At 73.4% G+C, this 56,872-nt stretch carries 49 protein-coding genes, 1 tRNA gene and 2 pseudogenes (1 of these 52 cut by a window edge); 27 read left to right on the top strand and 25 right to left on the bottom strand.

Annotated elements, in window-relative coordinates:
- On the top strand, positions 1-759 hold the end of the coding sequence (locus tag ACFT41_RS11825; RefSeq protein WP_377587642.1) for an SCO7613 C-terminal domain-containing membrane protein. It extends 2,928 nt beyond the left edge of the window; 759 of the gene's 3,687 nt are visible here — the last part of the coding sequence; its start codon lies beyond the left edge, outside the window; the stop codon is at positions 757-759.
- Positions 760-914: 155 nt separating this feature from the next.
- A complete protein-coding gene (locus ACFT41_RS11820) occupies positions 915-1,961 on the top strand; it encodes a fatty acid desaturase family protein (protein ID WP_377587641.1) in 1,047 nt (348 codons plus the stop codon).
- Positions 1,962-2,030: 69 nt separating this feature from the next.
- On the opposite strand, the gene ACFT41_RS11815 is transcribed toward ACFT41_RS11820, so the two are convergent.
- Complete coding sequence (locus ACFT41_RS11815) at positions 2,031-2,813, bottom strand: hypothetical protein (RefSeq protein WP_377587640.1); 783 nt, start codon at positions 2,811-2,813, stop codon at positions 2,031-2,033.
- A 161-nt stretch (positions 2,814-2,974) separates the two neighbouring features.
- On the opposite strand from ACFT41_RS11815, the gene ACFT41_RS11810 reads away from it, so the two are divergent.
- The gene (locus tag ACFT41_RS11810; RefSeq protein WP_377587639.1) at positions 2,975-3,268 is read left to right on the top strand and encodes a 4a-hydroxytetrahydrobiopterin dehydratase; all 294 of its coding nucleotides are present in this window, start codon (positions 2,975-2,977) and stop codon (positions 3,266-3,268) included.
- Positions 3,265-4,416: an FHA domain-containing protein gene (locus tag ACFT41_RS11805; RefSeq protein ID WP_377587638.1), complete on the top strand. Its 1,152-nt coding sequence runs from the start codon at positions 3,265-3,267 to the stop codon at positions 4,414-4,416. The genes ACFT41_RS11810 and ACFT41_RS11805 overlap by 4 nt, the downstream gene beginning before the upstream one ends.
- Positions 4,417-4,474: 58 nt before the next feature.
- Here ACFT41_RS11805 and rocD read toward each other — a convergent pair whose 3' ends face one another.
- The 6 genes from rocD to ACFT41_RS11775 form a co-directional block, all read right to left on the bottom strand.
- Positions 4,475-5,689 carry an ornithine--oxo-acid transaminase gene (rocD, locus tag ACFT41_RS11800; RefSeq protein ID WP_377587657.1) on the bottom strand — a complete coding sequence of 405 codons (1,215 nt, stop codon included), beginning with the start codon at positions 5,687-5,689 and terminating at the stop codon, positions 4,475-4,477.
- Positions 5,689-6,504, bottom strand: coding sequence for a dimethylargininase (gene ddaH, locus ACFT41_RS11795; RefSeq protein WP_377587637.1), 816 nt, complete (start codon positions 6,502-6,504; stop codon positions 5,689-5,691). The genes rocD and ddaH overlap by 1 nt, the downstream gene beginning before the upstream one ends.
- 309 nt (positions 6,505-6,813) lie before the next feature.
- On the bottom strand, positions 6,814-7,491 hold the full coding sequence (locus tag ACFT41_RS11790) for a hypothetical protein (protein ID WP_377587636.1): 678 nt from the start codon (positions 7,489-7,491) through the stop codon (positions 6,814-6,816).
- A 101-nt stretch (positions 7,492-7,592) separates the two neighbouring features.
- Positions 7,593-8,216, bottom strand: a complete 624-nt coding sequence (locus ACFT41_RS11785) for a cysteine hydrolase family protein (RefSeq protein ID WP_377587635.1) — start codon at positions 8,214-8,216, stop codon at positions 7,593-7,595.
- A 9-nt stretch (positions 8,217-8,225) separates the two neighbouring features.
- Positions 8,226-10,313 (bottom strand): glycogen debranching N-terminal domain-containing protein, encoded by a 2,088-nt coding sequence (locus tag ACFT41_RS11780; RefSeq protein ID WP_377587634.1) that lies wholly within the window; start codon positions 10,311-10,313, stop codon positions 8,226-8,228.
- The gene (locus tag ACFT41_RS11775) at positions 10,306-10,683 is read right to left on the bottom strand and encodes an SCP2 sterol-binding domain-containing protein (protein ID WP_377587633.1); all 378 of its coding nucleotides are present in this window, start codon (positions 10,681-10,683) and stop codon (positions 10,306-10,308) included. The genes ACFT41_RS11780 and ACFT41_RS11775 overlap by 8 nt, the downstream gene beginning before the upstream one ends.
- A 259-nt stretch (positions 10,684-10,942) precedes the next feature.
- Here ACFT41_RS11775 and ACFT41_RS11770 point away from each other — a divergent pair, with 259 nt between their 5' ends.
- Positions 10,943-11,791 (top strand): Fpg/Nei family DNA glycosylase, encoded by an 849-nt coding sequence (locus ACFT41_RS11770; RefSeq protein WP_377587632.1) that lies wholly within the window; start codon positions 10,943-10,945, stop codon positions 11,789-11,791.
- Positions 11,792-11,809: 18 nt separating this feature from the next.
- Here ACFT41_RS11770 and ACFT41_RS11765 read toward each other — a convergent pair whose 3' ends face one another.
- Entirely contained in the window at positions 11,810-12,715 is a 906-nt protein-coding gene (locus ACFT41_RS11765; RefSeq protein ID WP_377587631.1) for an aminoglycoside phosphotransferase family protein, read from the bottom strand.
- Positions 12,716-12,821: 106 nt separating this feature from the next.
- Here ACFT41_RS11765 and ACFT41_RS11760 point away from each other — a divergent pair, with 106 nt between their 5' ends.
- A complete protein-coding gene (locus ACFT41_RS11760) occupies positions 12,822-13,598 on the top strand; it encodes an alpha/beta fold hydrolase (RefSeq protein WP_377613809.1) in 777 nt (258 codons plus the stop codon).
- A 62-nt stretch (positions 13,599-13,660) separates the two neighbouring features.
- Here ACFT41_RS11760 and ACFT41_RS11755 read toward each other — a convergent pair whose 3' ends face one another.
- The 3 genes from ACFT41_RS11755 to ACFT41_RS11745 form a co-directional block, all read right to left on the bottom strand.
- Positions 13,661-15,082: a WGR domain-containing protein gene (locus ACFT41_RS11755; RefSeq protein WP_377587629.1), complete on the bottom strand. Its 1,422-nt coding sequence runs from the start codon at positions 15,080-15,082 to the stop codon at positions 13,661-13,663.
- Between the two features lie 177 nt (positions 15,083-15,259).
- Positions 15,260-16,633 (bottom strand): FAD-dependent oxidoreductase, encoded by a 1,374-nt coding sequence (locus tag ACFT41_RS11750; protein ID WP_377587628.1) that lies wholly within the window; start codon positions 16,631-16,633, stop codon positions 15,260-15,262.
- A 66-nt stretch (positions 16,634-16,699) separates the two neighbouring features.
- A complete protein-coding gene (locus tag ACFT41_RS11745) occupies positions 16,700-17,506 on the bottom strand; it encodes a glutamate-cysteine ligase family protein (protein WP_377587627.1) in 807 nt (268 codons plus the stop codon).
- 211 nt (positions 17,507-17,717) lie between these two features.
- Here ACFT41_RS11745 and ACFT41_RS11740 point away from each other — a divergent pair, with 211 nt between their 5' ends.
- The 4 genes from ACFT41_RS11740 to ACFT41_RS11725 all read left to right on the top strand — a co-directional run bounded on the left by ACFT41_RS11740 (position 17,718) and on the right by ACFT41_RS11725 (position 22,216).
- Positions 17,718-18,017 (top strand): DUF6412 domain-containing protein, encoded by a 300-nt coding sequence (locus tag ACFT41_RS11740; RefSeq protein ID WP_377613808.1) that lies wholly within the window; start codon positions 17,718-17,720, stop codon positions 18,015-18,017.
- 210 nt (positions 18,018-18,227) lie between these two features.
- Positions 18,228-19,121: a YidC/Oxa1 family membrane protein insertase gene (locus ACFT41_RS11735; RefSeq protein ID WP_377587660.1), complete on the top strand. Its 894-nt coding sequence runs from the start codon at positions 18,228-18,230 to the stop codon at positions 19,119-19,121.
- Between the two features lie 62 nt (positions 19,122-19,183).
- A complete protein-coding gene (locus ACFT41_RS11730; RefSeq protein ID WP_377587661.1) occupies positions 19,184-20,599 on the top strand; it encodes a chitinase in 1,416 nt (471 codons plus the stop codon).
- Positions 20,600-20,647: 48 nt separating this feature from the next.
- Entirely contained in the window at positions 20,648-22,216 is a 1,569-nt protein-coding gene (locus tag ACFT41_RS11725; RefSeq protein WP_377587662.1) for a cellulose binding domain-containing protein, read from the top strand.
- Between the two features lie 64 nt (positions 22,217-22,280).
- Here ACFT41_RS11725 and ACFT41_RS11720 read toward each other — a convergent pair whose 3' ends face one another.
- Both ACFT41_RS11720 and ACFT41_RS11715 read right to left on the bottom strand, forming a co-directional pair.
- Positions 22,281-22,955: a DedA family protein gene (locus ACFT41_RS11720; protein ID WP_377587663.1), complete on the bottom strand. Its 675-nt coding sequence runs from the start codon at positions 22,953-22,955 to the stop codon at positions 22,281-22,283.
- 98 nt (positions 22,956-23,053) lie between these two features.
- Entirely contained in the window at positions 23,054-23,668 is a 615-nt protein-coding gene (locus ACFT41_RS11715) for a DUF1349 domain-containing protein (RefSeq protein ID WP_377587664.1), read from the bottom strand.
- Positions 23,669-23,745: 77 nt separating this feature from the next.
- Here ACFT41_RS11715 and ACFT41_RS11710 point away from each other — a divergent pair.
- Together ACFT41_RS11710 and fabG are read left to right on the top strand one after the other, a co-directional pair.
- A pseudogene (locus tag ACFT41_RS11710) lies at positions 23,746-25,223 on the top strand (alpha-amylase family protein).
- Between the two features lie 91 nt (positions 25,224-25,314).
- Entirely contained in the window at positions 25,315-26,073 is a 759-nt protein-coding gene (gene fabG / locus ACFT41_RS11705; protein ID WP_377587665.1) for a 3-oxoacyl-ACP reductase FabG, read from the top strand.
- Here the strand turns inward: fabG and ACFT41_RS11700 are convergent.
- Positions 26,046-26,489 (bottom strand): hypothetical protein, encoded by a 444-nt coding sequence (locus tag ACFT41_RS11700; protein WP_377587666.1) that lies wholly within the window; start codon positions 26,487-26,489, stop codon positions 26,046-26,048. The two genes, fabG and ACFT41_RS11700, sit on opposite strands and share 28 nt — an antisense overlap.
- Positions 26,482-26,874 (bottom strand): hypothetical protein, encoded by a 393-nt coding sequence (locus ACFT41_RS11695; RefSeq protein ID WP_377587686.1) that lies wholly within the window; start codon positions 26,872-26,874, stop codon positions 26,482-26,484. The genes ACFT41_RS11700 and ACFT41_RS11695 overlap by 8 nt, the downstream gene beginning before the upstream one ends.
- 158 nt (positions 26,875-27,032) lie before the next feature.
- On the opposite strand from ACFT41_RS11695, the gene ACFT41_RS11690 reads away from it, so the two are divergent.
- Together ACFT41_RS11690 and ACFT41_RS11685 are read left to right on the top strand one after the other, a co-directional pair.
- The gene (locus tag ACFT41_RS11690; protein WP_377587687.1) at positions 27,033-27,938 is read left to right on the top strand and encodes a Gfo/Idh/MocA family protein; all 906 of its coding nucleotides are present in this window, start codon (positions 27,033-27,035) and stop codon (positions 27,936-27,938) included.
- A 371-nt stretch (positions 27,939-28,309) separates the two neighbouring features.
- Positions 28,310-28,606: pseudogene (locus ACFT41_RS11685) on the top strand (rRNA adenine N-6-methyltransferase family protein); the annotation flags it as partial.
- Between the two features lie 3 nt (positions 28,607-28,609).
- On the opposite strand, the gene ACFT41_RS11680 reads toward ACFT41_RS11685, so the two are convergent.
- Positions 28,610-29,866 carry an erythromycin esterase family protein gene (locus tag ACFT41_RS11680; protein ID WP_377587667.1) on the bottom strand — a complete coding sequence of 419 codons (1,257 nt, stop codon included), beginning with the start codon at positions 29,864-29,866 and terminating at the stop codon, positions 28,610-28,612.
- A 101-nt stretch (positions 29,867-29,967) separates the two neighbouring features.
- On the opposite strand from ACFT41_RS11680, the gene ACFT41_RS11675 reads away from it, so the two are divergent.
- Positions 29,968-30,159, top strand: coding sequence for a DUF2795 domain-containing protein (locus ACFT41_RS11675; RefSeq protein WP_377587668.1), 192 nt, complete (start codon positions 29,968-29,970; stop codon positions 30,157-30,159).
- A gap of 86 nt (positions 30,160-30,245) precedes the next feature.
- Here the strand turns inward: ACFT41_RS11675 and ACFT41_RS11670 are convergent, their stop codons facing one another.
- The gene (locus tag ACFT41_RS11670) at positions 30,246-32,492 is read right to left on the bottom strand and encodes an MMPL family transporter (protein WP_377587669.1); all 2,247 of its coding nucleotides are present in this window, start codon (positions 32,490-32,492) and stop codon (positions 30,246-30,248) included.
- Positions 32,493-32,565: 73 nt separating this feature from the next.
- Positions 32,566-33,111 carry a TetR/AcrR family transcriptional regulator gene (locus tag ACFT41_RS11665; RefSeq protein ID WP_377587670.1) on the bottom strand — a complete coding sequence of 182 codons (546 nt, stop codon included), beginning with the start codon at positions 33,109-33,111 and terminating at the stop codon, positions 32,566-32,568.
- Positions 33,112-33,277: 166 nt separating this feature from the next.
- Here ACFT41_RS11665 and ACFT41_RS11660 point away from each other — a divergent pair, with 166 nt between their 5' ends.
- The 3 genes from ACFT41_RS11660 to ACFT41_RS11650 all read left to right on the top strand — a co-directional run bounded on the left by ACFT41_RS11660 (position 33,278) and on the right by ACFT41_RS11650 (position 36,900).
- Positions 33,278-34,060, top strand: coding sequence for an isocitrate lyase/phosphoenolpyruvate mutase family protein (locus tag ACFT41_RS11660; RefSeq protein ID WP_377587671.1), 783 nt, complete (start codon positions 33,278-33,280; stop codon positions 34,058-34,060).
- Between the two features lie 114 nt (positions 34,061-34,174).
- Positions 34,175-35,140 carry a non-homologous end-joining DNA ligase gene (gene ligD / locus ACFT41_RS11655; protein WP_377587672.1) on the top strand — a complete coding sequence of 322 codons (966 nt, stop codon included), beginning with the start codon at positions 34,175-34,177 and terminating at the stop codon, positions 35,138-35,140.
- Positions 35,141-35,319: 179 nt separating this feature from the next.
- On the top strand, positions 35,320-36,900 hold the full coding sequence (locus ACFT41_RS11650; RefSeq protein ID WP_377587673.1) for a carbohydrate-binding protein: 1,581 nt from the start codon (positions 35,320-35,322) through the stop codon (positions 36,898-36,900).
- 79 nt (positions 36,901-36,979) lie between these two features.
- On the opposite strand, the gene ACFT41_RS11645 is transcribed toward ACFT41_RS11650, so the two are convergent.
- From ACFT41_RS11645 to ACFT41_RS11615, 7 genes are all read right to left on the bottom strand, one after another.
- Positions 36,980-38,068: a DNA alkylation repair protein gene (locus ACFT41_RS11645; RefSeq protein WP_377587674.1), complete on the bottom strand. Its 1,089-nt coding sequence runs from the start codon at positions 38,066-38,068 to the stop codon at positions 36,980-36,982.
- Entirely contained in the window at positions 38,061-38,921 is an 861-nt protein-coding gene (locus ACFT41_RS11640; RefSeq protein WP_377587675.1) for an RNA polymerase sigma factor, read from the bottom strand. The genes ACFT41_RS11645 and ACFT41_RS11640 overlap by 8 nt, the downstream gene beginning before the upstream one ends.
- On the bottom strand, positions 38,918-39,238 hold the full coding sequence (locus ACFT41_RS11635; protein WP_377587676.1) for a hypothetical protein: 321 nt from the start codon (positions 39,236-39,238) through the stop codon (positions 38,918-38,920). The genes ACFT41_RS11640 and ACFT41_RS11635 overlap by 4 nt, the downstream gene beginning before the upstream one ends.
- A 198-nt stretch (positions 39,239-39,436) precedes the next feature.
- Positions 39,437-39,508 (bottom strand) — tRNA-Arg (locus tag ACFT41_RS11630).
- Between the two features lie 66 nt (positions 39,509-39,574).
- Positions 39,575-40,267: a winged helix-turn-helix domain-containing protein gene (locus ACFT41_RS11625; RefSeq protein ID WP_377587688.1), complete on the bottom strand. Its 693-nt coding sequence runs from the start codon at positions 40,265-40,267 to the stop codon at positions 39,575-39,577.
- A 180-nt stretch (positions 40,268-40,447) separates the two neighbouring features.
- Positions 40,448-41,128, bottom strand: coding sequence for a DUF305 domain-containing protein (locus tag ACFT41_RS11620; protein ID WP_377587677.1), 681 nt, complete (start codon positions 41,126-41,128; stop codon positions 40,448-40,450).
- A 34-nt stretch (positions 41,129-41,162) separates the two neighbouring features.
- Positions 41,163-41,978: a DUF3105 domain-containing protein gene (locus tag ACFT41_RS11615; RefSeq protein WP_377587678.1), complete on the bottom strand. Its 816-nt coding sequence runs from the start codon at positions 41,976-41,978 to the stop codon at positions 41,163-41,165.
- A gap of 100 nt (positions 41,979-42,078) precedes the next feature.
- On the opposite strand from ACFT41_RS11615, the gene argS reads away from it, so the two are divergent.
- The 9 genes from argS (at position 42,079) to rho (ending at position 56,829) form a co-directional block, all read left to right on the top strand.
- Positions 42,079-43,749 carry an arginine--tRNA ligase gene (gene argS, locus ACFT41_RS11610; RefSeq protein WP_377587679.1) on the top strand — a complete coding sequence of 557 codons (1,671 nt, stop codon included), beginning with the start codon at positions 42,079-42,081 and terminating at the stop codon, positions 43,747-43,749.
- Positions 43,750-43,806: 57 nt separating this feature from the next.
- Complete coding sequence (gene lysA, locus ACFT41_RS11605; RefSeq protein ID WP_377587680.1) at positions 43,807-45,192, top strand: diaminopimelate decarboxylase; 1,386 nt, start codon at positions 43,807-43,809, stop codon at positions 45,190-45,192.
- Positions 45,193-45,200: 8 nt separating this feature from the next.
- Positions 45,201-46,508, top strand: a complete 1,308-nt coding sequence (locus tag ACFT41_RS11600) for a homoserine dehydrogenase (RefSeq protein ID WP_377587689.1) — start codon at positions 45,201-45,203, stop codon at positions 46,506-46,508.
- A 141-nt stretch (positions 46,509-46,649) separates the two neighbouring features.
- Positions 46,650-47,699, top strand: coding sequence for a threonine synthase (thrC, locus tag ACFT41_RS11595; protein ID WP_043966016.1), 1,050 nt, complete (start codon positions 46,650-46,652; stop codon positions 47,697-47,699).
- A 162-nt stretch (positions 47,700-47,861) separates the two neighbouring features.
- Positions 47,862-51,107, top strand: coding sequence for an efflux RND transporter permease subunit (locus tag ACFT41_RS11590; protein ID WP_377587681.1), 3,246 nt, complete (start codon positions 47,862-47,864; stop codon positions 51,105-51,107).
- Between the two features lie 158 nt (positions 51,108-51,265).
- Positions 51,266-52,087 (top strand): polysaccharide deacetylase family protein, encoded by an 822-nt coding sequence (locus tag ACFT41_RS11585; protein ID WP_377587682.1) that lies wholly within the window; start codon positions 51,266-51,268, stop codon positions 52,085-52,087.
- Positions 52,088-52,098: 11 nt separating this feature from the next.
- Positions 52,099-53,340 (top strand): MFS transporter, encoded by a 1,242-nt coding sequence (locus ACFT41_RS11580; RefSeq protein ID WP_377587683.1) that lies wholly within the window; start codon positions 52,099-52,101, stop codon positions 53,338-53,340.
- Positions 53,341-53,507: 167 nt separating this feature from the next.
- On the top strand, positions 53,508-54,461 hold the full coding sequence (thrB, locus tag ACFT41_RS11575; RefSeq protein ID WP_377587684.1) for a homoserine kinase: 954 nt from the start codon (positions 53,508-53,510) through the stop codon (positions 54,459-54,461).
- A 295-nt stretch (positions 54,462-54,756) separates the two neighbouring features.
- On the top strand, positions 54,757-56,829 hold the full coding sequence (rho, locus tag ACFT41_RS11570) for a transcription termination factor Rho (protein ID WP_377587685.1): 2,073 nt from the start codon (positions 54,757-54,759) through the stop codon (positions 56,827-56,829).
- Positions 56,830-56,872 lie beyond the last annotated feature (43 nt).

Raw genomic sequence — 56,872 nt, 5'->3', positions numbered from 1 at the left:
GCGGCGAGCCTGCCGCTGCGTACGGCCTCGTTCGCCGTCCTGGCGGTGGCGGTGCTGGTGCTGGCCGCCGCCGCCCTCCCGGCCGGCGTCGACCGGCTCAGGGGCCGGGTGCTCGACGTCGCCGCCCAGGCCGTGGCCCTGCTCGCGGTGCTGCTGGCCGCCGGGTCGCCCCGGTACGCCGCCGCGGTCTGCGTGCTCTGGGGGGCCGCCGTGGGGCTGCGGCTGCTGCGCCGGGGCGAGCCGGTCGGGTGGCGCTGGGCGTTCGCGGGCGTCGCCGGGGGCAGCGAACTGCTCGGTGCCTGGCTGCTGCTGGGCGCCGGCGGGGTAGTGCTGCTGGAGGCGTACACCCTGCCGGCGGCGGGCCTGGCCCTGGCCGCCGGCGCGGTGGCGCTGCGCACCCGGCCGGGCCTGAACAGCTGGCTCGCGCTCGGGCCGGGGCTGGCCGCCGGGCTGCTGCCCAGCGGGGTGTCGGTGCTGTTCGCGCCGGACCCGCAGCCCTGGCGGCGGCTGCTGCTCGGGGCCGGCGCGCTGGCCGTGGTGCTGGCCGGCGCGGCCCGCCGCTGGCAGGCTCCGGTGCTGCTCGGCGGTGTCACCCTGGTCCTGCTCGCGCTGCACGAGCTGGTCCGCGGCTGGGACCTGCTGCCCCGGTGGATCTTCCTGGCGGCCGGTGGCCTGGCCCTGATCGGGCTGGCCGCGACATACGAGCGACGTCGGCGCGACCTGGCCCGGTTCCGGGCGGCGGTGGGACGGATGAGCTGATGGCGGGGCGGTGGGAGACGAGTGACGGGGTAGGGAGGACCCCACCTGGGAAGCTGGTGCTGACCGGGTTACCCACGGCTACTGTTGCCGAGAGACTCGGCACAGGGCACGCCGTCCGGCGTGGCCCTGGTGCCGAAGTGCGGGGAGCTCAGATCATGCTTGCAGCGACAGCGGACCTGCCGGCCCGGCGAGGCAGCGACTATGCCCAACTGTCCCGTCGGATCAGCGGGGCGGGCCTGCTCGACCGCCGGCCCGCCGGATACGCCGCCCGGATCGCACTGACTCTGGCGGCCTTCGTCGCCGGCTGGGTGGCGGTGCCGCTGGTCGGCGACTCGTGGTGGCAACTGCTGGTGGCAGCCGGCCTGGCCGTGGCCACCACCCAGGTGGCGTTCCTCGGGCACGACGCCGGCCACCGGCAGATGTTCCGCCGCCGCGCGGCGAGCGAGGCCGCCGGGTTGCTCGCCGGCAACCTGGCCGTCGGGCTCAGCTACGGCTGGTGGGTGGACAAGCACAACCGGCACCACGCCAACCCCAACCACCACGACGAGGACCCGGACGTCGGGGCCGGGGCGCTGGTCTGGTCGTACGAGCAGGCCGCCGCGACCCGGGGCATCGGCCGCCGGCTGGCCCGGCGGCAGGCGTGGCTGTTCTTCCCGATGCTGCTGCTGGAGGGGTTTGCCCTGCACGTGGCGAGCGTGCGGGCGCTGCTCGGGCGCACCCCCGACGGCCGGTACGCCACCCCGGTGCGGCACCGGGCCGTCGAGGGGCTGCTGCTCGCGCTGCACGCGGCCGGCTACCTCGGCCTGCTGTTCGCGGTGCTCCCGCCGGTCAAGGCGTTGGCGTTCATCGCCGTGCACCAGGGGCTGTGGGGCCTCTACATGGGCTGCGCGTTCGCCCCGAACCACAAGGGCATGCCGATGCCGACGGCCGACGAGGACCTCGACTTCCTGCGCAAGCAGGTGCTCACCTCGCGCAACGTGCGGGGCGGCTGGTTCGTCGACGTCGCGCTGGGCGGGCTCAACTACCAGATCGAGCACCACCTGTTCCCGAACATGCCCCGGGGCAACCTGCGCCGGGCCCAGCCGATCGTGCGGGCGTACTGCGCCGAGCGGGGGGTGCCGTACGCGGAGACCGGGCTGGTCGAGTCGTACCGGCAGGCGCTGGCCCACCTGCACGAGGTGGGCCGGCCGCTGCGGGGCTGACCGGGCACGCGTACCGACCGGGGCGGGCCGCGACAGCACGCCCGCCCCGGCTCGGTCCGGGAGCCTCGGTCAGCCGCCGGCGCCGGTCAGCCCCGTCGGCGCCTCGACGACCTGGCTGGCCGGTGGCCTGGACACGGACACGGGCGTGCCCCAGTCGGAGTAGGTGACGCTCATCCGGCCCAGCGTCGGGCTGACCACCGTGGTGTCGACCTCCAGCTTCGTCAACCGCCCCTGCCCGTCGACGGCGGCGGTGAACGGCACGGCCTTGGCCTTGTCGCCCAGATCCGCCAGGGTCTTGCTGTTGGCCATGCTCTTCGAGTAGTCGAGGGTGCCCGCGAAGGAGCCCGGCCCGGTGCGCCGTACCTCGACGACGGCGTCGAGCATCTTCCTGACGCCCACCGGGTCGTCGGCGGGCATCAGCCCGAGCTGCCCGCCCGAGCCGAGGTTGCGGGTGTCCAGGTGCAGCCACTTCCCGGACCCGCCGGTCACCGCGCCGAGCTGGCCACTCATCTTGACGTACGCGTCCCTGCCGATCATCAGGACGCAGTTTTCACCGAGCGCGCCCAGCTCCATCGTCATGTCCATGGCCGGCACCTTCGGGTCGGACAACCCCGTCCCGCTGAACCCCGTCGAGCGGACGTGGATCCGCATGCTCTCCTCGTTGAGCCTGAGCACGGCGGCCCGCAGCTCGTCGGCCGGATCCGCGGTGGTCGCGCCCGCCGGGGCCGCGCTCGCGGCGCCGCCGTTCGCCGCCGGGGCGTCGGTCGTGGCCGGGCTGCCGCAACCGGTCACCGCGAGGCCGAGGACGGCGACGTACGCGACCCCCGTGGTCGCCAGCCGTCGGAGTTTCATCAACACGCGCTCCTCGCCAGGTTGAGGTGGGCCGGCCGGGCGCAAGCCGCCTCCGTCGACCCGAGTCGGTGCTCAGCCTAGCGGCCGGCACCGACAGGCGGGCGTCGATGCCGGTGCACGTCCAACCGGCCCGGTCGGTCCCCTGGCGGTAGGGTCTGGCCATGGCAGACGTGCTCACCGCCGAGGCGGTGCGAGACGGGCTGGGCGGGCTGGCCGGCTGGACGGGGGACCCGACCGGGATCAGCCGCACCGCCGAGCTGGGCAGCTTCCCGGCGGCCGTCGCGGTGGTCGACCGGGTCGCCGAGGTGGCCGAGGAGCTCGACCATCACCCCGACATCGACATCCGGTGGCGGACCCTCACCTTCCGCTGCGTCACCCACTCGGCCGGCGGGGTCACCCACCGGGACCTGGAGCTGGCGCGGCGCATCGACGACATCGTCCGGAGTGCCCGATGAGATTCGAGATCAGCAAGGTGCTCGACGCCATCGAGGGTCGGGTCTGCACCGACCCGTCGCTGGCGCGGGCCGTCCTCGACCTGGCCGAGGTGATCCGCTACCAGGACCTCGACGGCGGCCGGCCGGCTAACCTGCTCCGGCTCGGCATGGTGATCGACGCGCTCGCCCGCGACCTGGAGGAGGACAGCGTCCCGGTGTACGCGATCGTGCACCGGGCCCTGCTCTCCGACGCCGACCTCACCTCCAACGAGCGGATGGTGGTGCGCCGCTGGGCCGACGACGGCCTGGTGGAGGTGCTCGACCACCCGGGCGACCGGATGCTGGAGGTCGCCGACCTGCTGGGGCTGCCGGTGCTCAGCCGGGCCCGCTTCGACGGCCTGCGCGGCCGGTTCCCGTGGACCGTCGAGCAGCCCGGCCGGGTGCTCGCCCCGGTGCCCGGTGCGGGCGGGCCGGTGTTCATCGCCCACGTCGGCGGCGGCAACGTGCCGGTCGCCGGCACCCGCTCGGCGACGGGGGAGAAGCTGCTCGCCCGGCAGTGGCGCTGCCCCGAGCCGGGCTGTGCCCTGTTCGGCGGCGGCGGGGGCGGCGGCGCGTTCGCCGACCTGGCCCGGGTGGAGCGGGCCCCGGCCGGGCAGCCGCCACCCACCCTGCGCGGCGGCGTGCCGACCTGCCCGCGACACGGCGCGCGGCTCGGCGACGCCGGGCCCCGGCCGCGTACGGAGGTGCTGGCCGTGCGCATCGGCGGGCTGATCCGCCGCCGGTTCGTGCTCACCGAGGAGCAGCCGGTGCTGGTCGGGCGCGCGCCGGAGCAACAGGGCGGGATCGTGCTCGGCCAGTGGCTCAACGACGAGGCGCGGCGCTGGATCAGCCGCGGCCACGTCCGCTTCGAGCTCAGAATTGGTGAGGTGATCGTGACCGACGTGAGCACCAACGGGTCGGGGATCCGCCCCGGTGGCTCCATGGCGGAGCCGGACCGGATCGCGCTGAAGCCGCAGCAGTCCCGGGTGCTCTCCGCCGGTGACATGGTCGAGCTGTACCCGGGGGTGCAGCTCGGCCGCGCCGACGAGCTGCCGTCGGGCGCGCCGTTCACTCCCGCCTCGGTGATGGCCGAGGCCCCGACAATGGCGATGCGCCTGCCCCGGCCCTGAGCCGGGTGCGCCGGGCGGGTGCCGGGCCGTGGCCCGACGCCCGCCCGGCGTCGTACGGTCAGTCGGCCAGCACGGCGGCGAGCTGGGCGACCGCGTGGTCGATCTCCTCGGGGGTGATCACCAGCGGCGGAGCCAGCCGGATCGTGGAGCCGTGGGTGTCCTTGGCCAGCACGCCCCGTTCCATCAGCCGCTCGCATGCCTGCCGGCCGGTCATCAGCGCCGGGTCGATGTCGAGGCCGGCCCAGAGCCCTCGGCCCCGCACGGCGACGAGGCCCTGGCCGATCAGCGCGCGCAGGCCGGCGTGCAGCCGCTCGCCCAGCTCCGCCGAGCGGCGCTGGAACTCGCCGGTGGCCAGCAGCCGGACGACCTCGGTGGCCACCGCGCAGGCCAGCGGGTTGCCGCCGAACGTCGAGCCGTGCTGGCCGGGCTGGAGCACCCCGAGCACGTCGGCGTTCGCGGCGACCGCGGAGACGGGCACGATGCCGCCGCCCAGCGCCTTGCCGAGGAGGTACAGGTCGGGCACGACGTCCTCGTGGTCGCAGGCGAACGTCGCCCCGGTGCGGCCCAGGCCGGACTGGATCTCGTCGGCGACGAACAGCACGTTCCGCTCGGTGCAGACCCGGCGTACGCCCGGGAGGTAGCCCGCCGGCGGCACCACGACGCCCTGCTCGCCCTGGATCGGCTCCAGCAGCACGGCCACGGTGTCGTCGTCGATCGCCGCCTCCAGCGCCGCGAGGTCGCCGTAGGGGACCACGGTGAAGCCCGGCGTGTACGGCCCGAAGTCGGCGCGCGCGTCGGAGTCGGTGGAGAAGCTGACGATGGTGGTCGTACGGCCGTGGAAGTTGCCCTCGGCCACCACGATGTTCGCCTGCCCGGCCGGCACGCCCTTGACCCGGTAGCCCCACTTGCGGGCCACCTTGATCCCGGTCTCGACGGCCTCCGCGCCGGTGTTCATCGGCAGGACCATGTCCTTGCCGCACAGCTCGGCCAGCTCCCGGCAGAAGTCGGCGAACTGGTCGTGGACGAACGCCCGGCTGGTGAGGGTCAGCCGGTCGAGCTGGGCGTGTGCGGCGGCGATCAGCCGCGGGTGCCGGTGGCCGAAGTTGAGCGCCGAGTATCCGGCGAGGCAGTCCAGGTAGCGCCGCCCGTCGATGTCGGTGACCCAGGCGCCCTCGGCGGAGCTGACCACCACCGGCAGCGGGTGGTAGTTGTGCGCGGTATGGCGTTCGGCGTCCCGGACCGCGCCCGGCGTCCGCAGCATGTCTTCCACGATCACTTGCTCGCCTTTCCCTGACGGAGTCGCAACGTGCAGCACTTCGGTCCGCCGCCGGCCTTGCGCAGCTCGGACAGGTCGACCCCGATGGTCTCGTAGCCCCGGTCGCGCAGCCGCGCGGCCAGGCCGGTGGCCTGCTCGGGCAGCACCACGTGCCGGCCGTCGCTGACGGCGTTGAGCCCGAGCACCTCCGCGTCGGCGGCGGTGGCGTGGACCGCGTCGGGGAAGAGGCGGCGCAGCGCGGCCCGGCTGCCGGGCGAGAACGCCTCCGGCAGGTACGCCACGGTGCGCTCGTCCAGCACGGTGAGCGCGGTGTCCAGGTGGTAGAAGCGGGGATCGACCAGTTGCAGGGTGATCACCGGGTAGCCGAAGACCTCCTGGAGCTGGGCGTGCGACGCGTGGGCGGTGCGGAACCCGGTGCCGGCCAGCAGCACGTCGCCGGCGAGCAGGATGTCACCCTCGCCCTCGTTGACGTGCTTCGGGTCGTGCAGCTCGAAGCCGGCGGAGGAGAACCAGGCCCGGTAGGCGGGTGCCTCGTCGGCGCGCTGCGGGTCGCGGAACTGCACGGACATCGCGTGGCCGTCGATCACGGTGCCGCCGTTGGCGGCGAAGACCATGTCGGGCAGGCCGGGAAGGGGCACGATCTCCTCGACGGCGTGGCCCAGCTCGCGGTAGACCTGCCGCAGCCGCTCCCACTGCCGGACGGCCAGCTCGGCGTCGACGGGGGCGGTGGGGTCCATCCACGGGTTGATCGCGTAGTCGACGGCGAAGTACGTCGGCCGGCACATCAGAAAGCGCTGGCTGGTGGCGTCCATCGGCACTGTCCTGCTCCCAGGGGTCGGGCGCGCCCGGCCACCTTGGCCCACGGGCTGGCGCCGTTGCCCAACGGTATGCGGGTCAGGTGACGACATCCACCGCTGGAAGTTGCGTCCCCCGACGATTCGTTGCGTCTCGGGGGAATTCCATGGCGATGTGTTGTGCCATCGCCGCCCGCCTCGTCGGGCAGGGCGGGCGGCGGCGGGAACGAGGACGCCGGCCGGTACGCCCAGGTCGGCGGGCTGAGGCGCGCCCCACCCCGGACATGCTTCGGGACGGCGCACCGCCGGCGAGGTCCGATGTGCCCGTCAGAGGCGATCGACAAACTGTGAGTCGAGCCACTCGCGCAGTCGCTGCACCCAGTCGCCGTCGGTGGTGGGCCAGCCGAACTGGCCGGTCATCGCCAGCACCCCGAGCACCACGGCGGCCACGCCGAAGGCCATGCCCAGCAGCGCGTCGGTCTTGCCCGCGACGTGTCGGCGGCGGGTGGCGAGCAGGCCGAACACCGACAGCACCGCGCCCAGCGCGCCGACCGCGATGCCGTAGCCGGCGAGTGCGCCGGTCAGCACGGTGGCCAACCCGGCGATGCCGACGACCAGGCCGAGGGTGGCGAGCAGGCTGGCCCGCGGCTTCGGCCCGACCGGTGCGGCCGGCTGCGGCTCGGGCCGGGCGTCGGCTTCCGTCCGGTTGTCCACCCCGGCTCGGGGCGTCGGCAGCACGGCATCCCGGCCTGCCCCGGCGGGCCCCGCCGTCGGCCGTGTGGCATCCGGGCTCGTCGCGACAGATCCCGACCGGCGGCCCCGGTCGGGCTCAAAGGCGCGGCCCGCAGTGGTGTCGCCGGTCGCGGCGGGTCGGGGTTCGTGGTCGGTCAGGCGCGGGGCCTCGGTGGCGGTCGGGGTCGTGGCCCCGCCGGAGCCGCCGATCCGCCCGTCGCCGTCGCCCTCGTACGCCGGTTCGGTGCGGTGCGTCAACGAAGGTAGCTTCACCTTGGTCTCCTCCTGGTCGGGCGTGGGGCCTCGGAAGGGCCGGGGGCAGCCACGCGGTAACGACTCCGAGGTACCCAGCCGTCGTTCCGCCGACACCACCGTCACCCGTTCGGGCCTGCGCCCGAGCCGCGCAGCGCGTCCACGACCTCACCCGCGTCGGCCACATCGGTGAGAAACCGGAGGGTTTCGAGGCTGGTCAGGTGCACCTCGTCGGTGGCGGCGGCGCAGGCGTCTCCGACCATCACGATCCGGTAGCCGTAGTTGATGGCGTCGAAGGCGGTGCCCATGACGGAGAGATTCGTGGCGACGCCGGTGATCAGCAGGGTGTCGATGTCGTTGGCTCGCAGGATGCTGTCCAGGGCGGTGCCGAAGAACCCGGTCAGCCGGGTGTGGTCGATGACGATGTCGCTCGCCGCCGGTGCCATCGCATCGATGATGCGGGTGCCCGGCGCGTCCCGGAGGAAGGCCTTCCGTTCGCCGATCATGAGATAGCTCGGCGTGTTCGAGATCAGCTCGGGGTGGCCCGGCCGGTACGCGGTCCGGGTGTAGATCACCAGGCCGCCCTGTTCACGTAGGGCCGAGGTCACCTGCGCGGCCCGCGTCGCGGTGTCGTTGCGGGCGACCTGCTCGGCGAAGAGCGGGCCGAACAGGCCATCGGGAGACACGATCTCGTGCTGCCAGTGAATATTGACCACAGCGGTGCGCCGGGGATCAAGCTCACGCATCGGTGCTCCTCACTCGGTGGCGGAAATCTGCGTCGGCGACAGTTGATGATGGTGCTCGTGCCCGGTGGCGGGGCCCCGGCCGAAGGCGTCGAGCCGGCCCCACCGCCCGGGTATGTCCAACAGCGCGACGTAGTCCAGGTTGGTGGGGAGGGCGGGCTTGACCACGAGGTTGCCGCCCACCGCCTCCAGGCCCAGCAACGTGCGCAACAGCAGTAGCGGCGCGCCCGCCGACCATGCCTGTGGACTACAGGCCGTCGGGTAGTCCACCGGATACTTCGTCTCCGCGCGGGGATAGCCGCCGAACGCCTCCGGCAGCCGACCCTGGAACAGGGCCGCAGCGTCCAGGATGCCGGCCGCGAGTTGCGCCGCCTGCTCGGCGAACCCGTACCGGCGTAGCCCCCAGGCGATGAAGGAGTTGTCGAACGGCCAGACGGTGCCCACGTGGTAGCCGATGGGGTTGTACCGGCCCTCGCCCTCGGCGAGGGTCCGCACGCCCCAACCGCTGAACATGCGCGGCGAGAAGAGGTGCTCCACCAGGGAGGCGGCCTTCGACTCGTCCACGATGCCGCTCCACAGCAGATGCCCGATGTTGGACGAGAGGGAGTCCACCTTGCTGCCGTCGCCGTCCAGGGCAATGGCGAAGTATCCTCGGTCGTCGAGCCAGAAGTCGCGGTTGAACCGCTGCTTCAGCTCGGCCGCCTCGTGCTCCAGCCGTTCGGCCAGCGCCGGGTCCCCCCAGATGTCCCGGGCGAGCCGCGCCGTGCGCACCTTCGCGTCGTACGCGTATCCCTGCAACTCGCAGGTGGCGCGGGGGAACCCGGGCAGCCGCCCGTCGTGGTAGGAGATGCCGTCCCACGAGTCTTTCCAGCACTGGTTCTCCAGCCCGGAACGGCGGTTGCGCGGCTCGTACGAGATGTAGCCGTTGCCCATCAGATCGGCGTACTCGTCGATCCATGTCAAGGCGGCCCGGGCCTCCTCCTCGACCTTCCGCACGAGGGCGGTGTCGCCGGTCCACCGTTCGTACTCGTCGAGGAGGACCAGGAACAGAGGAGTGGCGTCGGCCGTGCCGAAGTACGGGCTGTGTGGGGTCTCCTCGAACGCGCTCAACTCGCCGTAGCGCATCTCGTGGAGGATCCGGCCGGGCTCCTCCTCCCGGAACCGGTCGATCCGGCTGCCCTGCCGAAAGGCCAGGACCTCGATGGTCGTGGCCGCGAGTTCCGGTACGAAGGGCAGCGTCTGGAGGCTGGTCAGGATGCTGTCCCGACCGAAGAGGCACATGAACCAGGGCAACCCGGCGGCGGGGAGGCTCTTGTCCTCGGCGAGGAAGGGGGTGAACCGCAGCGCCGCCAAATCGACCAGGCTCTGCCGGTACGTGTCGACGAGGGGACCCCAGCCCGAGTCGACCCGAGGCGCCCGGTGGATCCACTCCCTGAGATCCTGCTCCTTGTCGCGTTCGACGACGGCGGCGCGGCCCGGAATGACCAGCCGTTCCAGCCCTTGCGGCATCGGCAGGCTGGGCAGGACCGTGAGGTGGGTGCCCCACCGCGCGTGGGGCGCGATACGCACCTGGAAGGTGACACCGCGCTCGTCGAAGCGGGCCGGGGCACTCGCCGAGACGATCGTCTCCCGGCTGAAGCGTTCCCGCCGGTATCCGAGCACCAGCCGGTCATGCTCGACCTGGCGGTAGTGCCGGCCCTTCTTGGCCGTCGCCTCTTTGACCTCGAACAGGTCGGCGAAGTCGGCGTCGGCCTCCAACCGGACGGTCACGTCGGCCGGATGGCCACTGTGGTTGAGGACGGTGAGGTTCTCGTGGAGCCCACTGTTGAGCGACTGTTCCCGCACGACCGAAATCGTGCTGTTCACGTAGACCTGCTGGGTACCCGGGACGAGATAGAACTGGTTCTCGAAGTAGTGCACGTCGTTGATGGACAGGGTGCTCAGCTTCTGGCCGTTCACCGTCAGCAGCCACCTCGACAGGATGCGCGTGTCGTGGGCGAAGAGCCCGGTCGGGCAGTCCAGCGCCGGCTCGATGTCGCCCGAGCGGGTGGAGACCAGGAAGGTGGTTCCGTCCAGGATCCGGGTCTGGCCGCTATCCATGGGCCGTTCCTCCCCGCCCAGGTACGGCGGCGTTCGCCGTCTCCGGCGGCGCGGGGAAGAGTCGACGGACGAGGGCGAAGAGCCGGGGGCTCCCCTCGACGGTCGCCTCGCCCCGCAGAACGGCCGTGAGGAAGTACGCCTCTCCCGACGCGATGCGGTTGAAGGTGGCCCGGTCCGTTCGTACCACGGCATCGCCCCCCGTCGCCTGCGCGGCGACGCTGACCGTGCCGTCGTGCATCCGGACGAGCCAGTGCTGCTGCTGGTCGCCGTCGCCGATGTCGAAGCGCACACTGCCGCTGGCGATCCGCAGCCGCCGGTCGTGTTCGCGGTGGTGCAGGTCCTGGAAGAACTTCTGGGTCGCGTCGCTCATCCGTGGCACCCTCCTCGTCGGCACGATCCCCGCCGGGCGGGTGAGCCGGCGTCACCCGCTCCGGGTGAGGTGCCCACGAAGATCGCGCGGCGAGCGACGGCAACTCGGCTACGTCCCCGCCCCGGTGATCAAGAGAAAAACGTCAGAGTTGATCTCTACGATGACGCAAATCTCTTGATCACCGGGCCGGGCAGAGGGCGGGGCAGGGCGGAGGCACACGTCGAGCCGCCCAAGCCGCTGCTGTCTATGCTTGGCGGCCGTGCCAGAGGGACACACCATCCACCGCCTCGCCGCCCGACACGCCGAGCTGTTCGCTGGCGAGAGGGTGCGGGCCGCCAGCCCGCAGGGCCGCTTCGCCGAGGGTGCGGCCCTGCTCTCCGGCACCGTCCTGGAGGGCACCGAGGCCTACGGGAAACACCTGCTGCACCACCACGCGGGCGGGCTGACCCTGCACGTGCACCTCGGCCTGTACGGCAGGTTCGCCGACGGTTCGGGCGAGCCCCCGCCGCCCGTCGGCCAGGTGCGGCTGCGGCTGACCACCGACGGTCCCCATGGGCGCCCCGGGTCGGAGGCGTCGGACACCGCGCACTGGCTGGACCTGCGCGGCCCGAACGCCTGCGAGCTGCTCACCCCGCCCGAGGTGGCGGCGCTGCGTGACCGGCTCGGCCCCGACCCGCTGCGTGCCGACGCAGACCCGGCCCGCGCGTACGCCCGGATCTCCCGCAGCCCGACCCCGCTCGCGGCGCTGCTGCTCGACCAGTCGGTGGTGGCCGGCACCGGCCTGATCTTCGTCACGGAGGCGCTGTTCCGGGCGGGACTGTCGCCGCTGCTGCCCGGCCGGGAGCTGACCCCGGCGCGGTGGCGGGAGCTGTGGGCGGACCTGGTGGACCTGATGACCCGGGCCGTGGAGGTGGGCCGGATCGACACCGTCCGCGACGCGCACCTGCCGGAGGTCACCGGCCGCGCGCCCCGGGTGGACCGGCACGGCGGGGAGGTGTACGTCTACCGTCGCCCCGGCCAGCCCTGCCATGTCTGCGGCGACGAGGTGCGCCGGGGCGAGCTGGCCGGCCGCAACCTCTACTGGTGCCCCAGCTGCCAGCCCCGCTAGGCCAGCCCCGATAGCGACTCAGGCGAGGTCGAGCAGCCAGCGGGCCACCTCGACCTGGTTGGTGAACACCGCGTCCTCGGTCATGCTCCAGGCAAGCGTGTGCCCGATCGCCCAGCCCAGCACCCGCTCCCGGTCCAGGCCCAGCTCGCCGGTGAGCCGGTCCAGCCGTTGCCGCACCGCCGCCGGCGAGTGGCCCAGCTCCGGACCCCGGACGATGGCCACCACGCCGAACTCGCGCTCCCCGGCCAGCGGCTTCGGGTCGATCACCAGCCACGGTTCGCGAGTGGCCCGCAGGATGTTGCCGGCGTGCAGGTCCTGGTTGACCAGCACCTGATCGCCCTGCGTGTCGACCAGTTCGGCGAGCCGGCTGAGCGCGGCGTCGAGCAGCCGGCGCTCGAACGGCCGGCCGAGCCGCGCCCACCGCGCCGGCAGCCGCTCCGCCCAGCCTGCGGCCTCCTCGGCCAGCGGGGTGAACGGTGCCCCGGCAGGCCGCCAGAGCCGGGGCAGCAACCCGGCGACGACGTCCAGCGCCTCGTCCAGCGCCACCTCCGGCGCTCCGTCCTGACCGAGGGCGTGCAGCTGCGTGCCCGGGTCGCAGCGCTCCACCAGCAGCGCCCGCCGGTCCGCATCGTGCGCGAGCAGCCGGGCCGCCCCGTCGCCGGCCCAGCACGTCAGGGCCGTGGCCTCGTGCGCGCTGTCGGCGTCGGGAAACTGGAGCTTGAGCACCGCCCGGGTGCCGTCGGGCAGCTCGGCCGGCAGCGCCAGCGAGGCGAACGCGTACGGGAAGGGTGGGCCGGTGACCCGCAGCGCCCACTGCTGCACGCACTCCGCCAGGCGGTCCGGCAGCGCCGCCAGCCAGGCTCGCCCGGCGGGCCCCCGCCGCACCCAGCCCAGCCGCTCGGGGATCTCCAGATCCGTCTCCATCGGACCATTCTCGGTCAGCCCGCGACCGGCCCTACCACCGTTCGCGGGCGACCCGAGCCAGGCGGACGACCTGGCCAACCGCCGTGGCCGTGCCACCATGATCGGTATGACGATGTTCGTACATGAGGCGGGCACTGCGGATGGACCGCCTGTGGTCCTGCTGCACGGCGTGGGCACCACCGGTTGGATGTGGACGAAGCAGCTCTCCGCCCTCTCCGGCGAACTGCGTCTGCTGGTTCCCGACCTGCCTGGCCACGGGCGGAGCAACGCCCTCCCGTGGAAGTCGATCCCGGAGACCGCCCGTCTCGTGGCCGAGATGATCAGTGCGCGGACCACGGACGGCAGGGCGTACGTGGTCGGACTGTCGCTCGGCGGCTACGTCGGTGCGCTCGTCGCCGCCACCACGCCCGAGGTGGTGCTGGGTGCGATCGTGAGCGGGGTGAACGTGCTGCCGTTGCCCCATCCCGGTCGGCTCCGGCTCATGGGTGCGCTGATCGCGCCCGTGATGGGGTGGGGCCCTGTGCTACGGGCGAACGCCCGCGCGCTCAACGTCCCGGCTGAGGATCTCGACGGCTACCAGGCGGCCGCGCGTACGACGAGTCGGCAGGCGTTCCGTAGGGTCAGCAGCGAGGCCCTCGACTTCCGGCTTCCCGACCAGGCCACGTCCTCGCGTTGCCCGGTCCTGGCGGTGGCCGGGGAGAAGGAGCACGATCTCACGAAGCGCTCCCAGAACGTGATCGCCTCGACGTTCCCGCACGCCCAGGCGTGCCTGGCGCCGGGGGTCGGCCACGCGTGGAACGGTGAGAACCCAGAGCTGTTCTCGGCCATGATCCGCTCCAGGGTCGCCGGTGCCCCGCTGCCCGACGAGCTGATCCCCGGGTGATCCGGGGTCGGCCGGCAGCGGTGCCGCACACCGCCGGCCGACGGCGGGGCGGGGCGGGGCGCTCAGCGCAGCCGGCGGATGTCGCCGTACGCCCGGTAGAAGCCGCCCCGGTCGGCCTGGCGGACCTCGGTGACCAGGTAGCGCGCGCCCGGCTCGCGGATGCCCTTGGGGAACTGCACCGACCAGTCGCGGTGGTAGCCCTCGGAGAGCACGTGGACGCGCAGCCGGCCGCCGTCGTCGACGCACTGCACCACCACGCCGTCCCGGTCGTCGGTGACCACCTCCACGGCCGTCCACGCCGCCGGCTCGGGCTGCCGGGCGGGGGCCTTGACGTCCACCACCTCCGGCACGGTGCCCGCCTCGGCGGCCCGGATCGCCGGCTCGCTGGCGTCGACGCAGGCCAGGTATCCGCTGGTGGTGACCAGGTAGAGCCGGTCGTCGTGGTATTGCATCGAGTAGGCCGAGCCGCAGCCGGTGCCGAGCTTCCACAGCCGGTTGCCGGCCGCGTCGAAGCAGTAGATCGAGGACTGGTTGTCGCCGGCGAAGACGTACCGGCCGTCCTCGGCGGTGGCGCACGAGAAGACCGGGGCGTCGCAGCGGTACGTCTGCTCGGCGCGCCCGTCCTTGCGCAGCCGCACCACCTCGCGGGTGCCGGTGCCGGCGAAGACGGCGTCGCGCTCCTGCCAGCCGAACAGCACCGAACCGGTGCGGGTGTGCCACAGCTCCCGCCCGGTGCGCCAGTCGTAGCCGGTGACCCCCTGCGAGTGGCCGTGGTAGAGCGCGTCGGCGTCGCAGCGGACCATCCACGCGGACCGGCCGCGCCCCGGCCGCCGCCAGAGGAACTCGTCCTCGTGGTCGATCGCGGCGATCCCGCCGTCGGCGTCGGAGACGCCCAGCACCCCGTCGTGGATGTCCAGCCAGTAGATGTCGATGTCGGGGGCGATCGCGTACGCGACCCGGGGCACCTTGCCGGACAGGTCGTAGACGTTGCCGTCGTCGCAGCCCGCGTAGATCCAGGCGTCGTCGGCGACGATGCACTTCACCCCGTCGGGCAGGCGGACCTGGTCCAGCACCCGGGCGTCGTGGCCGAGGGTGGTGATCACGCCGTGCTCGTTGCCGACCATGCAGTGCTGCCCGTCGACGAAGATGCCGAACGCGGGCGCGCCCGAGGCGTACCGCCACAGCACCGGGGCGGTGCGGGCCGTCGAGCGGGTGCTGACGATCTGCCGCCGCGACACGGGCCGCTTCTGGCGGACGCCGGGCACCGCCGGGGCGTACCCCTTGCGGACCTTCTCGCCGATCTTCTTCGCGGCGGCGGCGCGGGCGCGGGCGTTGTCCGGGTAGGCCGTGGTCTTCACCTGGCCCTGGTCGCCGATCCGGCCGTAGCGCACGGTCAGGGCGGTGTCGTCCACCACCACCTCGTAGAACTTGTGCGCCGCACCGTCCACTTCGGACAGTTCGAGGTAGGTCGTCTCCTGCGACATGGTGATGCCTTTCGAGGGGGAAGTGCGCCGGAGGCGGCGCCGCGACTGCGCCCACACGCTAACCGCGCCCCCCGACAGATTCGCCGCCGTTGCGCCCAGTGCCGCCGTTGCGCCCAGCGGTGTTAGGAGGGGGCCCTTCCTATACAGAAAGCGTTAACAAGGCGCCCCTCCTTGCACCTACCCCCGGTGCAGGGCGTCGACCGCCTTGCGGGCCGCGATCAGCACCGGGTCCCACACCGGCGCGTACGGCGGGGCGTAGCCGAGGTCCAGGGCGGTCATCTCGTCCACCGTCATCTCGTTCCACAGCGCCACGGCCAGCGTGTCGATCCGCTTCGCCGCCTCCGACCAGCCGACGATCTGCGCCCCGAGCAGCCGCCCGCTGGACCGCTCGGCGATCAGCTTCACCGTCATCGTCCGCGCCCCCGGGTAGTAGCCGGCCCGGTTCGTCGACTCGGTGCGGACCGAGACGAACTCGAAGCCGCTCGCGGCGGCGTCGTGCTCGCGCAGGCCGGTGCGCCCCACCTCCAGTTCACAGACCTTCGTCACGGCCGTGCCGATGATGCCCGGGAAGGTGGCGTACCCGCCGCCGAGGTTGATCCCGGCGACCCGGCCCTGTTTGTTGGCGTGGGTGCCCAGCGGCACGTGCACGGGCAGCCCGCTGACCCGGTGCAGGGTCTCCACGCAGTCGCCGGCCGCCCACACCCCCGGCACCCCGGGCACCCGCATCCGCCGGTCCACCCGGATCCCCCCGGCGGGGCCGAGCGGCAGGCCGGCGGCCTCGGCGAGGGCGGTGTTGGGGCGTACCCCCAGGCCCAGGACCACGACGTCGGCCGGCAGCGGCCCGGCGGCGGTGACCACCGCAGCCACCCGCCCGGCACGCTCGTCGACCCCGGTCACCTCGATTCCGGTACGGATGTCGATGCCGACCCGGCGCATCGCGTCGGCGACCAGCGCCGCCATGTCGGCGTCGACGGTCGACATCGGCTGGTCGGCCTGCTCGACGAGGGTGACCGACAGCCCGCGCTGCATCAGCGACTCGGCCATCTCCACCCCGATGTAGCCGCCGCCGACCACCACCGCGCGGCGGGGCGCGGGCTCGGCGTCCAGCCACTCGCGAAGCGCTGCGGCATCGTCGAGGGTCTGCACGCCGAAGACGCCGCGCACGGCCGGGTCGGCCCAGTCGGGCCGCTTCGGCACCGCGCCGGCGGCGTATACCAGGTCGTCGAAGCGCTCGCGGACCTCGCCGCCGCCGTCGAGGTCGCGGGCGACGACCTCCCGGCGGCCCAGGTCGATGGCGGTGACCTCGTGCCGCAGCCGGATGTCGATGTCGAAGTCGGCGCGGAAGGTCGCCGGGTCGCGGGCGATGAGGTGGTCCCGCTCCGCGACCACCCCGCTGATCCAGTACGGGATGCCGCATGCCGAGTACGACGTGAAGTGCCCCCGCTCGAACGCCACGATCTCCAGGTCGGCGCGGTCGCGGCGACGGCGCGCCTGGGAGGCCGCCGCCATGCCGGCGGCGTCCCCGCCGACGACGATCAGCCGTTGCGCCACGACAGACATCGTGACATGCCACGCCCGGCCCCGGGCGCATCCCGGCGAGGGGACCGGCCGCCGCGCTCAGCCACGGGTCTGCCGGGCCACGTCCCGCACCACGTCGACCAGGCTCCCGGTGCGGGCGAAGACGGCCCGCTGCCGCGCCGCCCCCGTGCCGTGCCGGCGCAGCCCGCCCAGCCGGTCGGTCACCTCGGCCAGGTCGCCGTGCCGCTCCAGCGCGGGGGCGAGCCGCTCGACCAGGAGGGCGGCGATCAGCACCGCGTCGTCCACCGAGGGGCAGACATCGCCGATGCGCAGCTCCACCGTCGGATACTTCGCCGACAGCCGGGCATACCAGTAGAGCATCCCCTCGTCGAGCATCACCCCGCTGGCGATGAGCTGCCGGATCAGCCGCTCGTAGTGCTCGCGCGACTCCAGGTACGGCGTCGGGGCCACCGACATGCCGTTGTTGCCGGGGCCGGGCACCAGCAGCCGGAACCGTTCGATCATGCGGTCGAAGCGGGGCTTGTCGACCACCGGCGGAACGGGGCCGTCGACCGGGCCGGTGCCGATGGCCAGCACCCGTACGCCGGCCCGCTCGGCAGCGCCGGCCAGCGCCCGACGCAGCACCCCGAGGGAGTGCCGGATCGAGGACAGCTCCAGCCCCGGCGGGCTGCCGATCTCGATCTGGCTGGTCTGGAACTCGCGTTGGACCTGCCCGCGCAGCTCCGCCGGCACCTGCTCCATGACCAGGTCGACGGCCGGCACGGCGGTGCCGGTGTGCGGGTCGACGAGCAGGAACTCCTCCTCCACGCCGACGGTGAGCCGGTCGGTCCCGCCCTGGGCGGCGTCCCGTTCCCGCTCGACCACTGACCCGCTCATCGCCCTCACCGTCCGTCCCGTGCCGGCCACGGCACCGCGCCGCGACGTTGACGCCGCATTACCCACCGTGCCGACGCGGGGAAACGCCCGGCCCGCGTGTCGCGTGCAAGGAAGGGCCACCTATTAACGCTTTCGGTATAGAAGAGAACCATTCTCACCGAAGGTGTCAATAAGGGGCCCTTCCTTCGGGCGGTGGACGGCGTCGCCTACCCTGGCCGGCGTGACGGGGCTGCTGCTGGCGGTGACAGGGACGTGGGCGTACGCGCTCACCCACCTGACCCTGCTCGCGGACCGCCCCGCCGAGCTGCTCGCCGGGGCGGCCGTCGCCGTCGCCGTGCTGCTCACCGTGCTGCTCGCGGGGCGTCCCTCGGCGGCAGCCGGCCCGCCGAGGCGGGGCGCCGGCCGGGGCGTGGGCCTGCGCGAACGCGCCCGCCGCCGGGGCGTACCCCGGCAGGTCGACCCCGACGCCGCCGGTCGCCCCCGCCCCCGCGCACCGGGCCTGGTTCCCTCGGCCGGGTAGCGCTCCCCGGACGGCGTCCGCCCCAACCCCGCCCACCGGGTGGGCCGGGGCGGCAGCCCGTCGTCCCGTGTCGCCGCCCGGCCGGTTCCGCCGTCGTCCATCCCGCCGCGCCCGTTCCCGGGCCGGTCGGAGACCACGGACAGTCGTCCGTCCGCCGAGCCCGCCACGGGCCGGCCGGACACCACCGGAAACCGGACCGAGGGGTCACCCATGCTCGCCTTCGCACCGCTGCACGCCGCCGTCGGCGTCGCCGCCGACACCGTCACCTGGCTCGCCGGCACGCTGCACCCGCTGACCGGCGGTGCCGCCACGGCCGCCGCCATCGTCCTGTTCACGATCGCCGTCCGCCTGCTGGTCTCACCGCTCACCCTGGCCCAGGTCCGTGGGGAGCGGCGCCGCGCGGCCCTCGCTCCACAGGTCCGTGACCTGCAACGCCGGTACGCCGACGACCCCGCCCGGCTCCAGGGTGAGCTGTTCGGGCTGTACCGGTCGGCCGGGGCGAGCCCCGTCGCGGGCTGCCTGCCGGCGCTGCTCCAGGCCCCGTTCTTCCTGGTGATGTACCGGCTGTTCAGCACCGGCGAGGGCAGCACCGGCAACGGCGGCACGGGCGACGGTGGTGCCGGGCTGCTGGACGAGCGGCTGGCCGGGGTGCCGCTGGGCTGGCACCTCTCCGACGGGCTGGCCGGGGCGGCCGGCCCGCTGTTCGGGGTGCTGCTGGCGGCGCTGGTGGCGCTGGCCTGGTGGTCGTCGCGGCGGGCCCGGCGCGCGGCGGCGGCCGGCACCGCCATGGCCGGCGGCACCGGTACCGGCACGACCGGCGGCGTCGACCCGATCGGCGGCACCGGCACCCGGGCCAGCCGCGGCGGCACCGGCATCCCGGTCGGCGGCACCGGCTCTGCCGGCACGGCGGTCGACGGGTCGGTGTCGGCCGTTCTCGGCCGGGTGCTGCCGCTGCTGCCGTACCTGACCGTGGTGGTGGCGCTGGTGGTGCCGCTGGCGGCGGTGCTCTACCTGGTCACCACGACGGCGTGGACGGCCCTCGAGCAGGCGGTGCTGCGCCGCCCGCAGGTCTGGACCGGTCAGCCCCTGGACAAGAACAGTTAACAGTCCTAATAATAAGCGCCAACGTTGACGGATGTGAATGCCGTCCGGGCGTGGAGGGCTGCATGCGGCGTACCCGATCACTGATTTTGACCCTGGTGACCGCGCTGGCGGCGACCGTCGGGGCGGCTTGGGCGGCCGTGCCGGCGTTCGCTGCCGGGGCCACCGCGAGCTTCGTCAAGACCGCCGACTGGGGCACCGGCTGGGAGGGCAAGTACACGATCACCAACGGCGGGACCACCACCCTCGCCGGCTGGGCGGTCACCTTCGACCTGCCGGCCGGCGCCACCCTCGGCAGCTACTGGGATGCCCTGCTGACCTCCTCCGGCCAGCGGCACACCTTCACCAACCGGTCCTGGAACGGCACCCTCGCCCCGGGCGCGAGCACCTCGTTCGGCTTCCTCGCCACCGGCTCCGGCAGCCCGACCGACTGCCAGCTCAACGGCGCCCCGTGCGGCGGCGGCCCCACCCCGACCCCGACCGGCAGCACCACGCCGCCCACCACCGCACCCCCGACGACCCCGCCGGCCACCACCCCGCCGGCCACGACGCCCCCGCCCACCACCGCCCCGCCCACCGGTGACCTGCCGAAGCACCTGCTCACCGGCTACTGGCACAACTTCGACAACCCGGCCGTCGAGCTGCGGCTGCGCGACGTACCCGCCGAGTACGACGTGGTCGCGGTCGCCTTCGCCGAGGCCACCGCGACGCCCGGGGCGGTCACCTTCGCCGTCGACCCCGGCCTGTCGGCCGCCCTCGGCGGCTACTCCGACGCCGACTTCACCGCCGACGTGCAGGCGCTGCGCTCGCGCGGCAGGAAGGTGATCCTCTCCGTCGGCGGCGAGACCGGCCGGGTCGCCGTGAACGACGCGGCGTCGGCCACCGCGTTCGCCGACAGCACGTACGCGCTGCTGCGGCGGTACGGCTTCGACGGCGTCGACATCGACCTGGAGAACGGGCTCAACCCGACGTACATGGCGCAGGCGCTGCGCGCCCTGCGGGCCAAGGCCGGCCCGTCCCTGATCATCGCGATGGCGCCGCAGACCATCGACATGCAGTCGCCGGCCGGCGGCTACTTCAAGCTGGCCCTCGACATCCGGGACATCCTCACCGTCGTCAACACCCAGTTCTACAACTCGGGGGCGATGCTCGGCTGCGACCAGAACGCCGCCTACCCCCAGGGCAGCGTCAACTTCATCGTCGCGCTCGCCTGCATCCAACTGGAGGCCGGGCTGCGCCCCGACCAGGTCGGCCTCGGCCTGCCCGCCGGGCCCGGCGCGGCCGGTGGCGGCATCGTCGCCCCGAGCGTCGTCAACGCCGCCCTCGACTGCCTGGCCAAGGGCACCAACTGCGGCAGCTTCCGCCCGCCGCGCACCTACCCGGGCATCCGGGGCGCGATGACCTGGTCGATCAACTGGGACGTCAGCAACGGCAACGGCTTCGCCCGCACCGTCAAGCCGCACCTCGCCACCCTGCCCTGACCCGCCACCCCCCCACCCCACCCCCATCCCCGGTCCCTGGAGGCCACCGTGAAACTGCGTGCCCCGACACTGCGCTCCCCCCGCGCGGCGACGTTCGCCGCCGCGCTCGCCGCCGCCGTCGTCGCGGCCACCCTCGCGGCCCCGCCGGCCGCGTCGGCGGCCACCGCCGCGTTCGTCCGCACCGCCAGCTGGAGCAGCGGATACGAGGCGAAGTTCACCGTCACCAACGACACCTCGGCCGGCATCAGCTCCTGGAACGTCCAGTTCGACCTGCCCGGTGGCACCACCCTCGGCTCCTTCTGGGACGCCACGATGACCACCTCCGGCCAGCACGTCACCGCCGTCAACAAGTCCTGGAACGGCACCCTCGCCCCGGGGGCGAGCACCACGTTCGGCTTCGTCGTCGCCGGCACCGGCGACCCGACCAACTGCACCGTCGACGGCGGCTCCTGCACCGGCGGCGGCACCCCGTCCGGCCCGGCCACCCCGGGTGGGCTGCGGGTCGCCGGCACCACCGCCTCGTCGGTGTCGCTGTCCTGGAACGCCGTCTCCGGCGTGACCGGCTACCGGGTGTACGAGGGCAGCGCCGTGCGGGCCACCGTCACCGGCACCTCGGCGACGGTCTCCGGGCTGGCCACCTGCTCCGCGCACAGCTACACCGTCGCGGCGTACGACTCCTCGGGCGAGTCGGCGAAGTCACCAGCCGTGGCCGCCACCACCACCGGCTGCACGGGCGGGACCGGCCCGATGGCCGCCGCGCCCTACCTCTACCCGGGCTGGGGTGACCCGCCCGCCCCTGCCACCGTGATGCAGGCGACCGGCGTGAAGTGGTTCACCATCGCGTTCGTCCTCTCCGGCGGCGGCTGCACCCCGGCGTGGGACGGCAGCGGCCCGCTCACCGGCGGCGCGCACGCCGCCACCATCGCCGCGATCCGGGCGGCCGGCGGCGACGTCATCCCGTCCTTCGGCGGCTGGAGCGGCAACAAGCTCGGCCCGAACTGCTCCTCGGCCAGCGCCCTGGCCGGGGCGTACCAGCAGGTCATCAACGCGTACGGGCTCAAGGCCATCGACATCGACATCGAGAACAGCGACGAGTTCGAGAACGAGGCGGTGCAGGACCGCATCCTCGGCGCGCTGAAGATCGTCAAGCAGAACAACCCGGGGATCAAGACGATCGTCACGTTCGGCACCTCGACCACGGGGCCGTCGTACTACGGCACCCGGCTGATCAACCAGGCCGCGGCGCTCGGGGCGAACATCGACACGTTCACGATCATGCCGTTCGACTTCGGCGGCGGCGCGAACATGTACCAGAACACCGTCAACGCGTCCGAGGGGCTGAAGACCGCGCTGCGCAACGCGTTCGGCTGGTCCGACGCCACCGCGTACGCGCACATGGGCATCTCCGGCATGAACGGCCTCTCCGACCAGCAGGAGCTGACCTCGCCCGCCACCTGGACGCAGATCCGCGACTGGGCGAAGGCCCGCGGCCTGTCCCGGTTCACGTTCTGGGCGGTCAACCGTGACCGGCCGTGCCCGGGTGGGGGAGTGGTCGCCAACTGCTCCGGCATCGCCCAGAACACCTGGGAGTTCACGAACATCACCGCCCGGTACTGAGCTGCCCGCTACTGGGCTGCCCGACACCGGGCCGCCCGGACTGCGACACCGGACCCGCGCGCGGTCAGCGGCCGGCGGTCACCGACTGCCGGTCGCGCCGCGCGCGGCGGCGGCGGCGCACCTTCTTCGCCGCCCAGCTCACGACCATCACCCCGAAGACCGCGAAGATCGCGTAGTTGAACCAGCTGCTGTAGCGGTCCACCTCTTCCCAGCGGGACCCGAGCGCGAAGCCGGCCCCCACGATCAGCGCGTTCCACACCCCGCTGCCCAGCGTGGTCAGCAGCACGAACTGGCCCAGCGGCATCCGGTTCGCCCCGGCCGGCACCGACACCAGGCTGCGTACCACCGGCACCAGCCGGCCGACCAGCACCGCCCCCCGGCCGTGCCGTTCGAACCAGCGGTCGGCCCGCTCCAGGTCGGCCCGGTCGACCAGCGGGATGCGGTCCAGCCACCGCTTCAGCCGCGCCTCGCCGATCACCGCGCCGAGCCAGTAGAGGACCAGCGCCCCGACCAGCGAGCCGGCCGTCGCGGCGAGGACGATCAGCGCCACGTCGAACCGGCCCTGCGAGGCGAGGTAGCCGGCCATGGCCAGCACGATCTCGCTCGGGATCGGCGGGACGACGCACTCCAGGGCCACCAGCAGGGCCACCCCGACCGCACCCAGCGCCTCGATGACGCCGGCCACCCAGCCGGTCAGCCCGATGAACTGCGACGGTTCGACGTCCTGGGCGAGGGCCATGGGTCTCCTTCCGTGGAGCCGCCGGGGAGCCGCTGGGGAGCCGCCGGGGGATCGGGCTCCGCCGGGGGATCGAAAGGTCTTACCCAGCGCGGCGGCGCTCAGTCCTCCGGGTGCAGCGCCGCGTCCGCCGGGCCCTGCCGCCAGCCGGTGAACCGGACGGCCAGCCCGCTCCGCAGCGGCGCGCAGCAGAACGGGCCGGCCGCCGCCTCGGCGTCCGGGGCGAGCGGGGAGACCCGGACCAGCCGCCACGGCTCGTCGCCGGCCCGGGCCCGGATGGTCAGCGCGTCGCCGGCCCGGCTCACCCGTACGCTCACCTGCCGCCCCGACCACTCGGGAACCGGGGCGACCGACCAGTCGGAGACCTCCCGGGTGACCACGGCGCCGACCTGCGGCTGGCCGTCGCTGACCTCCACCCCGGCCTTGACCCAGTTGCGCTCGTCGACGCGGACCAGCACGCCGGCCTGGTCGAACTGTTCGGCGAAGTCGAACCGGAAGTCGACCTCCACGGCGCTGCCGGAGAGCAGCGGGGCGAGCAGGGCCGGGCCGTTGTCGTGCACGAAGCCGTAGCTGGTGTGCCGCCAGAAGTCGCTGCCCTCGGCCGGTTCCACGATCAGGCCGCCGTCCGGCGTCGGTTCGGTCCGCACCGGTTGGTGCAGCCACTCGCCCTCCGCCCAGTCGACGTCGCGCGGCTCCGTGCCCGATCCGATGCTCATGCCCGGCAGGCTACCGCCCGGCGATGCGGGTGGTACTCGCGTTTGCCGCCGGGCCGAATCGGAGAAGGTACGCCGGCATGGGTGACAGGTGGTACTCCGAGGCTGTCGTCTACTGCCTCGACATCGACACGTACGCGGACTCCGACGGCGACGGGGTCGGTGACCTCCGAGGCCTCATCGGCCGGCTGGACTACCTGGCCCGGCTCGGGGTGACCTGCCTGTGGCTGCACCCGATCCACCCGTCGCCCAACCGGGACGACGGCTACGACGTCACCGACTTCTACAACGTGGACCCGCGCTTCGGCACCCTCGGCGACTTCGCCGAGCTGCTGCACCGGGCGCAGAACCGGGGCATTTGGGTGATCATCGACCTGGTGGTCAACCACACCTCCGACCAGCACCCGTGGTTCGTCTCGGCCCGCTCCTCGCCCGACTCGCCGTACCGGGACTGGTTCGTCTGGGCCGACCACGAGCCCGCCGACCGGCACCAGGGCATGGTCTTCCCGGGCGAGCAGGACGAGACGTGGAGCTACGACCGCACGGCGAAGGCCTGGTACTACCACCGGTTCTACAAGTACCAACCGGACCTCAACTTCGCAAACCGGAGGTGCGCGCCGAGGTCAGGAAGATCGTGTCGTTCTGGCTCCAGCTGGGCGTCTCCGGGTTCCGGATGGACGCCGTGCCGTTCATCATCGAGCTGACCGAGCCGGGCAACCCCAGCTCACCGAAAGACTTCGAGTTCCTCACCGAGCTGCGCCAGCACGTGCAGTAGGCGCTGCGGGACACCCCGACGCTGCCCGCCGGCGGCCAGTGGGCCACGTTCCTGCGCAACCACGACGAGATCGACCTGTCGCGGCTCACCGCCGAGCAACGCAACCAGGTGTACGCCGAGTTCGGTCCCGAGGAGCGCATGCGCAGCTACGACCGGGGCATCCGCCGCCGGCTCGCCCCGATGCTCGGCAACGACCGCCGCCGCGTCGAGCTGGCGTACGCGCTGCAGTTCTCGCTGCGCGGCACGCCGGTGCTGCGCTACGGCGAGGAGATCGGCATGGGGGAGGACCTGTCGCTGCCGGGGCGGGAGGCGATCCGTACCCCGATGCAGTGGTCGTTCAAGCCGAACGCCGGCTTCTCCACGGCGGACCCGGAGAAGCTGGTCCGCCCGGTGATCGACTCGGGTGACCACTCGTACGAGAAGGTCAACGTGACCGCCCAGCGCGGTGACCCGCGCTCGCTGCTGTCGTGGTTCGAGCGGATGATCCGGACGTTGCGCGAGGCCCCGGAGATCGGCTCCGGGTCGACCACCCACATCGACGTGCCGATGCCGGCCGGGGTGTTGGCGCACCGGGCCGACGGTCCGACCGGGACGATGGTCTTCCTGCACAACCTCGGCACCGGCGACGTGGAGGTCGACCTGGGTGGCCTCGCCGCCGAGGCGGACCAGCCGATGGACGTCCTCGCCGACCGCCGGTACGGCGAGCTGGGCAAGCTCGACTCCCTGAAGCTGTCGGGCCACGGCTACCGCTGGATCCGGCTGTGCCGCGGCGACGCGTTCTGACGCTGGATCCGGCTCTGCCGCAGCGCCGCGTTCTGACCGCCGGCGGGTGGGTTACGCTCCCCGGGTCGCCGTAGGTTACCGGGAGGTAGGCATGTCGGAGGAGCAGCGGGTCGCCATCGTGACCGGGGCCGCACGGGGGATCGGGGCGGCCACCGCGCGCCGGCTGGCCGCCGACGGCCTGGCCGTGGCCGTGGTCGACATCGACGAGGCGGCCACCGCCGACACCGTCGACGCCATCGTGGCGGCCGGCGGCCGGGCGGTCGGCGTCGGCGCGGACGTCGCCGACCGGCCGCAGGTCACCGCCGCCGTGGAGCGGGTCGCCGCCGAGCTGGGCGCGCCCACCGTGCTGGTCAACAACGCCGGGGTGCTCCGCGACAACCTGCTGTTCAAGATGACCGACGCCGACTGGGACACCGTGATGGGCGTGCACCTGCGCGGCGCGTTCCTGTTCAGCCAGGCCGCCCAGCAGCACATGGTCGCACGGAAGTGGGGCCGGATCGTCAACCTCTCCAGCACCTCGGCGCTGGGCAACCGGGGCCAGGCCAACTACGCGGCGGCGAAGGCGGGCCTGCAGGGCTTCACCAAGACCCTCGCCATCGAGCTGGGCCCGTTCGGGGTGACCGTCAACGCGGTCGCGCCCGGGTTCATCGTCACCGACATGACCGCCGCCACCACCGCCCGGATGAAGGTGGACTTCGAGGCCTTCCAGAAGCACGCCGAGTCGGAGATCCCGGTGCGCCGCGTCGGCCGTCCCGAGGACGTGGCGCACACCATCTCGTTCCTGGCCAGCGAGGGCGCGTCCTTCGTCTCGGGCCAGGTCGTCTACGTGGCCGGCGGCCCGAAGGACTGAGGGGTGGGGCGGGTACGGGTGCGCCAGAGCCAGAGCAGGCCGAGCACCGGCAGCACCAGCGGGACGTACCCGTACCCGCTGCCGAACCCCGACCAGACCGTCTCGTCGGGGAACAGCTGCGGGTCGGCGAGGCTGAGCAGGCCCACGCCGACCACCCCGACCAGCTCCACCGAGCAGCAGGCCAGCGCGACCCGCCGGCCCGCGTGCCCGGCGCGGGCCAGCCCCACGGCGGCCACGATGTAGACCAGCGCGGCCAGCGCCGACAGCAGGTACGCCACCGGCGCCTCGGCGAACCGCGTGGCGATCTGGAGGCCCGCCCGGGAGGTCGCGGCGATGGCGAACAGCAGGTACACGGCGATCAGCAGCCGGCCCGGCCCGGTGTTGGTGGCCGGTCGGGGCGCCTCGGTCTCAACCACCGACGACCTCCCAGGTCTGCTGGAGCCGGACCACCACGACCGGCGTGACCAGGCAGATCGCGCAGACGATCGCCGAGCCCCACCGGGTCGGCTCCATCCGGGCCAGCACCCACGCCAGCGGCGGCAGGCAGACCAGCGTCACCAGGTAGCCGAAGAACGCACCCGGCTCGCCGGGCCGCTCGCCGCCGCCGAGCGCGACCAGCGCCACCACGGCCAGCGCGAGCAGCGCCAGCTCCAGCACGGCCAGGCCGGCGAGCTGCATCCGGTCCGGCGGCCGGTTGCGCACCGCCGCCACCAGCGTCCACCCGGCGAGTACGAGCGACAGCACGATCGTCGCCGTCGCCAGCACCCCGTCCACCGGCGAGCCGGCCGCCGCGCTGGTCATCGACGCCAACGGCGTCGCAGTCTCGGTCACCGGGACAGCCTACTAACCGGCGTAGTACCCGTTCCCGACGCGTCGGCTGCGCCGGGCGGGGCGGGCGGGCTAGCGTGGATCACGGCTCCGGGCTCGCCGGCGCCGACGACGGACACCGGGGGTGGACCGTGCTGCGGTTCGGCTTGTTCGGCACCGGCCACTGGGCGGCCGAGACGCACGCGGCGGGCATCGACGCCCACCCCCGCGCCGAGCTGGCCGGCGTCTGGGGCCGCAACCCCGACCACGCCGCCGAGCTGGCCCGCCGGCACGGGGTGCCCGCGTTCACCGAGGTCGACGCGCTGCTCGACGCCTGCGACGCGGTCGCCGTGGCGCTGCCGCCGGACGTCCAGGCCGACATCTCCGTCCGGGCCGCCACGGCCGGCCGGCACCTGCTGCTGGACAAGCCGCTGGCGCTGACCGTCGCCGACGCCGACCGGGTGGTCGCCGCCGCCGCGCAGTCCGGCGTCGCCTCCGTGGTCTTCTTCACCAGCCGCTTCCAGCCGAACATCGCCGGCTTCCTCGCCTCGACCGCCGCCGCGGGCGGCTGGCACACCGCCAAGGCGGTCCGCTTCGGGTCGATCTTCCAGCCCGGCAGCCCGTACGGCGGCTCCCAGTGGCGTCGCGACCGGGGCGCGCTGTGGGACATCGGCCCGCACGCCCTGTCGATCATCCTGCCGGTGCTCGGCCCGGTGACCCGGGTCGCCGCGATGGACGGCCCGCGTGGCCTGGTCCACCTGCTGCTCACCCACTCCGGCGGGGCGACGAGCACCGTCTCGCTGACCCTCGACGCCCCGCCCGAGGCCGTCGCGACCGAGTTCGCCTTCTACGGCGACAGCGGCGTCGAGCCGGTCCCGCCCGGCGACGGCAGCTCGCTGACCGCGTTCGGGGTGGCGATCGACCAGCTCCTGGAGGAGATCGACGCCGGCACCCGGGACCACCGGTGCGACGTGCGGTTCGGCCGCGACGTGGTGGTCGTCCTCGCCGCCGCCGAGACGGCCCGCGCCGAGGGCCGCACCGTCACCGTGCCCGACTGAGACCGCACTGCCGGCTGTGTGCGGCATCCCGGTCGTCACAGGACGTCGTAGCCGTCGCTCCGGTGGCCGAGGTGGGTTGCGCCTGGGTGGCCGGCAAATCGGTCGCGTGAGCGGGGTCGCCCGGCCTACTCTGCCCGCATGTTCACGCACGCCCTGATCGACGTGGCCGCTTCGCCGGCCGCGTGGGCCCCGCTGCTGGTGGCCCGCCCGCGAGTCCGGCGTCCGGCCCCGGCCGGCCGGGACGCCACCCGCGCCTGATCGCCGCCGGGCGGTGAACGCCGCCCGCGTCCCCCGCGCCGAGGGCCGTCCGAGTCCCCATCCGACCGGACAGGCCCCACCGCCGGCTGCCCGCCGGCCGCCTGTCCGTGCCCCTCGCCGGCACGGTGCCCCGGACCGCGTTCCGCCCGGTGCCCCGCGTCGACGCCGGCATCCTGCGCCTCGACCGGCGCGCCGAGCCGCTGCTGCCGCCCGGCGACCTGCCCGCGTACCGCCGGCTCGTGGAGGTCGGGTTCGGCGGGGTCGGCGGCGGCGTCGCGGCCTCGTTGAGCCGGCACCGCCCCCGTGCCCGGGTGGCTGCGGCGCTGCGCGCGGTACGCCTCGACCGGGATGCCCTGCCCGGCGAGGTCTGGCCGGAACAGTGGATCACCCTGCACCGCCTGCTCCGCTGAGGGTCACACCCCCGCCGGGTACGTCTCCATCTCGCCGAACGAGGTGAGCGCCGGCAGCGGGCGCACGGCCCGGGTCTCGTCGCACCAGACGAACGCGTCGTAGCGCTCGCCCAGCCGGGTCGGCACGTAGTTGCCCCACGACTCGAAGCTCGGGTCGTACACGACGCCGATCGCCCGGTGATCGTGCTCCTCGGTGACCCAGCCGGGCTGGTCGGGGCCGCCGAAGACCAGCACCGCCCGCTCCGGCAGCAACTCGTGCAGCCGCCGCTCCACGGAGCCGGGGCGGGCCGGCGGCACCACCATCTCCTCGGCCGGCGAGCCCCAGCGTGGCGCGGCGACGACCGTGCCCCGGTAGCTGCCGAAGCCGATCAGCACCACGGTGTCCGTGCCGTGCCGCTCGCGGGCGAGCTGCCCGAGGTTGATCATCCCGCCAGCGGTCATGTCGGTGGCCCGGGCATCGCCGACGTGGGTGTTGTGCGCCCACACGACCCCCCGCGAGCCCGGGCCGTGGAAGTCCAGCAGCCGGTCCAGCGTGTCCGCCATGTGGATGTCCCGGACGTTCCAGGAGTGCGGGCCGCCGCCCATCATCGCGCGGTAGTAGCGCTCCGCGCCGGCCACCACCTCCGCGTTCTGCCAGGCCGAGAAGCGGTCCGGGCCGTCCGTGGCGGCCTGTTCCCGGGTACGCGCCAACAGCCGTACCACCTCCTCCTCGCAGCGGGCCGAGACGAACCGGCTGGCGGCTCCGTACTCCTCGATCCGCCGGCCGTACGGCTCGAAGCACCGGTACGCCTCCTGCGCGGCCTCCAGCGAGGCCGGCTCCTCCTCGCCCAGGTAGTCGAAGATCGCCTGCATGGACTCCCAGAGGCTGTAGACGTCCAGGCCGTGGAAGCCGGCGCGTTGCTCCCCCGGTTGCTCCTGGTTCCAGGCGCGCAGCCAGCGACAGAAGCGCGCCACCTCGGCGTTCGACCACATCCAGGTCGGCCAGCGGTTGAAGCGCTCCAGCGCGACCTGCGGGTCGGCGAGTCCGCCGGGGGCGGCGGTGACCGACCGGTGTACGCGCTCGCAGTCCGGCCAGTCCCCCTCGACGGCGACGAAGCGGAAGCCGTGCTCGGCGACGAGCCGCCGGGTGAGCTGCTCGCGGAGGCGGTAGTAGTCGTGGGTGCCGTGCGTCGCCTCGCCGATCATGACGATCCGGGCACCCCGGATCCGATCCAGCAGGGGATCGAAGTCGCTCGGCGCGCCGAGCCGCTGTACCAGCATGTCTGCGGCTACCCGGCCCCCGCCGGGACAAACCGCCCGCCGCGGCGCCCGGGCGGGGCCGCGCGGGGCATGGAGACGGGCCGAACGGGTAGCCGGCCGACATGACCGTCAGTGGGGTGGAGTTGCAGGAGTACCTGGCGGGGCTCGACTACCCGGTCTCCCGGGAGGACCTGGTCCGCTGGGGGCAGGAGAACGGGGCCAGCACCGAGCTGTTGCAGATGTTGCACGCGCTGCCGGCGGAGGCGTTCTCGTCCCCGGCGGAGCTGACCGAGGCGCTGAGCACGCTGGCCTGAGCACCGACGCCCAGCGGATCAGGCGCTGTTAGGCGGGGCCCCCTGTACAACAGAATGCGTTAACAGGGGGCCCCTCCTTGCACCTCTCACCCGGCGGCCGGGTCCTTGTCGGCCAGGTGGGCGCGCAGGCCCTCGCCCTCGATGTCCACGTTGGGCAGGACCTTGTCCAGCCAGCGCGGGATCCACCACGCCGCCTTGTTGAGCAGCGACATCACCGCCGGCACGATGGTCATCCGGACCACGAAGGCGTCGATCGCGACGCCGGCGGCGAGCGCGAAGCCCATCAACTTGATCACCGGGTCGTCGAGGAAGACGAAGCCGCCGAAGACCGAGATCATGATGAGCGCGGCGGCGGTGACGACGCGCGCGCCGTGGCCCATGCCGTTGATCGTGGCCTGGTGCGCGGTGTCGCCGTGCACGTAGTCCTCCCGCATCCGGGAGACCAGGAAGACCTCGTAGTCCATGGCCAGGCCGAACAGGATGCCGATGAGCAGGATCGGCAGGAAGCTGACCAGCGGGCCGGGGGTGTCCAGGCCGACCAGGCCGGCCAGCGTTCCCTGCTGGAACACCGCCACCGTGATGCCGAACGTGGCGGCGACCGTGAGCAGGAAGCCCAGCGCCGCCTTGACCGGCACCAGGATCGACCGGAACACCAGCATCAGCAGCAGGATCGACAGGCCGACGACCAGCAGCAGGTAGACCGGCAAAGCGTCGGAGAGCTTCTCCGACACGTCGATGCCGATCGCGGTCGCGCCGGTCAGCAGCACGTCCGCGCCGGCGACGCCGGCGACCTGGCGACGGATGTCGTGCACCAGCTGCTCGGTGGCCTCGTCGGTCGGTCCGCTGCGGGGGATCACCCCGAGCAGCGCGGTCCGCCCGGTCGGGTCGGTCTGCGGCGGGGCCACCGCGAGCACCCCGTCCGTGGCCTGGACCAGCTGGGCGACCTGCGGGGCCGCGGCGGCGGTGGCCTGCGGGGAGTCGGACGTGACGACCACCGCGAGGCGGCCGGTGAAGCCGGGGCCGAAGCCCTCCCGGACCAGGTCGTTGTTCACCCGGGCCGGCGAGCCCGCCGCGGCGGCGCTGGCGTCCGGCAGGGCCAGCCGCATGTCGGGGGCGGGCACCGCGAGCAGGCCCAGGCCGAGCAGAGCCACCAGGATCACCGGTACGCGCAGCCGGGTGACCAGGCCGGCCCAGCGGAAGCCGAAACCGGACCGGTCCTCGGTCGGTGCCACGGTTCGGTGCTCGGCGGATGCCGTCCCGGTTCGGTCCTCGGCCGGTGCCGTTCCGTTCGTGGGCGCGGCGCCCGTGGCGCTTCCGGCCCGGCGCAGCCGGCGGGGGAGTACCCGGTTGCCGGCGAAGCCGAGCAGCGCGGGGGCGAGGGTGATGGCGACCAGCACGGCGACGGTCACCGTGCCGGCGGCGGCGAGGCCCATGACGGTGAGGAACGGGATGTCCACCACGGCGAGGCCGGCGAGCGCGATGACCACGGTGGCACCCGCGAAGACCACGGCGGAGCCGGCGGTGCCGACGGCCCGGCCGACCGCCTCCTCCGGGGACAGCCCCTCGATCAGGTGCTGCCGGTGGCGGGAGGTGATGAACAGCGAGTAGTCGATGCCGACCGCGAGGCCGAGCATCAGGGCCAGGATCGGCGCGGTGCTGGTCAGCTCGATGACGCCGGAGAGCGCGAACAGGCCGGCCATGCCGACGCCGACGCCGATCAGCGCGTTGAGCATGGTCATCCCGGCCGCGACCAGCGACCCGAACGTGATGACCAGGACGATCGCCGCCACCAGGACGCCCAGCGCCTCGGTGGAGCCGACCTCCGGCTCGCCGCCGAGCACCTCGCCGCCCGGGGCGATCTGCCACCCCTGCGCCTCGGCCTGCGCGCCCACCTTCTCGTACGCGTCGCGCTGGGAGTCGGTGACGTCATCGGCGCGGCCGGCGAACTGCACCTGGATCAGCGCGTACCGGCCGTTGGGGGAGATCGCCTGGGACTTGTAGGGGTCGACCGCGCCGACCACCCCGGGCAGGGTGGCCGCCTCCTGGGTCACCTGCTTGACCAGGGTCTGCCCCTCGGGCGTGGCGAGTTGGCCGTCCGCCGGTGCCTTCACGGCAATGGTGCCGGTGGCGCCGCTGGCCGCCGGGAACCGCTCGGCGAGCAGGTCGATCGCGCGCTGGGACTCGGTGCCGGGCATGGTGAAGTTGCTCGCCGTCGGGCCGCGCAGCGTCGCCGCGGCGAGGCCGAGGCCGACGAGTACGACGAGCCAGACGACGGCGACGAGCCGTCGGTGGCGCAGTGACGCCCGGCCGAGCCGGTACAACAGGGTCGCCATCAGATCCTTGTCCTCGATCGTGTGGGTGGAGTCGTCATGGGTGGAGTCGTGGGCCGACTGGACGGTGGTGGGGTCAGTCGGGGGGCACCAGCGCGCGCCGGACGAGGCCGAGCAGGGCGTCGCGCAGCTCGTCGTCGCCGAGGTCGTCGAACTCGCCGCAGGTCTCGGCGATCCCGGCGAGCACGACCAGGGCCGCGATCCGGGCCGCCGGGTGGGGCGAGTGGCCGGCGAACGCCGCGATGAGCCGTTCGGAGATCTGCTGCACGTGCACGAAGGCCGGCTGCTGGAGCAGCACGGGGAACTCGCCGCGCAGCAGCGCGATCTGTCGGCGGAAGCGCACCGCGAGGTCGACGAAGCCCTCGGCGGCGACGCGCTGGGCTTGGCCGCCGCGCAGCCCGGCGATCCGCTCGTCCAGCTCTGCCACCGCCGCCAGCTCCGGGGCCATCAGCTTGCTGAGCAGGGCCTCCTTGTTGGCGAAGTGGTAGAGCACGGTGGCCTTCGAGACGCCGACCTCACGGGCGATGTCCTGCAACGAGGTGCCCTTGTATCCGGTCACGGCGAACCGCCGCCCTGCCGCCGCCAGGATCTCGGCGTGTGTCTCGGGTACCGCCCGTGCCATCCGGCCACCTCCTGGCCACCAGCATGCCTGACCGATCGGTCAGACCCTGACCGATCGGTCAGAGAAATCGGGTGGCGTTGGCCACAGCGAACTGCCACGCCGCCGCGACGACGACACGGCCATCTCGAAGAACCGGGTCCGCCCCCGGGGCTGTCATGATGCGGGGATGACCGAGAACCCATCGACCTCCGTCGAGCGCGCGGACGCGCTGCGCGCCCTGCACAAGTCCGGCGACCCGCTGGTGCTGCCCAACGCCTGGGACGCCGGCTCCGCCCGGGCCGTCGCCGCGGCCGGCTTCGCGGCCGTCGCCACCAGCAGCGCCGCCGTCGCCGAGTCCCTCGGGTACGCCGACGGCGAGGCCACCCCGGTCGAGGAGGTGTTCGCCGCTGTCGCCCGGATCGTGCGCGCCGTGCCCGTCCCGGTCACCGCCGACCTGGAACGGGGGTACGGCTTGAGCCCCACCGAACTGGTCGAGCGGATGCTCGCCGCCGGGGTCGTCGGGTGCAACCTGGAGGACTCCGATCCGCGCACCGGCGCGTTGTACGACGCGGAGGAGCAGGCCGACCTGCTGGCCGCCGTGCGGGCGGCGGCCGACGCGGCCGGCGTGCCGCTGGTGCTCAACGCCCGCATCGACCTCTACCTGCGCGAGGCCGGCGACGCGGCCGGGCGTACCGCCGAGGCGATCCGCCGGGGGCGGCTCTACCGTGCCGCCGGCGCGGACTGCGTCTACCCGATCTTCCTCGCCGATCCGGACCGGATCGCGGAGTTCGTGTCCGGCGCGGAGGCCCCGGTGAACGTCGGCTTCAAGCCCGGCGGGCCGAGCCTGGCCGAGTTGGCCGGGCTGGGCGTGGCCCGGGTCAGCTTCGGTCCCGGCCCGTACCGGGTCAGCCAGGCGCGGATCGCCGGCCTGCTCGACGCCGTCCGCTCCGGCACCAACCCGTACGCCTAAGGAAGGGCCCCCTGTTGACGCTTTCGGTATAGGAAGGGCCCCTTCCTAACCGCCGACCAACCCGGCGGACCCGTTCCGGTTGCCTCCCGGCGGGCGGGGCGCGAGGGTGGGGTGATGAGCAGAGCGGAGCAGGCCCGGGCCGGGGTGTCGCTGACCAACCTCGACCAACCGCTCGCCCCCGACGCCGGGGCGAGCAAGCGGGACCTGGTCGACTACCTCGACGCCGTCCACGAGCGGCTGCTCCCGTGGCTGAGAGGGCGGCCGCTGTCGGTGGTGCGGGTGCTGCGTGGGCAGCCGCCGTTCATGCAGAAGAACCTGCCGAAGTACACCCCGGACTGGGTACGCCGCACGTCGGTCTGGGCCGAGGCGTCCCACCGCGACGTGTCGTACGCCCTCTGCGACGACCGGCGGACGCTGCTGTGGTTCGCCAACCAGCGCGCGGTGGAGTATCACCCGACCCTGGCCACGGTCGACCGCCCGGGGCACCCGACCCACCTGGTGCTGGACCTGGACCCGCCGGAGGGGGCGGCCTTCGGCGTGGCCGTGGCCGCCGCCCGGCTGGTCCGGCAGGCGCTCGCCGACGCCGGGCTCGCCGGGGCGGTCAAGACCAGCGGGGCGAAGGGACTGCACGTCCTCGTCCCGGTCGACGAGGCGACAAGCGCCGAGGAGGCCGCCGCCGCCACCCGCGCCCTGGCGGTCCGGGCCGAGCGGCTCGACCCGGCGCTGGCCACCACCGCGTTCATTCGCGAGGACCGGGGCGGCCGGGTGTTCGTCGACTCGACCCGGGCGGGCGGGGCGAGCCTGGTGGCCGCCTACAGTCCTCGGCTGCGCCCAGGGCTGCCCGTGTCGTACCCCGTGGGGTGGGACGACCTCGGCGCGGTCGCCCCCGCCGATTTCACCGTGCGGACCGTTCCCGCGCTGGTCGCCGACCGCGACCCGTGGGCGGGGCTGCTGCCGCCGCCGCAGCGCCTCCCCGCCGACCTGGTCGAGCAGGGGAGGGACATCCCGGCCGCCCGGGTGCAGGCGATGCACGAGGGGCGGCGCCGGGCGCGGGCCCGCCGCGCCGCGCAGTCACCGTAGCCGCCGGGCGGGCGGGTCGCGGGGGCGCTGCGGGTCGCGCGGGGAGTCTTGCTTTCATCGATTCGCTTTGACATCCTCGATTTGGAAAGCGCTTTCCGAAGCTGGTGTCTCCGGGCGACGCCGGCGCGGCCATCCACGGGCACCCCGTCCTGCGACCCGTCCGATCCCTGGAGACCCCCATGCACCTCAGCTCCATGATCGCCGCGACCGGCCTGCTGGCCGGCGCGTTCGTCGTGCTTCCCCAAGCGGCGCAGGCCGCCCCCGTCCGATACGAGGCCGAGACCTCGCCGGCGGTGTGCACCGGCACAATCGACGCGGACTGGGCCGGCTACTCCGGCAGCGGCTTCTGCAACGCCACCAACGCCATAGGCGCGTACGCCCAGTTCACGGTGAACGCCGCCGCCGCGGGCGCGGCGACGCTGCAGATCCGGTTCGCCAACGGCACGACGGCGGCCCGGTCGGCGGACCTGATCGTCAACGGCTCGACCGTGCAGAACGTCGCGTTCGAGGGCACCGGCGCCTGGAGCACCTGGGTGACCAGGACGGTGTCGGTGAGCGTGACCGCAGGCAGCAACACCATCCGGCTCAACCCGACCGTCCCGGCCGGCCTGCCCAACGTGGACCACCTCGACGTCGACGCGGGCACGACCACGCCGCCCCCGGCGACGAACGCGCTCTACGTGGCCACCAACGGCGACGACGACAACCCGGGCACGCTGAGCGCCCCGCTGCGCAGCATCCAGCGCGCGGTCGACCTCGCCCAGCCCGGCCACACCGTCTTCCTGCGCGGCGGGACCTACGCGCCGGGCACCAACATCCAGCTGCTCAAGAACGGTACGTCCAGCCAGCCGATCACGATGCGCAACTACGACAACGAGCGGGTCGTCATCGACGGCGAGAACATGCCGCACACCCCGGCGCCGGTGGGCGGCAGCATCCCCCGTGCCGAGCGGGGCGCCGTCCACATCGAGGGCGACTGGTGGCGGCTGGTCGGGCTGGAGATCATCCACGGCCCGTACGCGGTGTTCGCGCTCGACGTCAACAACAGCGTCTTCGAGCGCCTGGTGACCCGGGACAACTACGAGTCCGGCATCCAGATCCAGGGCGCGTCGAGCAACAACCAGGTCGTCAACCTGGACTCGTACGGCAACCGTGACCCCCGTAAGAACGGGGAGAGCGCCGACGGCCTGGCCATCAAGGAGGGCTCAGGCACCGGCAACGTGGTGCGCGGCGCCCGGCTGTGGAACAACTCCGACGACGGCCTGGACTTCTGGATGTTCGAGTCGCCCATCCTGCTGGAGAACAGCCTGGCCTGGGGCAACGGCTTCAACCGCTGGAACCTGCCCGACTTCACCGGCGACGGCAACGGTTTCAAGCTGGGCGGCAACGGCGTGGCCGCCAACCACACCGTGCGCAACAGCATGACGTGGGACAACGCGGTCGGCGGCGTCATCGACAACAACAACCCCGGCCGGCACACGATCGACCGCTGCACCGCGTGGGACAACCCCGGGACCGGCTTCAACTTCAACCGGTCCAGCAGCACGCTGACCAGGAACCTCGCGGTGGCCAACGGCACCGCCGTGTCGCTGGGCTCGACCTCCACCGGCAGCGGCAACTCGTGGAACATCGGCGGCACCTGGTCGCTGGCCAGCACCGACCCGAGCACGATCACCGGGCCGCGCACCGCCGACGGCTCGATCCCGTCCTCGAACTTCCTGCGCCCGTCCAACGGCGCCGACGTGGGCGCCCGCTTCTAGCCGCCGGCGCGGGTGGGGTCGGCGGTGGCCGGCCCCACCCCGGCCGGCGTCGGCCCGAGGCTGACGAGCCTGCGAGCAGCTACTCGCCCGGCCCGGTCAGCCGTACCTCGGTGCTGCCGAGGATGCGGCCGTTGATCTGGATGTCGATGCGGTGCTGACCGGGGTGGAGCCGGCGGACGCTGACCTCCCGGAACGGGTGCCGGCGGCTGACGGACCGCGCCCGGCCGCCCTGGAGGGTGACGGTGGTCAGTTTGAACACCTTCGGCGCGCGGGTGCCACGGACACCGGCGTGATGGACGGCGTAGTCCACGACGGCCCGGGCGGTGGTGTCGGCGACGAGGGTGAACGCGATGGTGACCTCGCCGCCGATCGGCACGCTGGCCGGGGTGACGGTCAGACCGGTGAGGGTGACGGGGATGTCGAGGTCGTAGCCGAGCAGCCGTAACGCGCCGGGGTGGCCCTGCTTGGCCAGGGTGCGCAGGCCGTGCCGGATCACCCAGGCGGTCCGGTCGCCGCCGGTGCCTGCCCAGCGGCGGGCGATGGACACGGCTAGGTCGGGGTGGTCCCTGCTGATGTCGTTGAGGTGGTTCGCGACCGAGCGACGCACGTACTCGGACGGGTCGTCGTGCAGCCGGTCGAGCAGCGCCACGGCGGGGGTGGGGTCAGCGACGAGGCCGCGCAGCTGCGGCGCCCAGGGCAGTCGCGGGCGGGTGCCCTCGGAGACCAGCCGCCGCAGGTGTTCGTCCGGGTCGGCGGCCCAGCGGCGCAACTGGTCGAAGGTCGCCCGGGGATGGCGCTCGATGAAGTACCGGATCGGCCCTTCGCTGGAGAACCGCGGCGACAGCGCGGCCAGCGCGGGCAGCGCCACGTCGGGGGCGTCGAGGCCGTACTCGGCGACGTAGTAGCCGCACGGCAGGGTCATCCAGCCGGTGAAGCTCGCCGAGTCCAGCGCCCGGTGCAGCACCGTCGCGGCGGCGGCGAAGTCGCCGGGCATGGCCCGGCCCAGGGCGGCGGCGACGTGACGTACGCGGGCCAGCAGCGCCAGTGGGGCGAGCCCGGCGGCGTCGGCAGTGAACGCCGTGGTGGGGAAGCCGTCCCAGGCGCGGTGCAGCTCACCGGCCAGGGCGGTGACCATGGCCGGTGAGATCTCGTCCTTGAAGTCAGCCATGGTCAACTCTCGACTGGTCGGTGAACAGGGCCGGGCAGGCCCGCTGGAGCTGGACCCACACCTCATCCGGTGCGGCGAACCGGTCGGCGCGGTAGAGCTCGCCGATGGCGACGGCGGAGTCGATCTGGTCGGCGACCGTGTCGAGCCGGCGGCGTTCGAGGCTGTCGCCGGGGCGGCGCGGGTGTTCCGCGAGGGCGAGCCGGTCACGGTCGAGGTAGCCGACGTCGAGCGCGGACTGGATCTGCCGGCCGCAGCGGCACGGATTGGCCGGGTCGACCAGCCCGCAGCGGTTGTCGACGACGTGCCGGATGGTGCGCCGGGCGCGGGACAACCGTTGCCGGAACGCGGCCGGGGTAACGTCGCAGATCGAGGCGCCCTCGATGTCGGTCAGGCCGAGCACGTCCCCGAGGAGATACGCCGCCCGCAACGGTCGACTCAGGCACAGCAGCATGCCGTAGGTGCAGCTGATCCGTACCTCCTCGCACAGCAGCCGGTACTCGGCGGCGTCGGTGGTGAAGTCGCGGGCCGCGAGGCCCCGGTCGAGCAGTTCGGCGAACGGCGCCGCACCCCGGACGGAGGACTCCACGAGGCGTTTGCGGGTGCGCAGCAGCTCCCGGGTGGCCACCGTGTAAGCCCAGGTCATGAACTGGGCCCGCCCCTCGAAGGTGGCCAACCGCGTGACGAGGCGGACGAGGATCTCCTGGGTGGCGTCCTGGGCATCCTGCGGGTGGCCGAGGAACTGCAACGCAAGCTGGTACAGCGGGTGTTGCACCCGCCGTACCAGCTCGGTCAACGCGACCCGGTCGCCGTCGATCGCGGCGGCGGCCAGGTCGTTGAGGGGCACCTCGGTCACGGTTGCCGGGCCTCGGTCAGGTCGGTGGTGTGGGCCAGCTCGCCGGTGTCCACCGACAGCACCTCACCCAGCAGCGAGTGCATCTCGCCGAGCAGTGGCAGCTCACCGGCGACCGCCATCAGCTTGGCCGCCCCGCCCGGCTCGCTCCAGGTCAGGATGTCCAGCCAGGTTTGCTCGTCGAGCCGGACCAGCTCGGCGCGGACCAGCACCGGGCACGCCGCCTGGGCCTGCGCGAGCGCCGCCGGCCTGATCTCCAACAGCCGGGAGACGTTCGCCGGGTCGATGGTCGCCCGGAAGACCTGGATCTCGTTGGTCATGTCTGCTCCTCCACGTCGGGGCCGGCCGGGGACAGCCGACAGGACAGTGAGAGTCCTCGACAGGGGGAAGTGTGACAGAGGTGCAGGACATCTCCCGCCTGGTGGGAATGGCGGTGAGGCCGAACGCAGCCTGAACGGCGATAAGGCCGCTGACCGGGTTCGCCCTGGTCAGCGGCCTTTCGTGTTGGTCGGCTCTAGTGCCCCCGGCAGGATTCGAACCTGCGCCCCCGCCTCCGGAGGGCGGTGCTCTATCCCCTGAGCTACGGGGGCTCAGCGACGGGAGAAGACTAGCAAACGTCCCCACCGAACGCCGAATCGGTATCCGGTCCCGGCGGGTCAGGCCGCGATCGCCCGGCCGCAGCTGGGCAGCGGGTGCAGCGCGATCCGCCGGGGCAGCCGGCGCGGCCACTCGTTCTTCGGCCAGGAGCCGTCGACGATGAGGTGCACCGGGTTCTCCTCGGCCCCGCTGAGCCGCAGCACGAAGTCGCGGGGCAGTGGCGGGTCGACCGACGGCGTGGTGATCATGAAGCGGACCCGGCCCCGGGACGACACGGCGGAGATCACATCGGCGGCCGGCATCGTGCCGCGCAGCCGTACCCGGCCGAGCCAGTAGACCTCGGCGAGGTGTTCCTGGGCGGCCCGGATGATCGCCGGGTACTCCAGGCGTACCCAGCGCTCGACCGCGCCGACGCAGAGCCCGCAGGCGCGCTCGCGTGGCTCGCGTGGACCCAACCCCCAGGCCCGCAGGTACGCCCCGACGGCGCCCGCGTCGGCCCGTGGGTCGAAGCGGCGCTGGACGAGCGTGGTGAGGCTCTGCCGCGTCCACAGCTCCTCGTCCAGGCCGAACTCGTCGGGGTGGACGCCGCGCAGGACGTCGATCAGCTCCAGTTCCTGTTCGCGGCTGAGGGCTCCCGGCTCGCCCTGCCGCTGTCCGCGACGGACGGCTGCCACCGTCCCGTCACCGCCGATGGTGTGGCGTCGGCACCAGCTGGTGACCGAGCGCCGTGCGTCTCTGAGTGCAACCCCCACGTCCTGCGCAACGAGCCCGAATCGCAACTGGTCACGATATGTGGGTAGAAAACTCTCTCAAGCTTCCCAAAGGGTCGGATGGCTTCTAAACGGACATGACTCGTCGGCGGGTACGGGAAAGGCCCGCGCCGTCGCCAGGTCGGCGGGGCGCGGGCCTTCCGGTGCAGTGGCCCCGGCGGGTCAGCCCTTCGCGAGCCGGTCGCGCGCGGCCGTGAGGTTGGTGAGGTCGGTCTGCTGCGTGTTCTTCATCGTCTGGGCCACCCGCACGACCTCGGGATCGTCGCTGGCGTCCAGGATGCCGTCGATCATGTGGACGCCGCCCAGGTGGTGCTGGATCATCAGCTCCAGGAACAGGACGTCCTTCTCCCGGCCCTGGGGGGTCCCCCGCAGCTTCGCCATCTGCTCCGGGGTGGCCATCCCCGGCATCAGGCCGTTCTTGATCAGCGCCGCGCCGTCGGGCATCCACGCCATCCGGGGTTGCGACCCCGTCGGGTCGAGGCCCCAGGAGCGCAGCCACGTCTGCATGGTGCCGATCTCGCCCTGCTGGCCGGTGGCGATGTCACCACCGACGCTGACCACCTCGGAGTCGGCGCCCTGCTGGAACGCGATCAGCCCCATCTCCACCGCCTGGGCGTGGTGGGTGGTCATGTCCCGGGCGAAGCCCGCCTCCGCTGAGGCGTCACCCGGGCGGGTGAGCCCCGGCGTGAGCAGGCCGCCCGCGTACCCGAGGAGGAGGCCGACCACGACGGCGGCGGCGACGGCGAGGGTGCCGAAGCGTCGGCGCGCGGTCGTCGTCCCGCCGTCGTCCCCGGTCGCCGGGACCTCGGCCGTGTCGGGTTCCGTCGTCGTGGGTGCGGTCATCGGCGTCCTCGTCCTCGGCGGTGTCTGTCCCGGATCACTGGGTGGGCATCGGGGTGCCGTCACGCGGCGTGGTGCCGGTGGCGGTGATGCCCGGCTCGCCGCAGTTGGCGGTGGGGCCCTCGATCGAGGCGTTCACCCGCAGCGTCCTGATGAACTCGTCGATCCGGCTGTCGTCGGCGTCGTCGACCTTGAGCTGGTAGCCCCAGGCCTGGAGGGAGACCGGCTTGTCCTGCCCCTCGAACGGGCTGAGCATCAGCTTCTCCTGGCCCTCGACCTTGCTCTTGAGCGTGGCCACCTGGTCGGCCGGCAGGTCCGGGCGGTAGGTGATCCACACCGCGCCGTGCTCCAGGCTGTGCACCGCGTGCTCGTTGGCGATCGGGGCGTCGTAGATGTTGCCCATGCAGTTCTGCCAGGTCGCGTTGTGCGGGCCGGCCACCGGCGGGGACTGCGCGTACTTGACCGAGCCCTGCTGGTGGTTGCTGCCCTTGACCAGCTCCGGGTCGGACTTGCGGAAGTTGACGATGCCGCTGATGTCGGCGGCCCGGTCCTCCCACGGCTTCGAGCCCTGGAACGTCGACCAGGCGCCGAAGCCGATGATGCCGACGGCGAGCACGCCGACTGCGGTGAACAGCGCGATCGGGCCCCACGAACGGCCCTGGCTCACCTTCACCGGTGCGATCGGCTTGCGGGGGCCCTTGCCCTTGCCACCCGCGGCGGGGCGTGGGGCGTCGCCGGTCGACTTGCCGGCCCCGGCCTTGGCGCCGGGCGCCGGCCGGCCCGCCGCCGGCTTCTTGCCGGTGGTGACCACGGTCGGACGGCGTTCCGGGCCGCCCGGGGTGCTGATGCTCATCGTGCCTCGTCAGGTCGGTCGGTCAGAGTGGGTGGCGGGTCGGAGTTCACGCGCAGGGTCGCCGCCGAGTGACCGAGTCTACCCCCGATAACATGGTTCGGTGACTCCCGCAGAACTGGCTGAGGTCGTCCTCTCCGCAGCCCACGCAGTCTTCGCCGACCGGGGCCTGGACAGCTCCGCGCTCCCGGGGCGCACCGCCGTCGAGCGACCGCGCAACCCGGAGCACGGCGACTACGCCTCGACGCTCGCCCTCCAGCTGAGCAAGAAGGTGGGCGTGCCGCCGCGCGAGCTGGCCACGGCGCTGGCCGAGCAGCTCGGCCGGGCCCCCGGGGTCAAGTCGGTGGAGATCGCCGGGCCGGGCTTCCTCAACATCCGGCTCGACGCCGCCGCCGCCGGCCAGCTCGCCCGGTCGATCGTCGAGGCCGGCCCGGCGTACGGCAACGGCGCGGCCCTCGCCGGCCAGAAGATCAACCTGGAGTTCGTCTCGGCCAACCCGACCGGCCCGGTGCACATCGGCGGGGTCCGCTGGGCCGCCGTCGGCGACGCGCTGAGCCGGCTGCTGCGTGCCACCGGCGCCGACGTGGGCACGGAATACTACTTCAACGACGCCGGCTCCCAGATCGACCGGTTCGCCCGGTCCCTGCTGGCCGCCGCGAAGGGCGAGCCCGCCCCCGAGGACGGCTACGGCGGCGCGTACATCGCGGAGATCGCCACCGATGTCCGCAGCCGCCGGCCCGACGTGCTGGAGCTGGGCGACGCCGTCGCGCAGGAGGTGTTCCGGGTCGAGGGCGTGCAGCTGATGTTCGAGGAGATCAAGTCCTCGCTGCGCGACTTCGGGGTGGAGTTCGACACCTACTTCAACGAGAAGGACCTGCACGACCGGGGCGAGCTGGACCACGCCCTGACCCGGCTGCGCGAGCAGGGCCACCTCTACGAGGCCGACGGGGCCACCTGGCTGCGCACCACCGACTTCGGCGACGACAAGGACCGGGTGCTGCGCAAGTCCAACGGCGAGTGGACGTACTTCGCCGCCGACTGCGCGTACTACCTCGACAAGCGCGAGCGCGGCTTCGACCGCGTGGTGATCATGCTGGGCGCCGACCACCACGGCTACATCGGCCGGATGAAGGCGATGTCCGCCTGCTTCGGCGACGACCCCGCCGTCAACCTGGAGATCCTCATCGGCCAGCTCGTCAACCTGGTCCGTGACGGGCAGCCGGTGCGGATGAGCAAGCGGGCCGGCACCGTGGTCACCCTGGAGGACCTGGTCGACGCGATCGGCGTGGACGCCGCCCGGTACGCGCTGGCCCGCTACTCCAGCGACTCGCCGATCGACATCGACGTGGAGCTGTGGACCCGGGCCAGCCGCGACAACCCGGTCTACTACGTGCAGTACGTCGCGGCCCGCACCGCCAGCGTGGGCCGGCAGGCCGCCGAGGTCGGGCTGGTCCGTGGCGACGGGGCGGATTTCCGTCCCGAGCTGCTCGCCCACGACAAGGAGAACGACCTGCTCAAGGCGCTCGCCGGGTTCCCCGCCGTGGTCGCCACCGCCGCCGAGCTTCGCGAGCCGCACCGGGTGGCCCGGTACCTGGAGGAGCTGGCCGGGGCGTACCACCGGTTCTACGACGAGCCGTCCTGCCGGATCCTGCCGCGCGGCGACGAGCCGATCGGCGACGGCAACCGGGCCCGGCTCTGGCTCAACGACGCCACCCGCACGGTGATCGCCAACGGGCTGCGCCTGCTCGGCGTGTCCGCCCCCGAGAGGATGTGACATGCGAGCGCGAGGAGTGAGCTTGCGAGCCCCGCAGTCGCGAAGCGGAGACCGCTGATGCGCGCACACGAGGCCGGCGCGATGCACGGCGACATCGGCAGCCGGGAGCCGGGGTGGCTGCGTACCCCGGTCGACGTCAACGCCCTGGTGCCGCAGCTCTGGTCGCGCACGGTGACCCGGGCGGCCGACGGCGCGCTCGCCGTCGGCGGGCTCGGCGTCCGCGAGATCGCGGCCGAGTTCGGCACCCCGGTGTACGTCTTGGACGAGGACGACCTGCGCTCGCGCTGCCGCGACTTCCGGGCGGCATTTCCCGACGCCGACGTCTACTATGCGGGCAAGGCGTTCCTGTGCCGGGCCGTGGTGCGGATGATCGCCGAGGAGGGCCTGTTCCTCGACGTCTGCACCGGCGGCGAGCTGGCCACCGCGCTGTCGGCCGGGATGCCGGCGGAGCGGATCGGCTTCCACGGCAACAACAAGTCGGTGGCGGAGCTGACCCGGGCGCTGGACGCGGGGGTGGGGCGGATCGTCCTCGACTCGTTCACCGAGATCGACCGGCTCACCGCGCTGGCCCGCGAGCGCGGGGTCCGCCCCGGCGTGCTGATCCGGGTCACCGTCGGTGTGGAGGCGCACACCCACGAGTTCATCGCCACCGCCCACGAGGACCAGAAGTTCGGCTTCTCCCTGGCCGGCGGGGCCGCTGCCGCCGCCGCGTTCAAGGTCATCGACTCCGGCGTGCTCGACCTGCGCGGCCTGCACTCGCACATCGGCTCGCAGATCTTCGACGCCAGCGGGTTCGAGGTCTCCGCCCGGCGGGTGCTCGCCCTTCAGGCGCAGATCCGCGACGCCCGGGGCGTCGAGCTGCCCGAGCTGGACCTCGGCGGCGGCTTCGGCATCGCGTACACGACGCAGGACGACCCGGCGACCCCGCAGGAGCTGGCCAAGCGGCTGCGCAAGATCGTCGACGGGGAGTGCGCCGCCGAGCGGCTGGCAGTGCCGCGCCTGTCCATCGAGCCCGGCCGGGCCATCGTCGGCCCGGCGATGTTCACGCTCTACGAGGTCGGCACGGTCAAGGACGTCGACGGCATCCGCACGTACGTGAGCGTGGACGGGGGGATGAGCGACAACATCCGCACCGCGCTCTACGACGCGTCGTACTCGGCGACGCTGGCCTCCCGGGCCTCGGCCGCCGAGCCGCTGCTCGCCCGCGTGGTGGGAAAGCACTGTGAGTCCGGGGACATCGTGGTGAAGGATGAATTCCTGCCCGCTGACGTGCAGGCCGGAGATCTTGTCGCGGTGCCCGGGACGGGTGCCTACTGCCGGAGCATGGCCAGCAACTACAACCACGTGCCCCGCCCTGCGGTGGTGGCGGTGCGCGCCGGCCGGGCGCGACTGATCGTCCGGCGGGAGACGGAAGAGGACCTGCTCGCATTGGACGTCGGATGACCTCACCTGTGCGCTTGGCGCTGCTCGGCTGCGGAACGGTCGGCAGCGAGGTGGTACGGCTGCTGCACGAGCAGTCGGCCGACCTCGCGGCCCGCATCGGCGCCCCCCTGGAGATCGCCGGCATCGCCGTGCGCCGGCTCGGCCGGGACCGGGGCGGCCTGCCGGTCGACGAGGCGCTGTTCACCACCGACCCGCTCGGCCTGATCAAGCGGGACGACGTCGACGTGGTGATCGAGGTCGTCGGCGGGATCGAACCGGCCCGGGGCTGGCTCGTCGAGGCGCTGCGGGCCGGCAAGAGCGTGGTCACCGCCAACAAGGCGCTGCTCGCCGAGGACGGCGCGGCCCTGCACGACGCGGCGGCCGAGGGCGGTGCCGACCTCTACTACGAGGCGTCGGTCGCCGGGGCCATCCCGCTACTGCGCCCGCTGCGCGACTCGCTGCACGGCGACCGGGTCAACCGGGTCACCGGCATCGTCAACGGCACCACCAACTTCATCCTCTCCGCCATGGACGCCACCGGTGCCGGTTTCGCCGAGGCCCTGGAGGAGGCCACCGAGCTGGGCTACGCGGAGGCCGACCCGACGGCCGACGTGGAGGGCTTCGACGCGGCGGCCAAGGCGGCCATCCTCGCCTCGCTGGCGTTCCACACCCGGGTCACCGCCGCCGACGTGCACCGCGAGGGGATCACCGAGGTCACCGCGGCCGACGTCGCCAGCGCCAAGGCGATGGGCTGCACGATCAAGCTGCTCTGCATCGCCGCCCGGGGCCGCGACGCCGCCGGCCGGGAGACGGTCAGCGTGCGGGTGCACCCGGCGATGATCCCCCTGACCCACCCGCTGGCCAGTGTCGGCGACGCGTTCAACGCGGTCTTCGTCGAGGCCGAGGCGGCCGGGCAGCTCATGTTCTACGGCCGGGGCGCGGGCGGCGCGCCGACCGCCAGCGCCGTGCTCGGCGACGTGGTGGCGGTGGCCCGCAACCGGCTCGCCGGGGTGCGCGCGCCCAGCGAGTCGGCGTACGCGGACCTCGCGGTGCGGCCGATGGGGGAGGCCCTGACGCGCTACCACATCAGCCTCGACGTGGCCGACCGTCCCGGCGTGCTGGCGGCGGTGGCCGGGGTGTTCGCCCGGCACGACGTCTCCATCGCCACCGTCCGGCAGGGCTCGGCGGACGGCCCGGCCGGCTCCGGCGACGCCGAGCTGGTCATCGTCACCCACGTGGCGCGCGACGCCGCGCTTGCCGCCACCGTGGGGGAGCTGCGCGGGCTGGACATCGTGCGGTCGGTGGCGAGCGTGCTGCGGGTCGAGGGCGGGGCCTGACGGCGGAGGCCGGTGGGTCGGGGGCGCGTTCGCGTCTCGCCTGGTGGTTACGCTCAGGTGCGGCGTGCGCCGGTCGGCGAGGCTGGTCCACGCTGGGGACGCCCGGCCTGTCGGCAGGGCGGTAGAGGTGAGGAGAGCGACATGTGGCGGGGTCTGATCGAGACGTACCGGGACCGGTTGCCGGTCACCGACGCCACCCCGGTCGTCACCCTGCACGAGGGGAACACCCCGCTGCTGCCCGCGCCGGTGCTCTCCGCCCGGCTCGGCTGCGACGTCTACCTCAAGGTCGAGGGGGCCAACCCGACCGGCTCGTTCAAGGACCGGGGCATGACCCTCGCGGTCTCCAAGGCCGTCGAGCACGGCGACAAGGCGATCATCTGCGCCTCGACCGGCAACACCAGCGCCTCCGCCGCGGCGTACGCGGCCCGCGCCGGGATCACCTGCGCCGTGCTGGTGCCGCAGGGCAAGATCGCGCTGGGCAAGCTGGCCCAGGCGCTGGTGCACGGCGCGCGGCTGCTCCAGGTCACCGGCAACTTCGACGACTGCCTGGCGCTGGCCGCCAAGCTCGCCCAGGACTACCCGGTCGCGCTGGTCAACTCGGTCAACCCGGACCGGCTGCACGGGCAGAAGACGGCCGCGTTCGAGATCGTCGAGGCGCTCGGCGACGCGCCCGACATCCACTGCCTGCCGGTCGGCAACGCGGGCAACATCTCCGCCTACTGGATGGGCTACTCGGAGGACCTGCGCGACGGCAACGCCACGAAGGCCCCGAAGATGTACGGCTTCCAGGCCGCCGGTGCCGCCCCGATCGTCACCGGTCAGGTGGTGCACGAGCCGTCGACCATCGCCACCGCGATCCGGATCGGCAACCCGGCGAGCTGGACGAAGGCCGTCGACGCCCGGGACGCCTCCGGCGGCCTGATCGCCGCGGTCAGCGACCGGGAGATCCTGGCCGCCTACCGGCTGCTGGCCCGCGAGGTCGGCGCGTTCGTCGAGCTGGGCAGCGCGGCCAGCGTCGCCGGGCTGCTCCAGCAGGCCGCCGCCGGCAAGGTCCCGGCCGGCTCGACGGTCGTCTGCACGGTCACCGGCCACGGCCTGAAGGACCCGGAGTGGGCGATCTCCACGGCCCCCGCCCCGATCACCATCGGCAACGACGCCCTCGCCGCCGCCCGCTCCCTCGACCTGGCCTGAGCCCTCGTCCGCCCCGGCCTGCTGGGCCGCGCGCGGCGACGGGCGCGGCGGGCCGCCGGGCCGGGTGGCGTGACCCCCTGGCCCGGCGGGGGAGATCGGGTCGGGCACACTCTTCGTTGCCGAGCTGTCCCGCCCTTCTCTTCTCAGGAGTGAGCCACGCCGATGTCGCTGCTCGCCAGATTCAGCCTCGCCAACCGAGGGCTGGTCGCCCTCATCGCCGTGGTCACGACGCTGTTCGGTCTGTTCGCCGTGCCGTCGTTGAAGCAGCAACTCCTGCCGTCGCTGGAGTTCCCGGGCGCGTTCGTCGTGGCGGTCTACCCCGGTGCCGCGCCCGAGATCGTCGAGTCGCAGGTCACCGAGCCGATCGAGAACAGCATCCAGGGCATCCCCGGGCTGGAGAAGGTCACCTCCACCTCCCGCGAGGGCTCGGCCACCGTCCAGGTGGAGTTCACCTTCGGCACCGACCTGGACAACGTGGTCAACAAGATGGAGACCGCGCTCAACCGGATCGACAGCCAGCTCCCCGAGGGCGTCGACCCGCAGGTCCTCACCGGCTCCACCGACGACCTTCCGGCCGTGGTGATCGCCGCGTCCGGCGGCGGCGACGAGCGGGCGCTGGCCGACCGGCTGCGCGACACGGTGGTGCCCGAGCTGGAGGCGATCGACGGGATCCGCACCGTCGCCGTGACCGGCACCCGCGACCAGGTCGTCACGGTCACCCCCGACCCGGCGAAGCTGGCCGCCGCGAAGCTCGCGCCGACCGCGATCGGCACGGCCCTGAAGACCAACGGCGTCGCCGTGCCGGCCGGCGCGGTCAGGGACGGGTCGCGGGCCCTCACCGTCCAGGTGGGTACGCCGATCCGCTCCGTCGACGACCTCAAGGGCATCGTGCTCACCTCCACCGCGCCGAAGGCGACCCCGGTGAAGCTCGGCGACGTGGCGGCCGTGGAGCAGCAGCTCGCCCCGGCCACCTCGTTCACCCGCACCAACGGCCGGGACAGCCTCGGCATCCTCGTCACGGCCGCGCCGGACGGCAACGCCGTCGAGATCTCCCACGAGATCCGCGACCGCCTCGCCGACCTGCGTTCGGCCTCCGGCGCGGACCTGACCGTCGTGTTCGACCAGGCCCCGTTCGTGGAGAAGTCCATCGAGAGCCTCACCACCGAGGGCCTGCTGGGCCTGGTCATGGCGGTCGTGGTAATCCTGGTCTTCCTGCTGTCGGTGCGCTCGACCGTGGTCACCGCCGTGTCGATCCCGCTGTCGGTGCTGGTGGCGCTCATCGCGCTCTGGGCCGGCGACTACTCGCTCAACCTGCTCACCCTCGGCGCGTTGACCATCGCGGTCGGCCGGGTGGTCGACGACTCGATCGTGGTGCTGGAGAACATCAAACGCCACCTGGAGTACGGCGAGCCGAAGCGGTCGGCGATCCTCACCGCCGTCCGCGAGGTCTCCGGCGCGGTGACCGCGTCCACGCTGACCACGGTCGCTGTCTTCACCCCGATCGCGCTGGTCGGCGGCTTCGTCGGGCAGCTCTTCGCGCCGTTCGCGATCACCGTGACGGTGGCTCTGCTCGCCTCGCTGCTGGTCTCACTCACGGTGATCCCGGTGCTGGCGTACTGGTTCCTCAAGCCGAAGGGGGTCGACGCCGCCGCCGCGCGCCGGGCCGCCGAGGAGAAGGAGCTGCGCAGCCCGTTGCAGCGGGGCTACCTGCCGGTGATCGGGTTCGCCACCGGCAGCCGGCGGACCCGCTGGATCACCGTCGGGCTGGGGCTGCTGGTGCTGCTCGGCACGTTCGTCCTGTCCAGCGCGCTCAAGACCAACTTCCTGGACGACTCCGGGCAGGACACCCTGACCATCACCCAGCAGCTCCCGGCGGGCGGCGGGCTGGTCGCCACCGACCGGGCGGCCCGCCAGGTCGAGTCGGTGCTCGACCGGGCCGAGGGCGTCGAGACCTACCAGGTCAGCGCCGGGGGCAGCGACCAGCCGTGGGGGGGTGGCGGCGGCAACAACGTCGCCACCTTCTCCGTGGCGCTCGACGGCGAGACCGACGTGGCCGAGGTGAAGCGGGCGCTGCGCCGCGAGTTCGACTCCCTCGGCGCCGCCATCGGCGAGGTGAGCTTCGGCGGGGACCAGGGCGGCGGGTCGACCAACCAGCTGGAGGTCGTCGTGCAGGCGGCCGACACCGAGGTGCTGGCCCGGGCGGCCGAGCAGGCGCGGGCCGCGATGGCCGGCACGGCCGACGTCGAGGACGTCTCGACCAGCCTGGCCGAGCGGGTGCCGCGGGTGGACGTGACCGTCGACCGGCTGGCCGCGGCGCGGGCGGGGCTCACCGAGGCGGCCGTCGGGCAGCTCGTCGCCCAGGTCTACCGGGGCACCCCGCTGGGGCAGGTCACCCTCGACAGCGGCCAGCAGGACGTGGTGCTGCGCTCCGGCGCGCAGCCGCCGGTGACGGTGGAGGAGCTGCGGGCGCTGCGTATCGGCCCGGTCGAGCTGGACGACATCGCCGACATCACCCAGGCCGAGGGGCCGCAGCAGGTGACCCGCATCGACGGGGAGCGCAGCGTCACGGTCACCGGCACGGCGACCGGCGCCAACCTCGGCGCGACCACCGAGGAGTTGCAGAAGAAGCTGGACGCCATCGACGTTCCCGGCGCGACCGTCAGCGTCGGCGGTGTCAGCGCCGATCAGGCGGAGGCGTTCGCCGACCTGGGGCTGGCCGTGCTCGCGGCCATCGCGATCGTCTTCCTGATCATGGTGGCGACGTTCCGCAGCCTCACCCAGGCGCTGATCCTGCTGATCTCGGTCCCGTTCGCGGCGACCGGCGCGATCGGCCTGCTGCTGGCCACCGGCACCCCGCTGGGCGTGCCGGCGCTGATCGGCGTGCTGATGCTGGTCGGCATCGTGGTGACCAACGCGATCGTGCTGCTGGACCTGATCAACCAGTACCGGGCGCAGGGCATGGGGGTCGGTGAGGCGGTGGTCGAGGGCGGCCGGCGCCGGCTGCGCCCGATCCTGATGACCGCCGTCGCGACGATCTTCGCGCTGCTGCCGATGGCGTTCGGCCTGACCGGGGAGGGCGGCTTCATCTCCAAGCCGCTGGCGATCGTGGTGATCGGTGGCCTGCTCAGCTCCACCCTGCTCACCCTGATCCTGGTCCCGACCCTGTACACGATGGTGGAGAACACCAAGGAGTCGGTGCGGGCCCGCCGGCAGCGCCGCCGGGGCGTACCGGAGGCGGAGCCCACCGGCGACGGCCCGACGCCGGGCGACGAGCCCGTGCCGGCCGCCGCGCCGGCCGCTCCCGCTCGGCCCGCGCCGTCGGCGGCCCTGGTGGACGGCACCGACCAGTTCGAGGTGCTGCGCCTGCCGAAGAGCCGGCAGTCGCCGCTGCCGCCGCCGGCCGAGTAGCCGCCGCGACCGCGAACGCCCCCGCCGGGTTCTACTTTCCGGCGGGGGCGTTGCGCGTTCGGCCGCGTCGCGTATCCGACCAGGTACGGTGAGTCAGGAGTCGCATACTGACGGTGTCGGGTCGCGCCGGGTGACCTGCTGTTGCGCGAGGGCGGGCCATGGCGGACGGCGCTGGCCGGTGGGGGCGGCGCACCGTGCTGCGCCGCGCCGGGCTGCTCGCCGGGGGCGCGCTCGTCGGGGCCGGCGTCACCACCCGGACCACCTGGATCGCCGACCGGCGGCTGCCGCTGGCCGGCGGCCCGGCCAGCGCCACCGTGGGCGGCGACCTCCAGCAGGTCGGCGACGGCGAGGTGTCGGTCGTCTGGGCGGCCCGCACCGGTCGGCAGCTGGTGGCACTCACCTTCGACGACGGCCCCCGCCCACAGTGGACCCCGATGGTGCTCGACACCCTGGAGCGGCACGCCGTGCCGGCCACGTTCTTCCTGGTCGGGCAGCGCGTCCGGCAGCACGCGGGCCTGCTGCGCGGCCGGCTCGACCGGCACGAGGTGGGCAACCACAGCTGGGCGCACCACGACCTGGCCCGGCGCGACGCCACCGAGGTCCACGACGACCTGAGCCGGGCGCACGACGCGATCGCCGAGGCCGTCGGGGTCGCCCCCCGGCTGCTCCGCCCCCCGTACGGGCACCTCGGTGGCGCGGTGCTGCACGCCGCCGCCCGGCTGGACTACCGGCTCGTGCTCTGGTCCTTCCAGATGGCCGAGGGGCGGTTTCCGGACGACCCGGCCGGCCACGCCCGGCGGGTCGTGGCCGGGGTGCAGCCGGGTGCCATCCTGCTCGCCCACGACGTCGGGGACGCCCGCCGGCTGGTCGCCCTGCGTGGCCTGCCCGACATGATCACCGGGCTGCGGGACCGGGGATTCACCTTCGTCACCGTCTCCGAGCTGCTGCGGCAGGCGGGCACGCCGCAGCCCGGCGGGTAGGCTTCCCGTACGTGTCCCCCACCCTCTCGGTCCTGGTCCGCAACCGCAGTTTCCGCAACCTCTTCCTGGCCGAGCTGGTGGTCTTCGGCGCGGACTGGTTCGTCATGGTGCCGCTGCTCGTCCTGCTGCCGAAGCTGACCGGCAGCGGGGTCTGGGGCGCGCTCGTGCTCGCCCTGGACACCGGCGTGGTGGCGCTGCTGCTGCCGTACACGGGTACGATCGCGGACCGGTTCGACCGCAAGAAGATCATGATGGCGGCCAACGTCGCCGCGCTGCTCGGCGTGCTGCTGCTGCTCGGCGTCCGGGGTGCGGGGACGGCCTGGCTGGCGATGGTGGCGATCGCCGTGGTGGCGGTGGCGAAGGCGTTCTACTCGCCGGCCGCCCAGGCCGCCCTGCCCAACGTTCTCGACCCCGAGGACCTGGCCGCCGGCAACGCGATCGCCGGCTCGGCCTGGGGCACCATGACCGTCGTCGGCGCGTCGCTGGGCGGCGTGCTCAGCGCCGTCGCCGGGCCGTACGCCTGCTTCTGGGTGGCCGCCGGCGGCCTGGTGCTGGCGGCGGGCCTGGCCGCGCTGATCCGCCGCCCCTTGCAGGCCCCGCGCGACGTGGCCGTGCCCGCGCAGCGCACCTGGGCGGCGATCCGGGAGGCCCTCGGCTACATCGGGCACCGGCCCCGGGTGCTCGGCCTGGTCACGGTGAAGTCGGCGGTCGGCCTGGGCAACGGCGTGCTGACCGTCTTCCCGCTGCTCGCCGGCGTGTACGGGGTGGGCGCGATCGGCGCTGGCCTGCTCTTCGCCGTACGCGGCGCGGGCGCGCTGGTCGGACCGATCCTGATGCGGCGGGTGCTGACCAACCGCGCCTGGCTGCTGCCCGGCCTCGCGCTGTCGATGTCGCTGTACGGCCTGGCCTACCTGGGCACGTCGGTGGCGAACTGGTTCCCGCTGGTGCTGGCGCTGGTGTTCGTGGCGCACTTCGCGGGCGGGAGCAACTGGGTGATGTCGAACTTCGCCCTCCAGGGCGAGGTGCCGGACCGGCTGCGCGGGCGGGTCTTCGCCACCGACATGATGCTGGCCACACTCGCCATCTCGGTGAGCCAGCTCGTGGTGGCCGGGGTGGTGGACCTGGTCGACGAGCGGGTGGTGCTGGCCGGCTGCGGCCTGGTCACCCTGGTCTACGCGCTCGGCTGGCGGGTCGCCACCCGGCGGCTGTCGCTGACCGACCCGGTCGCCGAGCCCACCCCGACGGGGGTGTGATCACCAGCACCAGCACGGTGGGCAGTTCCGTGGCCGTCTGCGCGGCCGCGTACCCCAGGGACTCCACGCCGTTTCCTTTCCTGCGGACCCGTCGGCCGCCAGGCTAGCGAAGGGGGCACGTCCCACGGGCCGGGCGGGACGGCGCGGCGTCGGCCCGGCGGCCTAGCATGAGCGTCGTGCCGATGACATTCGTGTCCGGGCCGGTGAAGGTCCGGGTCCCCGCCACCAGCGCCAACCTCGGGCCGGGGTTCGACGCGCTGGGGTTGGCGCTCGGTCTGCACGACGACGTGGCCGCCGAGGTGGTGCCCGACGGCGTCCGGGTCACGGTGGCCGGGCAGGGCGCGGGTGAGCTGCCCGACGACGAGGCGCACCTGGTCGTCCAGGCCATGCGGGCCACCTTCGACGCGCTGGGCGGGCAGCCGTCGGGCCTCGCGGTGGAGTGTGTCAACCGGATCCCGCAGGCCCGTGGGCTGGGCTCCTCGTCGGCCGCCATCGTGGCCGGCGTGCAGCTGGCCCGGGCCCTGGTCGTCGACGGCGCGACCCGGTTGGACGAAGCGGGCGCGCTGCGGCTGGCGGCCGAGATCGAGGGGCACCCCGACAACGTCGCGCCCTGCCTGCTCGGCGGCTTCACGATCGCCTGGACGGAGCCGACCGGTGCCCGGGCGGTGTCGCTGGCTGTGGCCGAGGGGGTGCGTCCGATCGTCTTCGTGCCCGCTGAGCGCGGGCTGACCGCCGTGGCCAGGGCCGCGTTGCCGGCGGCCGTCCCGCACGGCGACGCCGCGCTCAACGCCGGCCGGGCGGCGCTGCTGGTGCACGCCCTGACCGCCGAGCCGGCGCTGCTGCTGCCCGCCACGGTCGACCGGTTGCACCAGGACTACCGGGCCGCCGGAATGCCGGACTCGTCCGCCCTGGTGGGCGCGCTGCGTGCGGCCGGTGTGGCGGCCGTGATCAGTGGGGCCGGGCCCACCGTGCTGGCGCTGACCGAGCCCTCGGAACTTTTCGCGCCGGGGGCCGGTTGGCAGGTCTGGCCGATGGGTATAGACAGCCGCGGAGCGCGTGTCGCACGGGGTACACTGAAACACGCCGAGCGGGACCCTGTTGCCGCAGGTCGGAAGAGTTGATTACGCTCTAGACTTAGCACAGCCGCGAAGCATGCGATCCTCCTGCGGGTCGGCGCACCCCCGAAGCTCTCGGCGGTCAGCCCGTCACCCCTGCCTAAGGCCCACGCCGCACCGCAGTTTCCGCAGGTCGCCGCAGACGGCGAGACCTGCTCACCGAGGTTGGTGAGTCGGGAAACCGACCGGCTGCTGTGTCACAGTCTCCCGCGACGCGTCATGCGAGGCGGGTGCACCGAGGCCGCCCGGCCACCTGCTTGTCGACTCCGGGCAGTCCCGGCCTATCGAGGGAAGGAATCCATTGAGCGACACCACCGACGTGACGTCGGATGTTTCCAACGTCGCTGGCGATGCCACCGCCGCTGCCCCCACCCGTCGTCGGCGTAGCGGCACCGGCCTGTCGGCGATGCTGCTGCCGGAGCTCCAGAGCCTGGCCGCGTCGCTCGGCATCTCCGGTACGGCTCGCATGCGCAAGGGCGAGCTGATCAGCGCGATCTCCGAGCGGCAGGGCGGCGCCGCCGCCGGGACCCCTCGACCACGGGCCGAGGCCGCGGCGGCCGCCGCCGCTCCTGCCCGCGAGGAGGTGCGCGCCGAGGTCACCCAGGCCCCGTCGGGTGCCGACCAGAACCGGGCGCCGGCCGAGCCGGCCGCCGCCCCGGCCGAGGGCCGGACCCGGACCCGGCGCAGCCGGGCCGTCGCGGCGGCCGAGTCCCGGCCCGCCGAGTCCCGGCCCGCCGAGTCCCGGCCCGCCGAGTCCCGGCCCGCTGCGGCGGAGACCCGGCCGGCGGAGACCCGGGCCGAGGAGCCGCCGACCGCCACCGCCACCGTCCCCGCCGCCGAGCCCGCCGAGCGGGCCGAGGGCCGCCGGGAGCGGGGCGGCCGGGATCAGGCGGACCGGCCCGAGCGCGGTGAGCGGGCCGACCGTGGCGACCGGGCCGAGCGCACCGACCGCACGGAGCGCACCGACCGCACCGACCGCGGTGGTGACCGCAACGAGCGGGGCGATCGGGCCGAGCGGGCCGACCGCAACGAGCGGGTCGACCGTGGTGACCGCAACGACCGCAGCGACCGGGGTCAGCGCGCCGAGCGGGACAACGGCGACGACGACGACGAGAGCGGTGGCCGGCGGGGCCGGCGCAGCCGCTTCCGGGACCGTCGTCGGGGCCGTGGCGAGCGCGGCGAGGGCGACGCCGCCACCGCCGGTGGTGGCAGCGGCGGTCGCGAGCCGCAGGTGGGCGAGGACGACGTGCTCGTCCCGGTCGCCGGCATCATCGACGTGCTCGACAACTACGCCTTCGTCCGGACCACCGGCTACCTGGCCGGCCCGAACGACGTCTACGTCTCGATGTCCCAGATCAAGAAGTACGGCCTGCGCCGCGGTGACGCGATCACCGGCGCGGTGCGGGCGGCCCGCGACGGCGAGCAGCGGCGGGACAAGTACAACCCGCTGGTACGGCTCGACACGATCAACGGGATGGAGCCGGACGAGGCGCGGCGGCGGCCCGAGTTCTACAAGCTGACCCCGCTCTATCCGCAGGAGCGGCTGCGGCTGGAGACCGAGCCGCACATCCTGACGACGCGGGTGATCGACCTGGTCATGCCGATCGGCAAGGGCCAGCGGGCGCTGATCGTCTCGCCGCCGAAGGCCGGCAAGACGATGGTGCTCCAGGCGATCGCGAACGCCATCACCCGCAACAACCCGGAGTGCCACCTGATGGTGGTGCTGGTCGACGAGCGGCCCGAAGAGGTCACCGACATGCAGCGGTCGGTGAAGGGCGAGGTCATCGCGGCCACGTTCGACCGGCCGCCGCAGGACCACACGACGGTGGCGGAGCTGGCGATCGAGCGGGCGAAGCGGCTGGTCGAGCTGGGGCACGACGTGGTCGTGCTGCTCGACTCGGTGACCCGGCTCGGCCGGTCGTACAACCTGGCGGCGCCGGCCTCCGGCCGGATCATGTCGGGTGGTATCGACTCCACCGCGCTCTACCCGCCGAAGCGCTTCCTGGGTGCGGCCCGCAACATCGAGAACGGTGGCTCGCTGACCATCCTCGCCACCGCGCTGGTGGAGACCGGTTCCATGGCGGACACGGTCATCTTCGAGGAGTTCAAGGGCACCGGCAACGCGGAGCTGAAGCTGGACCGGAAGATCGCCGACAAGCGCACCTTCCCGGCCATCGACATCAACCCGTCCGGCACGCGTAAGGAGGAGGTCCTGCTCGCGCCGGAGGAGCTGGCCATCATCCACAAGCTCCGCAAGGTCCTGCACTCGCTGGACTCACAGGCGGCGCTGGACCTGCTGCTGGACCGGCTCAAGCAGTCCCGCACCAACATCGAGTTCCTGATGCAGATCGCGAAGTCCACACCGGGCGAGTGATCCGGTAGCAGGCGCGGAAGGGCACGGCCGCTCACGGCCGTGC

Source organism: Micromonospora sp. NPDC057141 (assembly GCF_042670805.1).
GTDB lineage: Bacteria > Actinomycetota > Actinomycetes > Mycobacteriales > Micromonosporaceae > Micromonospora.
This window is presented reverse-complemented; position numbering and strand designations above follow the sequence as displayed.

Coding starts and splice junctions, on each gene's coding strand:
- ACFT41_RS11675 (WP_377587668.1), top strand. CDS start 29,968: ATGACCGTCAGTGGGGTGGAGTTGCAGGAGTACCTGGCGGGGCTCGAC.
- ACFT41_RS11760 (WP_377613809.1), top strand. CDS start 12,822: ATGACGATGTTCGTACATGAGGCGGGCACTGCGGATGGACCGCCTGTG.
- ACFT41_RS11730 (WP_377587661.1), top strand. CDS start 19,184: ATGCGGCGTACCCGATCACTGATTTTGACCCTGGTGACCGCGCTGGCG.
- ACFT41_RS11820 (WP_377587641.1), top strand. CDS start 915: ATGCTTGCAGCGACAGCGGACCTGCCGGCCCGGCGAGGCAGCGACTAT.
- ACFT41_RS11775 (WP_377587633.1), bottom strand. CDS start 10,683: ATGAGCGACGCGACCCAGAAGTTCTTCCAGGACCTGCACCACCGCGAA.
- ACFT41_RS11715 (WP_377587664.1), bottom strand. CDS start 23,668: ATGAGCATCGGATCGGGCACGGAGCCGCGCGACGTCGACTGGGCGGAG.
- ACFT41_RS11810 (WP_377587639.1), top strand. CDS start 2,975: ATGGCAGACGTGCTCACCGCCGAGGCGGTGCGAGACGGGCTGGGCGGG.
- ACFT41_RS11635 (WP_377587676.1), bottom strand. CDS start 39,238: ATGACCAACGAGATCCAGGTCTTCCGGGCGACCATCGACCCGGCGAAC.
- ACFT41_RS11680 (WP_377587667.1), bottom strand. CDS start 29,866: ATGCTGGTACAGCGGCTCGGCGCGCCGAGCGACTTCGATCCCCTGCTG.
- ACFT41_RS11735 (WP_377587660.1), top strand. CDS start 18,228: ATGCTCGCCTTCGCACCGCTGCACGCCGCCGTCGGCGTCGCCGCCGAC.
- ACFT41_RS11755 (WP_377587629.1), bottom strand. CDS start 15,082: ATGTCGCAGGAGACGACCTACCTCGAACTGTCCGAAGTGGACGGTGCG.
- ACFT41_RS11695 (WP_377587686.1), bottom strand. CDS start 26,874: ATGACCAGCGCGGCGGCCGGCTCGCCGGTGGACGGGGTGCTGGCGACG.
- ACFT41_RS11780 (WP_377587634.1), bottom strand. CDS start 10,313: ATGGATAGCGGCCAGACCCGGATCCTGGACGGAACCACCTTCCTGGTC.
- thrC (WP_043966016.1), top strand. CDS start 46,650: ATGTGGCGGGGTCTGATCGAGACGTACCGGGACCGGTTGCCGGTCACC.
- ACFT41_RS11645 (WP_377587674.1), bottom strand. CDS start 38,068: ATGGCTGACTTCAAGGACGAGATCTCACCGGCCATGGTCACCGCCCTG.
- ACFT41_RS11785 (WP_377587635.1), bottom strand. CDS start 8,216: ATGCGTGAGCTTGATCCCCGGCGCACCGCTGTGGTCAATATTCACTGG.
- thrB (WP_377587684.1), top strand. CDS start 53,508: ATGAGCGTCGTGCCGATGACATTCGTGTCCGGGCCGGTGAAGGTCCGG.
- ACFT41_RS11585 (WP_377587682.1), top strand. CDS start 51,266: ATGGCGGACGGCGCTGGCCGGTGGGGGCGGCGCACCGTGCTGCGCCGC.
- ACFT41_RS11805 (WP_377587638.1), top strand. CDS start 3,265: ATGAGATTCGAGATCAGCAAGGTGCTCGACGCCATCGAGGGTCGGGTC.
- ACFT41_RS11615 (WP_377587678.1), bottom strand. CDS start 41,978: ATGAGCATCAGCACCCCGGGCGGCCCGGAACGCCGTCCGACCGTGGTC.
- ACFT41_RS11665 (WP_377587670.1), bottom strand. CDS start 33,111: ATGGCACGGGCGGTACCCGAGACACACGCCGAGATCCTGGCGGCGGCA.
- lysA (WP_377587680.1), top strand. CDS start 43,807: ATGCGCGCACACGAGGCCGGCGCGATGCACGGCGACATCGGCAGCCGG.
- ACFT41_RS11620 (WP_377587677.1), bottom strand. CDS start 41,128: ATGACCGCACCCACGACGACGGAACCCGACACGGCCGAGGTCCCGGCG.
- ACFT41_RS11815 (WP_377587640.1), bottom strand. CDS start 2,813: ATGAAACTCCGACGGCTGGCGACCACGGGGGTCGCGTACGTCGCCGTC.
- ACFT41_RS11670 (WP_377587669.1), bottom strand. CDS start 32,492: ATGGCGACCCTGTTGTACCGGCTCGGCCGGGCGTCACTGCGCCACCGA.
- ACFT41_RS11590 (WP_377587681.1), top strand. CDS start 47,862: ATGTCGCTGCTCGCCAGATTCAGCCTCGCCAACCGAGGGCTGGTCGCC.
- ligD (WP_377587672.1), top strand. CDS start 34,175: ATGAGCAGAGCGGAGCAGGCCCGGGCCGGGGTGTCGCTGACCAACCTC.
- ddaH (WP_377587637.1), bottom strand. CDS start 6,504: ATGGACGCCACCAGCCAGCGCTTTCTGATGTGCCGGCCGACGTACTTC.
- fabG (WP_377587665.1), top strand. CDS start 25,315: ATGTCGGAGGAGCAGCGGGTCGCCATCGTGACCGGGGCCGCACGGGGG.
- ACFT41_RS11720 (WP_377587663.1), bottom strand. CDS start 22,955: ATGGCCCTCGCCCAGGACGTCGAACCGTCGCAGTTCATCGGGCTGACC.
- ACFT41_RS11660 (WP_377587671.1), top strand. CDS start 33,278: ATGACCGAGAACCCATCGACCTCCGTCGAGCGCGCGGACGCGCTGCGC.
- ACFT41_RS11650 (WP_377587673.1), top strand. CDS start 35,320: ATGCACCTCAGCTCCATGATCGCCGCGACCGGCCTGCTGGCCGGCGCG.
- ACFT41_RS11765 (WP_377587631.1), bottom strand. CDS start 12,715: ATGGAGACGGATCTGGAGATCCCCGAGCGGCTGGGCTGGGTGCGGCGG.